Source organism: Prevotella sp. P6B4 (assembly GCF_000619985.1).
Classification (GTDB): domain Bacteria; phylum Bacteroidota; class Bacteroidia; order Bacteroidales; family Bacteroidaceae; genus Prevotella.
This window is the reverse complement of record NZ_JHVE01000013.1, coordinates 1-57671: the sequence shown is the minus strand read 5'-3', so window position 1 is coordinate 57671 and position 57671 is coordinate 1. Positions and strand designations below refer to the sequence as shown.

Sequence of the window (57671 nt, the reverse complement as noted above, 5' to 3'; positions counted from 1 at the left end):
CGACCGTGTGCATCTGCACCTGAAGCCCTTGCACAATGATATCCTCGGCGACGAAACCTTGGTACGCTATCTGTTCGACATCCTGCGAAAGATTGCCGGAAAGAAACTGGCGCCCGAATATACCAGGCGCGAGGGCTATATCGAGGTGCGGGTACCTATGCCGGCACTACAGCTCTCGGAGGCCGAGGCTGCATCGCTTTTCACGCCCTCGAAGGACCACCTGCCATATCTGCTCTGCCGACAGATAGTGCGCGACTTAGGCGAGGCCACCAACCGTCGCGGTTGTGGTATCTATGCAACTATTCATGACAATACAACATATATGATCATAACATTACCAAGCGTATGGAAAATTTCAAAGTAATCATAGTAGAGGATGTGCCCCTGGAACTGAAAGGCACATTAGGCATCGTGAAAACCGACATCCCTGAGGCCGAGGTCATCGGTACTGCAGAGAACGAGCAGGCCTACTGGCGCCTGTTGAAACAGGAGAAGCCCGACCTGGTACTGCTCGACTTGGGACTAGGCGGTTCAACCACCGTGGGTGTCGAGATATGCCGTCACACCAAGGAGATGCATCCCGATGTAAAAGTACTGATCTTCACGGGTGAGATTCTGAACGAGAAACTCTGGGTTGATGTGCTCGACGCTGGCGCCGATGGCATCATCCTGAAGACGGGCGAACTGCTGACACGCCGCGATGTATCGGCCGTGATGGACGGCAAACAGCTGGTGTTCAACGAGCCGATTCTCGAGAAGATCGTAGAGCGATTCAAGCGCGCCGTGAGTGGCGAACTGGTAAAGCAGGAGGCCTTGGTTAACTATGAGATTGACGAGTACGACGAGCGTTTCCTGCGCCATCTGGCACTGGGCTACACCAAGGAGCAGATCACTAATCTGCGCGGCATGCCATTCGGTGTAAAGAGCCTGGAGAAACGTCAGAACGAACTCATCCAGAAACTCTTCCCAGAGGGTTCTGGCGGTATCAATGCCACCCGTCTGGTGGTTCGTGCCCTCGAGCTCCGTATTCTCGACATCGATAATTTAGAGGCTGATGAAGAGTAGTCGTGTGTGCGTGGTGCTGATGGTAGCCGAGTGCGTGCTGATCATCGTGTCGTGGTTGCTATCGGCAGCCCGATTGGAAGGCGTGCGCTCCATGCTCTCGTCGGAGGGCATCCGCTGGTTCATCGGCAATTTCTCCACAATCATGGCAAGTCCCTTGCTGGCTTGGCTGTTGCTGGCACTCATTGCCGGCGGCAGTCTGCAGCAGAGTGGGGTGGTAGAACACTTCATGACCAAGGGCGAGGCCTCGTTCCGCAATCGCTTGGCACTGCGCGTATCGGCAGTGTTCCTGGCGCTCTACACCATCGTTATCTGTATGCTCACACTGCTGCCGCACGCCATCCTGCTATCGGTCAAGGGCGGACTATTTCCGTCGGCATTCAGCCGCAGTATCGTGCCCATCGTGTGTTTCGGCATCACCCTGTTCTCGGTGGTCTATGGCGTGATGTCAGGACGCCATCAAAAAGGAGAAGATGTACTCAACATCCTCTCCTATGGACTACGTCAGGGAGCCTCCCTGATCGTGATTTACATCTTTGCTATTCAGCTCTACGCCTCGTTACGATTCGTGTTCGGATAGCTGTTTAATTCACTTCTTCAACAGTTTCTCCAAGCGCTTATACTCCTTCTTGGTGAGGCGCATAAACGAGCCGTGCTGTGGAGCTTTCACACCCTCGATATTGCGGGGTGAGTGGAAGTTACGCATATATTCATCGGCCAGACACAGACGGTAGTTCTTGGGATTCGACGAATACTCGATATAGGCAATGACCCAGGTCTTCTGACCAGGCAACTGGAAAGCGCTCACACCTTCGCAGTTCTTATTACCCTCGAAGTTCACGTAGTCGTCCTCAACAGGTTCGCCCCAAGGACCGGTGAGTGCAGGAGCCGTAGCTGTAAACAGTCCTGGCTTACCACCTTCCTTCTTAATCATCATGTGCCACTTCTGGTCGGCCTCAACCCAGTTGATGTCGGCATCAATGGTAGCATAGCCCCAATCGAACAGCAACTTAGGCTGCGTCAGCGTGGTGAAAGTTTCATCGGCATGCGAGTAATACATACGGTCGTAGTGGTCCTCGCCACGGTTACGCATCGAGTAATAAACCATGTAGCCGCCCTTTTTGCCGTTAGGCCATACAAAATCCTCATCCCACACAATCTGTGGAGCCCACACGCGATTGATGGTGCTCCAGTTCTTATATACGCTGGGATCGTCAGGATTTGAGAAAATGGATGGACCCTTGCGATAGTCGAACGTCACCGATTCCCAGTGAATCAGGTCGTCGCTGTGCAGCAGGTCGATTCCATAGTTATCCCAGGTTTCCACCTTACCTAAGCGTTTTCGAGCACCCACGTTCATATCGGTGCAAACCATCAGATAGCCTTTGCCGTCGTGCTTACGACAGATGTAGGCATCGCGTGTAGCGCCCTCGATACGGGCGTGTTCGGCATCGCTGAAAATAGAGTCGCCGTTCAGCAGATCCTGATAGTGGAAGCCGTCGCGACTCAGCGCATAAGCGGTCCATGCGCGGCCGTGTTCATTCATATGACAATACAGAAAGCCGTAGTCGCCCTTCTGCAGATTGCCCTTCTGGGCAAAACTCATACATGGTACACCCAACATCAGTACCACGATCATCCCTAAAATTCTCTTTCTCATAAATGTACTTGTCTTAGTTATTATTATTCATTTCTTTACCCTAATACTAAAGCTGCCATACCCTAACACTAACCCTGCGATACCCTAATACTATCGCAGGGTTAGTGTGATACTAAAGGGCCAGCAGGTTTCCTATCTGGAACACCAGCATACTGCATACCCAGGCCACTACCGTGGTATAGATGGCGGCAAAGCCTGCCCAGCGCCAGGAACCCGTCTCGTTCTTGATGGCCGCAATGGTGGCGATACATGGGAAGTAGAGCAGGATGAAGATGAGATAGGCGTAGGCAGCTGTAGGCGTGATACCTTCCTGCAGCATTGCCTGGCGTAGATGCGTATATTTCTCGTTATCATCGCTGAAAGTGTCATCATCGCCAAACGAATCGTCGCCACTATACAGTACGCCGATGGTTGAAGCCACAATCTCCTTCGCACCAACACCGGCCAACAGCGATACATCGAGCTTCCAGTTGAAGCCCTGAGGAGCAAAAACGGGCTCGATGGTCTTACCCATACAGCCGATGTAGCTCTGCTCTTGCTGCTGCTCGCGAGTAAGTTCCTCGTTGTGCGGGAAATAGCCTAATGCCCAGACGATGACGCTGGCCACGAGGATAATACCTCCCATCTTCTTCAGATACTCCTTACCTTTCTCCCACGTGTGGCGCCAGATGGCTTTTGGTGTTGGCCAGCGATAAGGCGGCAGTTCCATCACAAACGGCGTGTCCTCGCCCTTGATAACAAGCGATGAGAAGATTTTGCTGACAAATACCGACACCACGATGCCGATGGCGTAGAGCGACAGCAGCACCCACGAGCGATACTGCAACGAGAAGAACGTGCCGGCTATCATGATATAGATAGGCAGGCGGGCCGAGCACGACATAAACGGCAGAATCATCATCGTGATGATACGCGAACGACGGCTCTCGATGGTACGGGTAGCCATCACAGCAGGCACGTTACATCCGAAGCCCATAATGAGCGGTATAAACGACTTGCCGTGCAGTCCCATCTTGTGCATCAGCTTATCCATGATAAAGGCAGCACGCGCCATATAGCCCGAATCCTCCATCAGCGATATAAAGAAGTAAAGAATCAGAATCTGAGGCAGGAATACAATCACACTGCCCACACCACCAATCACACCATCTACAAGCATCGCCTTCAGCGGACCATCGTTCATGCCCTCGCTAATCTTCTCGCCCAGCCAGGCTACACCTTCCTCAATCCAGTCCATTGGGTACTGCCCCAACGTAAAGGTGGTCTGGAACATCACGTAGAGCAACAGGAAGAAGATGGGGAATCCCAGGTACTTGTGCGACAGCAAGCCGTCGATACGATGGGTCATCTTATACGTGTCTTTCTTGTGCCCGGTCTTGTAGTCAGCCTCCTTCAGTGCACCATTGATAAAGCCGTACTTAGCATCCATGATGGCAGTTTCAGAGTCGCTGCCAGTCTCTTCCTTCACACGTGCCGAAGCTTTATCGCGCTCGGTAGCCAGATGCTGGAAGTCGTGCATGCGCTGTTCACCAGCCATGTGCGTGCCTAAGTAGTCGAGCACCTGACTGTCGTGCTCCAACAGCTTCAGCGCCAGGTAGCGGGTAGAGTAGTGCTGGGTGATATGTTCATCGGCCTTCAGATACTTCTGGATGTGCGAGATGCCATCCTCAATCTCATGACCGTAGTTGATGTGCAAATGGCGTGAGAACTTACTGGTTCCCTCGTAAACCTGAATAACGGCACGAAACAACTCCTTAACGCCCATGCCGTTCTTAAACGATGTAGGCACCATTGGTGTACCAAACAGCGTACTCAGCGTATCGAGGTCGACATGATCGCCACGACGCTCAAATTCGTCGTACATATTGAGTGCGCACACCATGCGGATATTCATATCAACCAGCTGGGTGGTGAGATAGAGGTTGCGCTCTAAGTTTGACGAGTCGATAACATTGATTACCACATCAGGCATCTTCTCAGTAAGATGTTCGCGCACATAGAGTTCCTCAGGCGAATAGCACGAGAGTGAATAAGTACCGGGCAGGTCGGTAAGATTAAACTCGTAGCCGAACATCGAAGCATGAGCTTCAGTAGCATCAACAGTCACACCAGAATAGTTACCCACATGACCATGAGCACCAGAGGCGTAGTTAAACAACGATGTCTTACCGCAGTTAGGATTGCCCACCAGCGCTACATTGATGGTACGACGCTCTTTCATGGCCTCATGGCGGATGTAATCGTCTTCATGTCGATGACTATCAGTAGCAAGATGGCTGAACGTCGTCTCTTCCAATGGTGTATCGGCCGACACCACCTCTATGTTGTCAGCCTCCTGGTGGCGCAGGCTCACTTCGTAGCCCATCAGTTTATATTTCACAGGATCCTGTAAGGGTGCGTTCAGCAGCACTTCAACCTCCTGACCGCGAATAAACCCCATCTCGATGATGCGCTTACGGAATCCACCGTGCCCCAGCACCTTGACGATAATACCCTTTTCTCCTGTCTTCAGTTCCGATAATTTCATAACTCATTCATTTTGAGTGCAAAGGTACGAAAAAAAACTTGCAACTCGATTGCAAAGAGTCGCAAGTTTTTTAAAATACCTAAAAATAATGATGGTTTTATTCTGTTTCGAAATAGTTCTCGAGCTCTGCTCGTGCACTTCCTTCGGCATTAGCCAGATCACGAACGATATGACCTTTCTCCAGCAACGCTATTCTTGAAGATATATCGATGGTGTGTGCCAGGTTGTGACTCGACACCAGGATAGTAGCGCCTGTCTGCTTGTTGTAATCGGTGAGCACATGCTTCAGCACATTCTGGCTCGATGGATCGAGGAAGTTGAAGGGCTCATCAAGAATCACCAGCTTAGGGCGATTGAAGAGGGCAGAGATGATACCAACCTTCTGCTTGTTACCAGCTGAGAGGTTGCGGATCAGTTTCTTCTGTCCGAAGATCTCGCCTGCAGCCAGACGCTCAAAATCCTTCAGACGCTCATCGACCTGTGCCTGCGTCATATTGGTAATCTTGCCGATAAAGGCGAAATACTCCTCAGGCGTCAGGAAATCGATCAGGAATCCCTCGTCGATGTACGAACCGGTAGCCACTTTCCATTCCTCGCTTTCAGCGGGATTGATGCCATCGAGGACTACTTCGCCTTCATCAGGCTTCAGCAGATCGAGCAGCATGCGGAAGAGCGTAGTCTTTCCGGCTCCGTTATTACCCACAAGACCGAGGATGTCGCCATCATTCACCTGGAACCGTTCGATATCACAGGCAACGGTCTTGCCAAACGCTTTCTTCAAATGGTTGATTGTAATCATATCATTACGTTTTACTATTCGTTATTTTCTAATCACTATTCACTATACAATGCCTTTTCCGTGGCAGTTCTTGAACTTCTTACCTGAGCCACAGGGACATGGATCATTGCGTCCGGGCAACTTATCCTTGACGATAGGCTCGTGACTCTGCTGAGCGCGAGTATCGTGCTGAGCGGCTGCCTGCTGGTTACGGTCAACCAACTGCTCCTCGGCTACATTCTGCTTGCTCTCGGTGTACTGCTGGCGCTGGGTGTGCTGCTCGGGAGCTGCCTCCTGAACCTGCTGCTGCATCTCAGGAATCTGACCACGAGTCAGGATCGAACAGATACGGTTGTACATCTCATTGATCATCTCATCCCATACCTTAGCCGATTCGAGCTTGAAGATCAGCAGAGGATCCTTCTGCTCGTAGCTGGCGTTCTGTACAGAGTGCTTCAGTTCGTCGAGTTGACGGAGATTCTCCTTCCAGCTCTCGTCGATAACGTGCAACAGGATGCTCTTCTCAAACTCCTTCACAATGCTCTTACCCTCAGTCTCGTAAGCCTCCTTCAGGTTACATGGGATGTTATAGATCTTACGGCCATCGGTGATAGGCACCATGATACGCTGATAAATCTGCCCCTGATTCTCGTAAACCTGCGTGATGATAGGCATAGCAACGGTCTGGATACGCTCAGTCTTGCGGTTGAAGTTGCCGATAGCTGCCTGGAACGCATTCTCGGTCAGAATCTCACGAGGCTGGTTCAGATATTCCTCGCTACTGAAAGGAACCTCCATTGACAGTACGTGCAGGAACTCCTCCTTACAGCTCTGATAGTCGGCAGAGTTCTCGATGATATTCACCACACGGTCCCAGATGATGTTAGCGATATCCATACCGATACGCTCACCCATCAGGGCGTGACGACGCTTCTCATAGATAACAGTACGCTGCTTGTTCATCACATCATCGTACTCAATCAAGCGCTTACGGATGCCGAAGTTGTTCTCCTCAACCTTCTTCTGGGCGCGCTCAATACTCTTGGAGATCATGGGGCTCTCAATCATCTCACCCTCCTTGAAGCCCAGGCGGTCCATCACAGAGGCGATACGCTCAGAGGCGAACAAACGCATCAGCTTATCCTCGAGTGATACATAGAAGACAGATGAACCTGGGTCACCTTGACGACCGGCACGACCACGCAACTGACGGTCAACACGACGGCTCTCGTGGCGCTCGGTACCGATGATAGCCAAACCACCGGCAGCCTTCACCTCAGGCGAGAGCTTGATATCGGTACCACGGCCAGCCATGTTGGTGGCGATGGTAACGGCACCCTTACCATTGGTGCTCTGACCGGCCAATGCCACGATATCAGCCTCCTTCTGGTGCAGCTTAGCATTCAGCACCTGGTGGGGGATTCCCTCGCGCTTACCAGTCTCTGGATTCACGTACATATCGAGCATACGGCTCAGCAACTCTGAAATCTCTACCGAGGTAGTACCAATCAAGGTTGGACGGCCTTCGTTACGCATCTTCACAACTTCCTCGATCACAGCCTTATACTTCTCACGAGCGGTCTTATATACACGGTCATCCTGATCATTACGGAGAACAGGACGATTGGTAGGAATTTCAACCACATCGAGCTTGTAGATATCCCAGAACTCACCAGCCTCGGTCGAAGCTGTACCGGTCATACCAGCCAGTTTGTGGTACATACGGAAGTAGTTCTGCAGGGTGATGGTAGCGAAAGTCTGGGTAGCAGCTTCTACCTTCACGTGCTCCTTAGCCTCAACAGCCTGGTGCAGTCCGTCGCTCCAGCGGCGACCTTCCATGATACGGCCGGTCTGCTCGTCAACAATCTTCACCTCACCATCAATCACCACGTATTCATCGTCCTTATTGAACATGCAGTAAGCCTTCAGCAACTGCTGCAGGGTGTGTACACGCTCACTCTGAACGGCATAGTGGTTCAACAACTCGTCTTTCTTGTCCAGACGCTCCTGATCGGTCAGACCAACTTCAGCCTCAAGAGCAGAGAGTTCTGAGGTGATATCGGGCAACACGAAAAGTTCGTTATCGTTCACCTGATTAGCCAACCAGGCAGTACCCTTATCAGTCAGGTCGCATGAGTTCAGCTTCTCATCAACCACGAAGTACAGAGGCTCAACGCACTCTGGCATACGACGGTTATTGTTCTCCATATAGATATTCTCGGTATTCTGCATACCGGCCTTGATACCTTCCTCAGAGAGGAACTTGATCAGCGGCTTGTTCTTAGGCATGGCCTTGTGCGAACGATAGAGCGACAAGAAACCTTCGTCAAGTTTCTCCTGACCATCTTTCTTATTTCCGGCCTCAATCAGTTTATTACCCTCGGTAATCAGGGTCTTGGCATCGGCCAGATACTGGGTAGCCAGCTGACGCTGAACACCTACCAGTTTCTCTACCAGTGGCTGATATTCCTCAAACATCTGATCGTCGCCCTTGGGGATAGGACCAGAGATAATCAGAGGTGTACGGGCATCGTCGATCAATACTGAGTCGACCTCGTCGACGATGGCGTAGTTATGTGCGCGCTGTACCAGGTCGGCAGGCGAGATAGCCATATTGTCACGCAGATAGTCGAAACCGAACTCGTTGTTGGTACCGAATGTGATATCAGCCTGATAAGCCTTACGACGGGCCTCAGAGTTAGGCTGATGCTTATCGATACAATCCACGCTCAAGCCATGGAACATATAGAGCGGACCCATCCATTCCGAGTCACGTTTAGCCAGATAGTCGTTCACTGTTACCACGTGAACACCGTTGCCTGTCAGGGCGTTGAGAAACACGGGCAGGGTAGCAACGAGGGTTTTACCTTCACCCGTAGCCATCTCGGCAATCTTACCCTGATGCAGAACTACACCACCGAACAACTGCACGTCGTAGTGTACCATTTCCCACTTCAGGTCGTTACCACCGGCAGTCCAGTGGTTGTGATATATAGCCTTGTCACCATCGATAGTGATGAAGTCCTTCTTAGGGTCACCCGCCAGCTCACGGTCGAAGTCGGTAGCAGTTACTACAGTCTCCTCGTTCTCAGCGAAACGACGGGCAGTTTCCTTCACAATAGCGAATACCTCGGCCATCACTTCGTTCAGGGCCTGCTCGTAAATCTCCAGTACCTCTTTCTCGAGCTTATCGATCTGAGCGAAGATATCGGCACGCTCGTCGATAGGCGTGCTCTCGATAGTGGCCTTTAACTGCTCGATACGGGCCTTCTGCTCGTTGGCAGAGTCCTGTACCTGCTTCTGTAATGTCTTAGTGCGCTGGCGCAAAGCATCGTTATCCAGCTTCTGTACCTCGGGGTAGACAGCTTTCACCTGCTCTACGAGTGGCTGGACAAGTTTCATGTCGCGGCTGGATTTGTCACCGAACAGCGACTTTAATAATTTGTTGAAATTCATATCTAATTTTACTTTTTTACTTATTGTTTATGTATGACTGACTCTAAAACGGCGGCAAAATTACAAAAAATATTTGTAACAACCAACCTTTTTAATTAAAAAATAGGTGTAGCCACACATGCATTCGGCGCACGGATGCGAATTGCCTTAGCAATAGTAGGGGCAATACGCTCAATACTGACAGGTGTCTGAACCCTTTCGGCAGGGATATTGGCACCATAGAATATGATTGGGAAATAAGCTAATGACTTCTTGACAGGCGTCTGTTCGTGGGTGTCGTCGTTCTGCATCTGCCACCCAGGGTTCAATTCAACCACCAGATCGCCGATATGAGGTTCAAACAGGTGGATATCAACACGCTTCACACCCGACATCTGCAGGAGGAATTCCTTCGATTTCACCGTAGCATCGGTGAGACTGATACGTTTCTGTTCAAACAGGCGGCGGTTCAGGTACAGCTGGTTACGATAGCTGCCCTCTATGTATTGTCCCTGTCCCCACAGCGCACCAAGATACATGTTAAGCAGGTTGGCTGTGCGATTGGTATAAAACACGCCAGTAGGGATATTGTATTTGGCGTATTCATCGGTATTTTCCTCGGTATAACCAGTTGAGGTCAACACGTATAAGGTACGACGGAATCCTACCAGACGTTCAATCTCGCAAACAAGCTTGATAAGTGCTTGATTCAAAGAAGGATCGTCCGACTTATTCGAGTCTTTTGCACCATAAGTCAAGTACAACAGATCGGGAATGGTATCACGCCCGAGTTTTTCTTGAATTAACAGCTGTAAAGCCTTATCAGTAAGATTAATAGCATTCCAATTCTTCTTATCTTCTTCATTCCAGGCAACGCAGTCCATCTGATGACCAGCAGCCAGTTCAGCGGTAACCTGATCGGCTGCCACAGAACCAACTTTACCAACACCTTTGGTAGCGAGTTTCAGTTCATCGCTCAGGGTCGATACGGCAATATCGTTAGCCGTAGCCGCTACGGTCTGCAGCGTGTTGCGATCCAACCACTTGTCGGCAGTAATGGTGTGATAAAAAGGCGAGGTTCCTGTCATGACTGACGAAATGGCAGATGACAGATCAATCTGACGATAGGGATAGAATCCCTGTTCGCATACATATCCATCGTCGAACAGAGCCGGATAGCCGTTACGTAGCTGATCGATAGTGATATTCACTACCAATCTGGGCTTAGCGCCCGTCTGATTCTGCGCCTGCGTACTCAGCGCCAATAAGGCGAGCAGGGTGACATATAGATATCTATTCTTCATTTCTTACGTCTTAACAGCAAACATAGTGCCACAATCGTGATTCCTTCGGCATAGCACTGAAAAAATGCGCCCAAATAGAATAATGCCAGCATGACTAACTGCACATTCTGCCACAGACGTCGCTTTCCCTTGATCACTGATGGGATGAAGAACAGCGGTAGCGGATTGAACAGCAGCAGGTTGAGATTGAGCGATGTAGTGGGGTGCTGCGAGAAAACCATGACCGTGAGCAGGATACCCACCAGGCCTTGTACGGTCATCAGGAGCACGTCCCACCATTTAGCAATCTTCTTGGTTCTCCACTCAACGAAGATGATGAATAGCGAGAACATCAGCAGAGCGATGGCTATCTGTGTGGGCGACAGGATGAAGTCGGGCTCTATACGCTGTACGCCAGGCGATACTAAGAGGCGTTCCTCCTTAACCAGCGGGCGGTAGGTGCCGTTGGTGTAAATCTGCGCCCGGGCAAAGTCGATCATCAGGTTTGCCGGCAGGAACTCCTGTTGCTCGCGGGTAGTTGGCTGGTCGGCCTTCAAACCCAATAACATATTGTTGCCGAACTTAGACCACACGTGATTGCGGTTACACTCATCAGCCATTTGGCGGAAAGTGGGCTGATAGTCAGCTCTTTCGGCGTATTCCACCTTGCCGTTGATACAACGCTCAATCATGTCTCGCGGCTTGGTAGAGCAGTTATTGTAGAAGAAATTATAGCGGTACACGCGGTTCTCCGGTCGCAGGTTATCCGCCAGGAGTTTCTGCAGCTCGCGTTTCTCATCGTTAGTCAGATTCAGCACCTGTTCAGTAATGCTGCTGCCCCATTTCCGGTAGTATGGCCAGAAGGATTCGTAAGGGTAGGCAGCCAGTTCGTAGTCGGTAAGACCGAACATGAAGCGCAGGGCGAAATAAGGCTTGCTGAAGCTGAACATTCCCCAGTTGAACACCAGATCCTGCTGCGGGCCACTATGCCAACGGATGGCAGAATGACCATAGAGGCTGTAGATCTCCTCGTGGGGCGAGCAGGTGAGCAAACTGACTTCGACCGAGTCCATAGGGTCGAATTCGTGCCTGATAGAGTCAGACGTGTAATTTACCAGTTTTGCGTCGTTTTGAGCAAAAACAGGCGTTATATAGCTGACAGTCAGCAAGATAACTGCAGCAAAAAGGCTCTTAATTTTCTTTTCTAAATGTTTCACGATGCAAAAATAACTTATATTTTCGAGGAAAAAGCCATTTCTTCGTTTTTTTTTGATAATTTTGCACGCTGAAATGTTTTTCAACTGAATTAAAAGTATAAATATGAATAAGATTCTCGCCAGTTTTGTCTTGGCAACCTTGACAACATCGGCTTTTGCTCAGAGCAGCACAAACTCTCCTTACAGCCAGTTCGGCTTAGGCGACCTCACAGATCAGAGTGTAGGATTTAATAAAGGTATGAACGGCGTTGGCCTTGCCATGCGCCGTGGCAACGAAGTCAACCCTATGAACCCCGCCTCTTATTCATCGATCGACTCGCTTACCATGCTTTTCGACGCAGGTCTGTCGGGCCAGATCACCAATTTCAATGAGAACGGCACGAAGATGAACGGCAAGAGTGGCGGTTTCGACTATGTGGTAGGTTCGTTCCGTGCCTGGAAGAATGTCGGTATATCGTTTGGTGTACTGCCATATTCAAACATCGGTTACAATTATTCGCAGACCGAGACCCTGAACGACCAGGATAAGACCAAGATGAAGACCACCTACGAAGGCGACGGCGGTATGCACCAGCTGTTTGTAGGTACTGGTATCAAGCTGTTCAAGCCTCTGAGCATCGGTGCCAACCTGTCGTACTTCTGGGGCACCTATAACCGCACCATGAGCAGCAGTAGCAGTGCTTCGAACGTGAGCACGATGCAGATGACCTATGGTGCCGACGTGAACAACTACAAGCTCGACCTGGGCATGCAGTTAGAGCTGCCACTGAGCAAGCAGGACCAGCTTACCCTGGGTGCTATCTGGAGCATCGGTCATTCGCTCAAGAGCGATGCCGAGCTGTCGATCATCAACAGCAACTCGAGTATCAGCAAGGCCGATACCACCACCTACAGTGTTGGCAATGCGCTGAGCCTGCCTACAGCCTATGGCGTGGGTATAGCTTACAGCCACAGCAACAACCTGCGTATAGGTGCTGATCTGACCATGCAGAAGTGGGGCAAAATAGACACTCCCGTATTCGATACCAAGACCAATACATACGCCCTGAAGTCGGGTCAGCTGAAGGACAGCTACCGCCTCAATATCGGTGGTGAGTGGACGCCACGCCCCATGGGTCGTAAGTTCCTGGATCGCGTACGCTATCGTGCGGGTGTAGGTATGGCCACACCTTATTATTATATTAACGGTCAGGAGGGTCCCAAGGAGCTGTCGGCCAGCATTGGTTTCGGCATACCCATCATGAACGGCTACAACAACCGTTCGATCCTGAACATCAGCGGTCAGTTTGTACGTCGCTCGGCCGATAATATGATCAAGGAGAGCATGTTCCGCCTGAACATCGGTCTGACATTCAATGAGAGATGGTTCGCCAAGTGGAAGGTAGAATAATCGCCATCGCGGCGTTTGCAGCGATGATATTAGTTGGCTGTACCGAGGTGCAGGAGCACACGGCACCAGCCATTCGCGACCGCGATTCGGTGTCGGTCATGACCTCGTATGGCGTGAATACGCTGATCAGCGACAGCGGCGTAATCAAGTATAAGATAGTGACCGAGCGCTGGGATGTGAACACGGTTAAGAATCCCTCGTACTGGTATTTCGAGCGGGGTGTGTTCTTCGAGCAGTTCGACGAGAAATTCCACGTAGAAGCGTATATCCAGGCCGATACGGCGTGGTATTACGACCAGCAGAAGCTGTGGCACCTGCGTGGACGCGTACGTATCCGTAATATCAACGGACTGATATTCCAGAGCGAGGAGCTGTTCTGGGACGGTGTGCGCCACGAAATCTACTCGAACGTGTATTCCAAGGTAACCACACCCGAACGCAGCATGGAGGGCACGTATTTCCTTTCCGACGAGCACATGTCGCACTATACGGTGAGCAACTCGAAGGGTTCGTTTACCCGCGAGGACATGACTGGCGAGAAACCGGAGAGCGAGGAGCCAAAGGACGGCAAGAAAGCCGAAGCCAAGCCCGATACCACACAGGCCTTACAGCCGATGCGACAGCAGTTGCAGAAACACAGGAGGAGCGGACAATGACAATACTGATCATCTGGCTATTGGTTTCGATGCTATTCTCGGCCTTCTTCTCAGGCATGGAGATAGCCTTTGTATCGTCTAATCGCCTGCGTGCCGAGATGGACCGCGAGAAGAACCGTTTCTCGCAGCGTATCATCAAGACCTTCTACCAGCATCCCAATAACTTTGTATCGACCATGCTGGTGGGCAATAACATCTCGCTGGTTATCTATGGTATCCTGTTTGCCCGATTGTTCGACGACACGCTGTTTGCGCCGCTGAGCGACGGTATGCGCGTAACGGCCGACACCCTGTTATCGACCTTTGTGGTGCTGTTTACCGGCGAATTCCTTCCCAAATCCATCTTCAAGAATAATCCGAATACCCTGCTCACGGTGTTTGCCGTGCCGGCATGGATATGCTACGTGGTGCTGTATCCCATCTCGCGTTTTGCCACACTACTGTCGAAGGGTCTGCTCCGACTGGTGGGCATCCGCATGAAGAACAGCGGTGAGGAGAAGGAGTTTACCAAGGTGGATCTTGACTACCTGGTGCAATCGAGTATCGACAGTGCCGATAATGACGATGAAATCGAGGAGGAAGTAAAGATTTTCCAGAATGCGCTCGACTTCTCGGAGACGAAGATCCGCGACTGTATGGTGCCCCGTACGGAGATCGATGCGGTAGAGGACACCGCCACCATCGAGCAGCTGAAACAGGTGTTTATAGAGAGCGGCCATTCGAAGATCCTGGTGTATCACGAGGATATTGACCACGTGATAGGCTATGTACACTCATCCGACATGTTCCGTCTGGGCAAGAACAACAACCAGCAGAGGGTGATAGACTGCGAGGTGATACGCGAGATATCGTTCGTACCCGAGACGATGCTGGCCTCGAAACTGATGGCGCAGCTGATGCAGCAGAAACGCTCGCTGGCAGTGGTTATCGACGAGTTCGGCGGCACCAGCGGCCTGGTATCGCTCGAGGACATCATGGAGGAGATTACGGGCGAGATTGAGGACGAGCACGACAACACCAACCACGTGGCCAAGCAGCTGGGCGACCATGAGTATATGCTGTCGGCCCGACTGGAGATAGCGAAGGTGAACGAGTTGTTCGATCTCGACCTTCCTGAGAGCGATGAATATATGACGCTGGGCGGCCTGATTCTGCACGAGTACCAGTCGTTCCCGAAGCTGAACGAGGTGGTGAAGATAGGGCGCTACGAGTTTAAAATCATTAAGAATACAGCCACAAAAATCGAGTTGGTGCGCTTAAACATCACGGAATAGCAAATTTTCTACATAAAAATTTCGTTGTTTCGAACAAATTTATTAATTTTGCACCCGTTTTATGAATAATAATTAAAAATTTAAATACATTATGGCAGCATTAGGAAAAATCCGTAAAAGAGGCGTAGCCCTCGTTTGCATTATCGGCTTAGGCCTTTTCGCCTTTATAGCTGAGGAAGCTGTTCGTTCTTGCGAAGCAACGAAGAACCAGCAGCGCCAGCAGATAGGCGAAGTGTTAGGAAACAAAATCAACGTTCAGGAGTTCCAGGCTCTGGTAGATGAGTATCAGGACGTCCTGAAGATCACCCAGAACCGCGACAACTTCTCGGAGGATGAGCTGAACCAGATCAAGGATCAGGTATGGAGTCAGTACGTTAACGAGCAGATCATCAACAACGAGGCTGAGAAGCTCGGTCTCACCGTTACCGATGAGGAGCTTCAGAACATCATGAAGGAGGGAACCAACCCCATGCTGATGCAGAGCCCATTCGTTAACCAGCAGACTGGTCGTTTCGACGTGACCATGCTCACCAAGTTCCTCGACGATTATAAGAAGGCAGGTCAGAACCCTCAGCTGGCTGAGCAGTACCAGGCTATCTACAAGTACTGGCAGTTCATCGAGAAGAACCTGCGCACTCAGACTCTGGCTCAGAAATATCAGACTCTGCTCACCAGCTGTCTGATCTCTAACCCCATCTCAGCCAAGATGGCTTTCGAGGGTCAGAACACCGAGAGCGACATCCAGCTGGCTTCGATTGCTTACTCAAGCATCAACGACAACGATGTAAAGGTTGACGACAAGGATATCAAGGACAAGTACAACGAGAAGAAGGAGATGTTCAAGCAGGACGTAGAGAGCCGCGACATCAAGTATGTTGACTTCCAGGTTGTAGCTTCAGCCGCCGACCGCAAGGAACTGATGAAGACCATGACCGACGCAGCTACCAAGCTGCAGAGCGGTGCTACTCCAGCCGAGGTGGTTCGCAAGGCTCAGTCGCAGTTCCCCTACAGTGGCTTCGCAGCTACCAAGCGCGCTTATCCTGCTGATATCGCCGCTAAGCTCGACTCAATGGCTGTAGGTCAGACTTCAGCTGTATTCGAGACCGCTTACGATAATACACTCAACGTGGTTAAGCTCATCTCTAAGAGCCAGCAGCCCGACTCTATCGAGTATCGCCAGATTCAGGTGGGCGGTGCTACCGCCGAGGCTGCCAAGAAGACTGCCGACAGCATCTTCACAGCTCTGAAGGGTGGTGCCGACTTCGAGCAGATGGCTCAGAAGTATGGTCAGACCGGTACTAAGCAGTGGCTCACCTCTGCTATGTACGAGGGCAGCAACACCATCGACGAGGATTCAAAGAAGTATCTGAACACTATCAATACACTGGGTGTTAACGATGTGACCAACCTGGAGTTCGCTCAGGGCAACATCATCATCCAGGTAACAAACCGCAAGGCCATGGTCGACAAGTACGATGCCGCTGTGATCAAGCACACCATCGACTTCTCAAAGCAGACTTACTCTGATGCCTACAACAAGTTCAGCCAGTTTGTAAGCGAGAACAAGACCATCGAGGACATGGAGAAGAACGCCGGCAAGTTCGGTTACAAGGTTACTCCACGCCAGGATGTATTCAACTACGAGCACAACGTAGCTGGTCTGCGCAGCACTCGTGAGACCATGAAGTGGCTCTTCGCAGCCAAGGCCGGTGAGGTTAGTCCTCTGTACGAGTGTGGTAACAACGACCACCTGCTGGTAGTAGCGCTGACCAAGGTTAACCCCGTGGGCTATCGCGACATCAACAGCCTGAAGGACATGCTGAAGGCCGAGGTTATCCGTGACAAGAAGTTCGAGCAGATCAAGGCTAAGCTGGCCGGTGTTAACGACCTGGCAGCAGCCAAGGCCAAGGGTGCCCGTATCGACTCAGTGAATCAGATCACCTTCACAGCTCCTGTATTCGTACAGGCCACAGGTGCCTCAGAGCCCGCTCTGGCTGGTGCTGTAGCTGCTACCAAGGCTGGTGCCTTCAGCAAGGCTGTGGTTAAGGGTAACGGTGGAGCTTACCTGTTCAAGGTGCTCAAGAAGAGCAACCGCGAGGGTGCTAAGTTCGATGCTAACCAGTCGGAGCAGATGCTGCAGATGCAGGCCACTCAGGCCGCTCGCATGTTCATGCAGGAGCTCTATCAGAAGGCTGGTGTGGTTGACAACCGTTATCTGTTCTTCTAATAAGAAAACGTGTAGTTAAGAACAACAAAATAGTTTTAGTTGGGGGAAGGTCTCCTGTGAAGGACGCCTTCCCCATTTTTTGTGCTCAATCCTCGGTGCTGCCATCGGGGTTGGGTTCGCCGCCACCGGTGTTGCCGCCTGTCTGCGAGCTGTTATCGCCGCCTGCAGGGGCGCCAGGGTTGGCGTTAGAGCCCTCGCCACCGCCGGTGCTGCCATCGGCCAGCTGAGCGGCTCTCCACTCGGCTACGGCGGTCTGGATGGGCTTCAGTGTCTGCACCTTGCGGTGCTTGCCGTTCACAATCACCTCCTGTGTGTCGATGATGTTGCGGAACTCGAGCGAGCAGTGCTCCTCCTTGAACCGGCGCGAGGTGAGGTTGTCGTTTTCCACGCCGTAGGGCAGGAAACGGATGTGTACGCCTTTCACCACGTCGTTGGGGTCGGCCCCGTCCATGGCCTCGATGTTGATCACGGGCTTGTTCACGTGGCAGGTTGGCATGAAGGTGCCCAGCGGGTCGAGCCTTACAGGCACACCCTGGCTGATGAGCTCGGGCAGGCACTGGGTGATCTTCTTGAGCACGCCTTCGATGAGCTCCTGACCGTAGATACAGCCGTGGTCGCTCATGTGCTTGGCAAAGCCTCGCAGCGAGAGGGTGGTCTGGGTGTCAACTTCGGGGTAGTACTTGCCGTACCCCGCGTTTTTGGAATTCTTGTTCTTGCGCAAGTTGATTCCGAGTTTAATGTCGTTTGTAGTCATTTTTAGTGTGTTTTTAATAGTATCCGACTACTGTGTACTGCTAACTGCTTCGGGTAGCAGTTTCCCGCCTGGAACTGCATGCATGTGTTCACTATGCAAAGATACGAAAATAAAGCGGAAATGCCAAACATTTCCGCAATTATTTTCGCTAATAATCCTTAATTCTGTCAGAGCACAGGCAGGATGTGTTTCCACACGAGGTTGAGCTCGCCCTGCAGGTCTTCCACGTCGGATGTGATGGCTATCACGGCCTGCTTTTCGGGCACTACGATGATGAACTGTCCGCGTGCGCCGTCGGCACGGAAGCAGCCTGGTCGGCAGCGCCACATCTGGTAGCCGTAGCCCTGCATCCAGTCGCTGGTCTCAGTGGTGAGTCCGCGCTCCTCGGCCTGCTCCAGGCGGGTGCCGGGGTTAATGCTCTCCACCTGCTTCTTCGACATCTCGCTGATCCAGTCGGCCGATACCAGCTGCCGGCCGTTCCACAGGCCTTTCTGCAGTATCAGCTGTCCCATCTTGGCCAGGTCCTCGGTCTTCAGGTACAGGCCCCAGCCGCCGGTGTTGATGCCCTGCGGACTCTCGTCCCAGTGTGGCTTGTCGATGTGCAGGGGCTCAAAGAGCCTTGGGGTGAGGTAGTCGACCACCTTCTCGCCGGTCACCTTCTGTACGATGGCCGAGAGCATGTAGGTGCCCATGCTGTTGTAGAGGTAGAATGTGCCGGGCTTATGGACTACGGGGTGGGCGAGGAATGCCGTCACCCAGTCCTGATCGGATGTTCGTGCGGCGCGTGGCTCCTCGTCGTGGCCGCAGGTCATGGTCAGCAGGTCGCGCACGGTCATGGCCTTGAGGTTGTCGCTCACTTCGGCAGGCAGCTTGTCGGGGAAGAAGTCGATCACCTTGTCGGTGAGTGCCATCTTGCCGTCGGCGATGGCCATTCCCACGGCAGTGGCGGTGAATGTCTTGCTGACCGAGTTGAGGATGTGGGGCACGGTGTCGACGCCCTGGCTCTGCCAGCGGCTGTAGATGACGCTGCCCTCCTTGACCAGCATCACGCTGTGGATGTCGAGCGAGTCGGCAGCTGCTTCGGTGAGGAAGCCGTCCATGGCCTTAGCCACGCTGCCGGGGGTTTGTGTACGTGGCAGGTCGATGACTTCTGCCGGTTGATTCACTTGTTTGCATGCCGACAATGCTATGAGCATCATCGCAGCCACCATTGCTTTCTTTGTTTTCATATTGGTGCTGATAATAAAAAGATTGTTGTTAATATAGTTTCATAAACTGTCGGTGCAAATATACGACAAAATTTCGAATCGCGCCCTAAAAAATATGCTAAAAATCAACAATTTATCGCAAAATCCGAAACACTTTTCAGTGAAAACACTTGGATGTTTCAGAAACTTGTCGTATATTTGCAGGCGAAAAGGGTTAAAATAATGTATTATGGCAACGATAACACTAAGTACAACTGCGTATAATCATGCTAAGCAATACGCTGAGACACAGAACATCACTGTGGATGAGTTCATCGTATCGCTCATTGACAAATATGCTCTTTCAAAGAAAAAGAAGCAATTCAAAATGCAGCCAATAGAAAAGCTCGCTCCGGAGATTCAGGACATTCTGAGTATGCCTCTCGTAGGCCAGCTCGATACCGACGACATCAATGGCGAGAAAGCACGTATGGAGTATTTAAAGGAGAAATACGGATTATGAAAGTTTTCATCGACACAAATATTCTTATAGACTTTGTTGCCAGGCGAGAGCAATTCTATCAGACAGCAGCCAACTTGATTAACTTAGGCATAAAAGGAGAAGTGAAACTATATGCCACCCCCTTGTCGGTTGCCACTTGTGTTTTTATTTCTCAGAAGGTGTTAGGTTATAGCGGTGCTATTAAAGCTATGCAGATTCTAAGCAGCTATATTAATGTGACAACCATGGACGCGACCCAATGTCACAATGCGTTATTCTCGGCCATGCCCGACTTTGAGGATATGCTTCAGTTTGAATCTGCTTATACAGCAGGCTGCGATGTGATTATAACAAGGAATAAAAAACACTTTCCGCAAGATGCCATACAATTGTTAGAACCAGCGGAATTCTTTAATCACTATTGGCCTCAATAATCCCTTGCGATGCTCCGCACCCAGGCACTAACCCCGCTTTAGTATGATACTATCGCGGGGTTAGTGTCAGGGTAGAGGGGCGGTAGCTTTCTTTGAGTTTTCGACGGGGCGCAGAACAATCGTAAACATCTATTAATCAAGTACTTAAATATACGCTTTTGAGTTTTTGGGTATCTTACACTATAAAATTATTTTTTCAGTTATAAAAAAATAGAGGTTTTTAGCCTTAAAACCTCCAAAAACTCAAATCAACCGTCGGAAAAGCCGTCTGTACGGGCTTTTCAGCTCATCAGACGGCTTGACAAAAACTCAAAATCCACTCAAATCATTCGGGTTATGGCGGCACATGCCGCTGCTGCTGCAGATAATCGGCGATATCGAACTTCAACGCTCCCTCGGGCGCTTTCTGCTCACAGATATCGAAGACGGTGAAGTTAGCCAGATCGGCCATCTGGCAGATCTTTGCCCGCCACTCGCTGATGGCATCACGGTCGGGGATGACAATCACATTGCGACCACGCAATGGCTGGAGCACATCGCGACGCAGCATCGCCTTGTTGCCCGTGGCTATCCATGTGAACCGAGGAAAGGCCAGTGCACCGAATAAGGCATTCTTAGGACTCTCAACAAGCGCCACTACACTCTCAGGATATCGGTTGAGCAGATGTTCACCAAACATGCAGGTTGAACTCAAACGGGCCTCCTTAGGCAGACGCCCCTCACGCATCCAGATACTGCCCAGCCAGAAACACGAATGCGGCGTGCAATGGGCAAAACGCGGCGACTGCGGGTCGGTATCGTAGTGCTGCACCTTCAGGTTGCATACACGGCCATGCTTGTCGATACTTGGGAACACCGTACAATTGTCGTGGCCATTCATCGTATAGCAGCCGATACGATACTCTTCCGTGATCCAGCCCACGGCTTCAGGCCGGAACATCTGCATCAGGCACTGGCACAGCGAATTCTCTGCCGACACCAGCTCATCTACCATCTGAGTGGGGATGTAGGTGAAGCCCGACGCAACAGCCCTCTCCACAGGCTTAGGCTTGGGTCGCAGCCAGTAACCACGCGCCGATGTGGTACTGATACCATACTCGTTCGACAGCCACTGGCATGCTTCGACAAACGTCCATCCCTCGTGCTGCATCACAAAGCTGATCACACTACCGCTCTTGCCGCAGGCATAACAGTGGCAGTGGTTCTCGTTAGTGCGATGATAGAGCACCAACGAGGGATTCGAATCGTCGTGCCACGGACAGAGTGTAAGATACAGACTACCCGTTTTTCTGACACTACCCAGGCGTTTGGCAACATCCACGATTGAGATGTTATTGATTCTTTCCAAATCAAAATGTTGATGCTGCTGATTCATTGCTGTGTGAGTTTAAGTTTGAAACGTACGATATTGCCATAGTCTTCACGCACGAAGATACCAGAGAGTCGCTCATAGAACTTCTGCTTGCCAGTGGGCTTGAGCGCCGAACCGGCACAGTAATTGCGATAGGCGGTGTAGATTTCCTGCCCATTAGTAGCATATTCACACGACTCACATATCTCGCTTGCAAACAGTAGCACGTTGTCTGAAAGCAGGCGATAGCGCTCAAGTGCCTTCTCGCAGTTCTCGCTTCGGGTGAACTCACTACGGGCCATCAATCCTGGCAGCGCCCGTAGCACCCAGTTCAGGATACCCGGCAGTTCGCCTTTCAGTTTGTCGGCCAGATGGCGATCCACTTCCTCCTTCGGAATCGTCACCTCATAGCTCAGAATCAGTAATCGGCGGAAATAGCCGAAGGTATTCTCAGCTCGTGGCAGGTCGTTGAAAGCCGCCAGAACCTTACCGTAGTCATTGGTTTCACGCGGATCGACATACAAACGCTTCATCGTCACTCGCTCACCACTCGTCAACTGTTTCAGTACATTCGGGTTAACATCGCGTCCGCTCTCAGTCGAGATGTTAAGCATCTTACCCTCAAAACCAGCCCGTTTCACATCATCGTTTGTCAGGTCGGATAGCGACAGGTAGCTAACGTTCATCGAGCCCAGCAGCGCCTCGATCACCTCGAGCGTCACACTCTTGCCATTCTGCCCCGAACCAAACAGCCATAGCATCTTTTCGAACCGGTGGTGCTTCATCAGGCAGTAGCCTATAAACTCGGAAAGTATCAGCTGAGCCTCAGCTTCGGGCAGTACACGATCCAGGAACTGCTGCCACAGAGGGCACTCAGCCTGCCTGTCGTAAACATAAGGCAGGGTATGTGTGAACAGGTCCTCCTTGCGATGTTCGCGCAGTTTGACTATACCATCGCTATTCACAACCAGCGTACCATTGCGGACATTTGCCCACGCCTCGCCATCGGGAACCGCCATGCAGCGATACTTCGACAGGTTATAGCCCAGACCCTCGATGAGCGACTTCATGAATACATGATTTACCAGCAGCGACTCGGGCACACCACAGCGACTGGCACATAAACTGACAAAGTCTATCCACTGTTGCGCTGGCACAGACTGCCAATGGCTAACCGTATAGACGAGTATGTGCTGACTACTCCTGGCCTTCTCGTCATACTCACGGCACCACAAACGGTCATCGGCAACACGACGTATCTCATTGATAACCAACTCACGAAGCGCTGGTTGCCACTGTTTACCCGACATCAGCTGAATGATGCCTTGTTCGTTCGAAACTACACCGGCAGCAATCGTGGACAATGTGATACTTACTAACTGGGATTCGCGCGCCTGGCGCTGAGTTTCCAACTCGTCAGCCTTTGCTGACATTTCCTGCTCAAAAGAGCTCAATTCATTTTTAGTTTCTTCCATGATTGTATTTTTTAGGAAGGTTAATGGTCTAACACGCCGCCTCATAGACCAACTTTCAGAGGGGCAGTGGTCTGTGCTTAGGTTATTAATTCCACGTGGGGCAAATTTAAGAACTTTATCACAAAAGGTAAAATAATATAACGCAAATCAATTGTTAAACAAGTTTAATAGCAAATCTAAGTTAAAATCTGAAATATAATCAATTATATTTTGCAACATATTTGAAAATATCTGCTTCACCATTAAAGAATATTTAACTATATATATTTGGAAATGTATAACAATTTTCGTATCTTTGTACATGAAATAACACGTGGCCCAAACCACCTGATTAACCCTATTTATTCACTTTTTAAACACATCAAGATTATGAACAAAACAACGAAAACGATCCTGCAGATCCTGAGCTATGTCATCACACTGTTGCTGGGCGGAGCCGGCGGAGCTGCTATCTGATTAACCACTACATCCTCTACAACATGGAACACACAGCTTTCAGAATCTCTCAGTACGCTTGTGCCGTGCTGCTCATCGTGAGCAGCATAGCACTCGTGAGCTACCAGGTAGTGGAAATCAACGACGTGGCAGGCGGACTGCTATACTACGTCGCACAGTCCTTCCTACTGGCAGCATCCATCTTCGGACTCAACCACTATGTCAACCTCATCAGAAAAACACACTGAATCATGAACACACCAAGAGGCATACGCAACTGCAACCCCCTGAACATACGCCGCAGCACCAACCACTGGCAAGGCATGCGACAGGAGCAGAACGACCCGCAGTTCTGCCAGTTCGACACCATGGAGTGGGGATGGCGCGCAGCCTTCCGACTGCTCACCCATACCTATTATATCAAGTACCAGCTCGGCACCATCGCCGCCATCGTGCGCAAATGGGCACCAGCCACCGAGAACAACACCCAGGCCTACATAGCCAGCGTGGCCCGACTCACCGGCATCGGTCCCAACGAACCCTTAGGCAGCCCCGCTGCCGAACCCGCCCGATGGATGATGCTGGCCATGGCCATGGCCGTACACGAGTGCGGAACAAACACCATCGACGCGCTCCCCATGCTGCGCGGATGGGCACTGAATAACCCCTGAAAAAAAAATTGCATGTTTTGGTATATCCATACATTTTTTTTTGTATCTTTGTACCCACAAAGAGAGAGAGAAATGAATCGATTACTTAAATCCATATTATCAACAGCCAGGATACCTTTAGGTATGCTATTGATTATCACGTCATTAGCGGCCTGCCAAGTCGGCTACAGACAGCAGGCTGCCAAGCAAGAAGGCCCTGTGTACGACAAGCTCAGAGCACGAATGAAAACACTCGAATACTTCTACAACAACGATCAGAACGACTCGCTCGAGGCCGCCGTACCCGAATATATGGAAAACTGCAAGAACCACAGGCAGTGGCGACTATACTACCTGGCATGGAACCTGCTGGGACAATCCTACGCCTTCGCAGCCGAGTACGACCAGGCCAACCACATAGCACACGCCATGCAAACCGACGGTCAGAAACGCGGCAACGCGCTCGGACAGGTAAAGGGACTGGCACTGCTGGCCATGATAGCCAGCCTGCAGGGCAACCACGAGGAAGCAGAACGCTACTGGCACGAGGCCATCGACACCTACGACCCCGAATACGGCGACAGATCAACCCGCATGAACCTGTACTACCGGCTCACCGAGACACTACTGCTGAAGGAGGCACCCGTTGAGCAGGTGGACTCGGCACTCAAACAGTGGAAGACCGTACTCGACGAGGAAGACCCCGACAAGGAGATCGACATCTGGCAATTCAACTACTATAACACACTGGTCGACTATCTCATCGCCAACCATCAGTTCGACGATGCCATAGCAGCCATCGACTCGGCCGAGCTCTATCCGGCTGCCAACCTGCCATCCAACAAGATGAACCTGATCATCGACCGCAGCACCGTGCACACCCATCTGCACCACTACAGCGAGGCCATGACCTGTCTCGACAAGCATCAGCACATCATCGACAGCATGAAGCAGGCCGGCAAACAAGTGAGCAACCAGCACCAGATCAATCACGACGGCGTGCTACACGCCCTGCTCGCACAGATGGGCCGCTACCAGGAAGCCTACGCCATCAAACTGCGCTACGACAGCCTCGAAAAAGTGATGGCCGACATAGCCACCCGACAGCAACAGATGGAGCTCAACAAGCACTACGACGTTGACGAGATGCGCCGCCAGAACCAGCAGCTGCAGCAGCGCTCACGGTTCACCACCGGCGGTGTGGCCATGGTGCTCGGCATCATCGCCATGCTCGTATTCCTCACCACCAGCAACCGCTGGCGACACACACTCGAGGTAAAGAACCGGCAGCTGGAGCGCGAACGCAACGTGGTGGTGGCACAGAACCGACAGCTGGCCGTGGAGCGCGACCGCGCCGAGACAGCATCGCGCGCCAAGACCGCCTTCCTGCAGAGCATGACACACGAGATACGTACACCGCTCAACGCCATCAGCGGCTTTACACAGGTGCTCGCCATGACCGGGCTCAACCTGCCCGAAAACGAACGTCAGGACTTCAGCAACCGTATCCAGGACAACACCCGGCTGCTCACCAACATACTCGACGACATGATCCTGATATCCAACATGGAGGGTAACAACGCACTGCCTCAAGCCGAACCTTGCGTACCACTGATGATGATAACAGGCGCTACCGAGGCCATCGCACAGCAAGTGGCCAAAGGCGTTACCATCGACAGCCAGTGCAACATACCCGCCGAGGAGACACTGATGTGCCACCCACGACTGATAGGCATCATCATCTCGAAACTGCTCGACAATGCAGCCAAGTTCACCAAGCAGGGCCACATCACGCTGAGCCTGAACCGCGAGGCCGACAAGCTACACTTTGCAGTGACCGATACCGGCTGCGGCATACCAGCCGACAAGAGCGAAGCCATATTCGAACGCTTCACCAAGCTCGACAGCTTTACCCAGGGCACCGGACTCGGACTATCCGTAGCCCGCATGGTAGCCGAACACATGGGCGGCACACTTACACTCGACACCAATTACACCGGAGGCGCTAAATTCGACCTCATCATACCCTATACCGCAAACGCATGAAAGAAAGATTCCTTGCAATGTTAGGCTTCTCGCTGCAGCGCGACAGCCTGAAGACCGAGATCATATCGGGCATAACCACCTTTATCACCATGGTGTATATCCTCGCGCTCATGCCCGTCATCTTCGGACCGCTGGCCGATCTGGGATTCCCCATCGACTCGCTGTTCACTGCCACTGCCATCTCAGCCATCGTAGGCACACTGTTCATGGCGTTCATCGCACGCCGTCCGTTCGGACTGGCACCAGGACTGGCACTCAACACCTTCTTCGTTGAGACCGTATGCCTCGCACTGGGCTACCCCTGGCAGTTCGCACTCACAGCCGTACTCGTTGAGGGACTGCTCTTCGTGCTCATCTGCGTGAGCAACCTCCGACAGATCATCTTCGAGATGGTGCCCACATCGCTCAAGTACGCCTTCGCTGCCGGCATAGGCTTCTTCGTGGCCATGATCGGATTCAAGAATAGCGGCATCCTGGCCGAAGGAACCATCTTCAACCACATGGAGACCCTCATCACGCCATCGTCGCTGCTCTTCCTCTTTGGACTGATACTCACAGGACTGTTCACCGCGTTGCACGTCAAAGGCGGACTGCTGATGGGCATCTGTATCATCACCGTGCTGGGCGTGCCCTTCGGTGTCACCGTCATCCCTCACGAGGTGTTCTCCCTGCCACCATCGCCAGCACCGCTGTTCTGTCAGTTCTCACTCCACTACCTGATGATGCCCGACTTCTGGGTATGCGTCATGACGATGCTCTTCTTCGACGTGTTCGACACCCTGGGAACCGTGGTAGGTGTGATGGCCAGCTCGGGCATCATCCGTAAGAGCGGACGAATACCCCACATGCGCAGCATCATGCTGAGCGACGCCCTTGCCACCGTTACAGGTGCCTGCTTCGGCTGCAGCACCATCACCACCTATGTAGAGAGTGCCACCGGCTTTGCCGAAGGCGGACGTACAGGTGTTTCGGCCTTTGTAACAGCCATCTGTTTTGCCCTCAGCCTGTTTCTCGCCCCCGTGTTCTTAGCCATCCCTGCAGCTGCCACATCGCCAGTGATGGTTGTAGCAGGATTCTTCCTCTTCGGCGTGGTGCGCCACATCAAGCTCACCTTCAACCTCGAAGCCATGCCCGCCTTCCTCACCATCCTCCTCATGCCCATCACCGGCAGCATCTCGGATGGTATCCTGACGGGGTTGATATCGTATATCATCCTATCGTACACCTACGATATCATGGGCCGCATCAAGAAATCCAAAAGACAATCCTGAGTCTTTTGGATTCTCCCAAGGCCTTCCCTTGACAATCAGGGCATCAAAGCCCTGGCGTGGGTTTTCTTAATGGGGGCAAGCCCCCAAACCCTGCGCACTTCGTGCGCCATTAACCGTACTACATGTTTCTCGTGATAAATCACTCGAAAACATTCCGCACGAGGAGGTCTTTAGAGGTATGCAAATTCTTTGAATCGATATTGAGTCTCGGATTGCGGAACGCAATCTGAGCAACGAAATACGAGAAGCTGTTTGAGCGGAGCGAGTTCTTCGAGTGATTTGAAGAATTTGTGTACCGGCCTCCGAGCTCAGGACGTTTTCGCACTCTTTCTTTTGTTTCGGTTTTCTTTCTGGTGACAGAAAGAAAATGAAAAGCCCTCCTTAGGATAAGGAGGGTTGGGTGGTTATTAAAAAAAGCTCCCTGAAATCAGGGAGCCTTAGTAGATATTACTGAATACCACGTTCACGCAGTTTCTCCTGCCAGCGCCAGGCTGTACGCAGAATCTCATCAGTTGGCGTCTCTGCCTTCCAGCCAAGCACCTTGTTGGCCTTATCGACATTACCCCATACCTGCTCGATATCGCCCTCACGACGTGGAGCGTAGGTCCAGTTAACCTTCACGCCGGTAGCCTTCTCGAAACCCTCTACAACCTCGAGTGTTGACAGACCCTTACCGGTACCGATGTTGAACACCTCAACAGCCTCGCACTCAGGCTTGTCGAGCACACGCTCCATAGCCTTCACGTGAGCCTTGGCCAGATCCACTACATAGATATAGTCGCGGATACAGGTCTTATCAGGTGTGTTGTAGTCGTTACCGAAGATCTTCAGCTGCTCACGGATACCCATAGCAGTCTGGGTAACGAATGGGATAAGGTTCATGGGCACACCGTTAGGCAACTCACCGATGAGTGCTGATGGATGCGCACCGATGGGGTTGAAGTAACGCAGGATGATACTCTTGATAGGCGCACCCGAGTGGATATAATCCTGGATGATCTCCTCGTTCACCTGCTTGGTGTTGCCATAAGGACTCATGGCCTTCTGGATGGGTGCATTCTCTGTAACAGGTAGATTCTCGGCAGCGGGCTGACCGTAAACGGTGCAGCTTGAAGAGAAGATGATACCCTTGACATCGTACTTTGGCATGAGCTCCAGCAGATTGATGAGCGATGTCAGGTTGTTGCGATAGTAGAGCAGGGGCTTCTCTACGCTCTCACCTACAGCCTTTGAGGCGGCAAAGTGGATGATACCCTCAATCTTGGGGTACTTCTTGAATACGCCCTCAAGCGCCTCGAAATCGCAGCAGTCAACCTGCTCGAAAGCTGGACGGATGCCAGTGATCTTCTCGATACCGTCGACAACATTGGCATTAGAGTTTGACAGATTGTCGATGATGACTACTTCGTAGCCTGCTTCCTGCAGTTCTACGGTGGTGTGACTACCGATAAAACCGGTTCCACCAGTTACAAGGATTGTTTGTTTCATAATGCTTTAAATTATATTGACATAGTTGTTCTAAATGTTCCTTTTTGATCGAATTCATCAAGTGGGAGAGGCGCTTTCGACAGCGCAAACAGAGTTGACCCAGAGCCCGACATGGCAGCATAGGTGGCTCCCAACGCATACAGGCGCTCCTTCACGGCACCCAACTCGGGATGGATAGCAAACACGCTCTCCTCGAAATCATTGGTCAGGCGACCGCGCCACGCTTCTACAGGCATCTGAACCACCTCGCGACAGTTCTCAGCTGGATAATGCGGCTTGATGAGCGAGAAAGCCTCCTTGGTAGATACCGGAATATCTGGTCGAACCAACGATAGGTACCACCCTGACAATGAAAGACTTATGGGCTGCAGTTTCTCACCTATACCCTCAGCATAGCAAGGCTTGTTGACGATAAAGAACGCGCAGTCGGCACCTAAGCGGGCAGCATAGTCTATCATCTGCTGTTCGGTGAGTCCTAACTGGCAGAGCTCGTTGAGCAGGGTGATCATAAACCCGCAGTCGCTCGAGCCACCACCCATACCGGCCTGTGTGGGGATACCTTTATATAAATGCGCGTGTACGCGAGGCATCTGGGGGAAATCGGCCTTCAACAGGTTGTAGGCACGCACCACCAGGTTGCGCTGCTCATCGCCGTCGATCTGGATGTTCGACACCTTCAGATCGCAATCAAACTGCGACGGAAATGCCGGATCCATCGGATAAACCTCGAGTGCATCCTGTATGGGCACAGGGAAGAACACCGTCTGCAGGTTATGATAACCATCAGGACGCTTCTCTACCACATTCAGTCCGAGATTGATCTTTGCTATGGGAAATGTTATCATTAAAGATTAACCATTAAAGATTAAACATTATTCTTGGGGGCTTTGGGCTTACCTTGGGGCTTACCTTGGGGCTTGCCTTGACCTTTACCTTGGCCGTTTCCGTGGCCTTTACCCTTGCCATTGCCATGACCGTGACCTTTGGAGTGCCAACGACCATTACGACGGCTGGTAGGCTTTTTCTCGCGCTTCTTGTATTCTGGAGCATCGCCTAAGCCCTCGGGCAGAGGCATCTTCTCAACCTCCTTGCCCAGGAAGTGCTCGATGCTCTGGAAACGGTATATATCAGTATCGCTGACAAACGTGATGGCCTCGCCATCGCGATCGGCACGGGCCGTACGACCGATACGGTGTACATAGTCCTCAGAGTCGCTGGGCACATCGTAGTTGATGACCAGACGGATATCGTCGATGTCGATACCACGCGCCACGATGTCGGTGGCTACCAGCACGTCGGTCTGTCCGGCCTTGAAGCGGTACATGGCCTCATCGCGCTCCTGCTGCGAGAGGTCGCTGTGCATCTGGTCGCAGTTCACGTGCATCGACTTGAGCTTACGGGTTACCTCCTTCACACGCTCCTTCTTGCCCGAGAAGATGATGACGCGCTTCAGGTCGCCCTTCTTGAAGATATCCTGGATAATCTTCAGCTTCTGTGGCTCGTAGCACACATAGGCCATCTGATGAATCTTCTCGGCAGGCTTCGATACGGCTATCTTCACCTCAACAGGGTCGTTGAGCAACTGTACGGCCAACTCACGGATCTTCTTCGGCATAGTGGCCGAGAACATGATGCGCTGACAGTCATTGGGCAGCTCCTTCACAATCTTCATGATGTCGTCGATGAAACCCATATCGAGCATGCGGTCGGCCTCATCGAGCACAAAGAACGAGCAGCGCGACAAGTCGAGATTACCCACCTTCAGATGGCTCAGTAATCTACCTGGAGTGGCTATCATCACATCGGCACCCATACGCATGGAGCGTAGCTCCTGGTCGTAGCGGTTACCATCGTTACCACCATAAACAGCCACACTGCTCACATCGTCGAGATAATAACCGAAGCCCTGCATGGCCTGGTCAATCTGCTGTGCCAGCTCGCGTGTAGGCGACATAATCACAGCGTTGACGGCATCCTTAGGGAAGTTACCATCATCGAGTTCAGAGAGTATCGGCAACAGATAGGCTGCCGTCTTTCCTGTTCCTGTCTGAGCAATACCCAGCACATCGTAACCATCCAGAATCTCAGGAATGCATCGCTCCTGGATAGGTGTCATTTCATCGAAGTGCATGTCGTAAAGCGCATCGAGGATATTATCGTTCAAATATGTTTCTTCAAATTTCATTAATCACTATTCACTTTTCACTATTCACTAATCACTATTCACTCTTAATTCGGTGCTTGCCTGAAGCAGAAGTATGCAATAAAGCAATATAATATATTAGGTATCCACGCTGCCAGCATAGCCGGTGTATCGGCATTGATGGCAAAGGTGGCACTGATGGTCTGCAACAGGATGTAACCAAACGAGAGCGCCAGTCCGATACCCAGATAGAGACCCATACCGCCCTTACGCTTACGGCTGGAGAGCGACACACCTATCAGCGTCAGGATAAACGAGGCAAACGAGGTTGCTATGCGTTTGTGGTATTCCACCTCGTACTGCACCACATTCTGCGAACCACGCTCCACCTGCTTGCCGATATAGTTACGCAGCTCGGTGATGGTGAGCGTCTCCTGCTGACCCTTCGAGAAAACCAAATCCATCGGTTCCATCTGGATCAATGTGTCGATGACAGCACCCGACTGAATCTCCTCGCGCAGGCCTTTCAATGTACGTATCTTATACGACTGCGCCTTCCAGTGGTAGCGCGAGTCGCTGATACTGTCGTAACGGATCACAGAGGCTGTCATATGGCTCACCAGCTTCTTGTTCTCAAACTTATCGAGCGAGAAACCATAGCCCGTATGCGTCTGGTCGTCGTACTGCTGGATATAGGCTATCACACCAGGCGACACCATCAGCTGTACATTGCTGGCAGAGAGCGAACGCTTCTTGTTCTTGTACTTCGACTCGAACTCCATCTTGATCTGGTTGCCCTTCGGAATCACATAGCCGCCAAGATAGAAGTTAACCGCAGCTATGAGTGCCGCAGACACCATATACGGGCGCAACAGGCGCTTAAAACTAACGCCAGCTGCCAACATAGCGATGACCTCGGAATTGCCCGCCAGCTTCGATGTAAAGAAGATGACGGCAATAAACACGAACAACGGCGAGAACAGATTGGCGAAGTAGGGGATGAAGTTGGCATAATAGTCGAACACAATCGCCTTGAGTGGAGCGTTGTAGGTCGTAAACTTGGCAAGGTTCTCGTTGACATCAAACACAATCGAGATCGAGATGATCAGAATGATCGAGAAAATGTAGGTACCGATAAACTTGGCGATGATATAGCGGTCCAGCCGTTTCAGCAACCGAAACGGATTCAGGTACTTCAGGCATCGCAGACACTTCTGCCATCGCAGCCAGGTTCCTATCTTACGCAAACCTTCTTTCATCGTCTACGTCCTAATTGATCGATTACACTACGTTTCCACTGTACGAAGTCGCCGGCAATAATGTGCTGGCGGGCATCGCCTACCAGGCGCAGATAGAACGCCAGGTTGTGAATCGAGGCAATCTGCATGGCCAGCAGCTCCTGAGCCTTGAACAGATGGTGCAGGTAGGCCTTACTATGGATACGGTCAATCTCACAGCCATCGGGATCGATAGGTGAGAAGTCGTTCTCCCACTTCTTGTTACGCATGTTCATTGTGCCCTCATAGGTGAAGAGCATGGCGTTACGACCATTACGGGTAGGCATCACGCAGTCGAACATATCGACACCGCGCTCAATACCTTCGAGGATGTTCTGAGGCGTTCCTACACCCATCAGATAACGAGGACGGTCCTTTGGCAGGATGTCGTTCACCACCTCGATCATCTCGTACATCACCTCGGTAGGCTCGCCTACAGCCAGTCCGCCGATAGAGGCACCACCACCGTCGTTCAGACGGCTCAGCACATCGCAAACGTGCTTGGCAGCGTCCTGGCGAAGGTCCTTATAGGTACAGCCCTGTACGATAGGGAACAGGGTCTGCTTGTAGCCATACAAGGGCTCGGTCTCATTGAATCGCTTCACGCAGCGTTCTAACCAGCGCTGAGTCAGGCGCAAACTGTTCTCGGCATATTTGTAGTCGCTCTGGCCTGGTGGGCACTCATCGAATGCCATCATGATATCAGCACCTATCACACGCTCGGTATCCATCACATTCTCCGGTGTAAAGATGTGCTTCGAGCCATCGATATGACTACGGAACTCACAACCCTCCTCACGGAGCTTACGGATACCTGTCAACGAGAATACCTGGAAACCACCCGAATCGGTCAGGATAGGACGATCCCATGTATTGAACTTGTGTAAACCGCCTGCCTGTCGGAGGATATCCAGACCGGGACGGAGATACAGGTGATAGGTATTACCTAAGATAATCTGTGCCTTGACCTGCTCACGCAGCTCACTGAAGTGAACACCCTTCACACTACCCACCGTACCAACTGGCATGAAGATAGGTGTCTGGATCTGTCCGTGATCGGTTGTAATCAATCCTGCTCGGGCGTCACTGGCTGTATCTGTATGTTGTACTTCAAATTTCATCTATTTGTATCTCTGTATGGAGATTATTATTTCTTTTTGTCGTTTTCTTCGCGAATAGTAAAATCAAGGGGAGCCTTCACAATCTCATCTGTCAGGGCAAAATCCCATACGTCCTGAACATTCTCCACATAGTGGAAGTTAACACCCTTCAGATAGATATCGGGAATCTCAAGGATATCCTTCTCGTTCTCCTGGCACATCACGATATCAGTGATACCAGCACGCTTGGCGGCCAGAATCTTCTCCTTGATACCGCCTACGGGCAGCACCTTACCACGCAAGGTGATCTCGCCTGTCATCGCTGTATTCTTGCGCACCTTACGCTGGGTGAGGGCAGAGGCAATCGATGTAGCAATAGTGATACCGGCCGAAGGACCATCCTTAGGCGTAGCACCCTCTGGCACGTGGATATGGATGTTCCAGTTGTCAAAGATGCGATAGTCGATGTGCAGAGTCTCGGCATGTGCTTTCACATACTCGAGGGCCAGAATAGCCGATTCCTTCATGACATCACCCAGATTACCGGTCAGCGTAAGTTTTGAGCCCTTACCCTTGGACAGTGAGGTCTCAATAAACAGTATCTCACCACCTACTGAGGTCCATGCCAGTCCAGTTACCACACCAGCATAGTCGTTACCCTGATAGATATCACGATAGAATGGTGGTTTTCCGAGCAGATCCTCCAGTTCATTAGGGGTAATCTTATTATACCCCATCTCTTTGTCAATCTGAAGCTTAAAGGCTATCTTACGCAGAGCCTTGTTAATCTGCTTCTCAAGCTGGCGCACACCGCTTTCACGGGTATAACGCTCAATGATCATTTCGATGGCAGCCTTATTGAATCTGGGCTTTATTTCTGGGATATTCAAACCAGTATTCTCAAGTTCGCGCGGAATCAAGTGACGCTTTGCTATTTCAATCTTTTCCTCTGTAATATAACCACTTACGTCGATAATCTCCATACGGTCGAGTAGGGGACGTGGAATGGTACTCAGATTGTTAGCCGTAGCAATGAACAGCACCTTTGAAAGGTCGTAGTCCACGTCGAGATAGTTGTCGTGGAAGGCGTTGTTCTGCTCTGGGTCAAGCACTTCGAGCATCGCCGATGCCGGGTCACCATTGTGGGTATTCTGAGTCACCTTGTCAATCTCATCGAGAATGAATACGGGATTGCTGGAGCCTGCCTTCTGGATACTCTTAATAATACGACCAGGCATAGCACCGATATAGGTACGACGGTGTCCACGAATCTCAGCCTCGTCGTGCAGTCCACCTAACGATACACGCACATACTTACGCTTCATGGCTGATGCAATCGACTTACCCAATGAGGTCTTACCAACGCCTGGAGGGCCATAAAGACATAGGATAGGAGACTTCAGGTCGCCACGCAGGGCGAGAACGGCCATATACTCCAGAATACGCTCCTTGACCTTCTCCATACCATAGTGTTCCTTATCAAGGATCTTCTGTGCACGTTTCAGATCCAGGTCATCCTCAGTATATTCTCCCCAAGGCAGATTAACCAGCGTCTGAAGATAAGTCAGTTGTACATTGTACTCCGGACTCTGAGGATTAAGATTATCGAGCTTGTCGCACTCCTTACGGAAGAGTCTCCCCATCTCTAACGACCACAACTTGTATCTGGCCTTGCGAAGCAATTCGCGCTTCTCGGGCGATTCACCATTGCCCATCTCTGCCTGCAGATTTTTAATCTGTTGCTGCAGGAAGTAGTTGCGCTGCTGCTCGTCGATATCCTCACGGGTCTTATTACGGATTTCGGCCTTTAGGTTCTGCAGGTTTATCTCTCGGTTCAACAGTTTCATCGTCATAAACAGACGCTCCTTAACCGAAGACGCCTCAAGCAGGGCCTGCTTCTCCTTGTAATTAAACGGCAGATTGGTGCATACAAAGTTCAGCACCATCACATCGTTAGAGATGTTCTTAATTGCGAAATTAGCCTCATCAGGAATCTCATCAGACATCGAGATATACTTGTTGACCATATCGCGAAGATCACCTATGGCAGTTTTAAACTCGCGATCCTTCTTCTCGGGCTGAACCTCCGCAATGGGAGTAACATTACCCTCGAGATAAGGCGAGGTCTTGGTTATCTCATAAAGTTCAAAGCGTCCGAATCCCTGAATAATAGCCGTCACATTGCCATTTGGGAGAGATAGAATCTTCATCACCTTGGCATAAACACCCACAGGATACAGATCCTCCAACACAGGAGAATCAATCTCTGGATCACGCTGAGCTACAACACCGAAAATAAGCCCCTTGCGTTCTGCCTTTTCAACTAAAGCCTTGCTGGTTTGGCGTCCAATCAGGACTGGCGTCACAACACCAGGAAACAGAACCATGTTTCGCAATGCAAGAATGGGTACTTGGCTTGGAGTGTGAACATTCAAAAAATCATTGAAATCTCCATCGATATCAGCAATCATCGAAAATGCTGAATTGTTATTCTGATTACTCATTTGCTATTTTATTAGTTTGGGGTGCAAAGTTACTAATAATAATTAAGAATTAAGAAAGAAAGCCTGATTATTTACAAATAATTAGTATCTTTGCAGCGATTATGAGTAAAAATAGCTTTCAATTCAAACAATTCACGATTAATCAGGAACATTGTGCCATGAAGGTTGGCACAGATGGGACTTTACTGGGCGCTTGGGCTCAAGCGCCACAAGGACAGTCAAGAATATTGGATATTGGGACAGGCACTGGACTTATGGCACTCATGATGGCTCAACGCTATCCAAACGCTATCGTTCATGGAATCGACATCGACCCAGACGCAGCAAGTCAAGCAGAAGAAAATGTCACGAATTCTCCATTCGCGAAGAGGATTATGATAAATAGAGGAGATTCCACTAAAATTAACGACAGCATAGGGTATGACGCCATCGTCTGCAACCCTCCATATTTCGTAGATTCTCTCACATGCCCACAAGAGCAGCGTACACTGGCCAGGCACACTGTCACGCTGAACTACACATCACTGATTCAGACTGCGAAAAGACTATTAAAAGACAACGGAATTCTATCCGTAATCATACCATCCGAAAACAGCGATGATATTGAGACTACAGCCGCATTAGAAGGTTTGTTTATCACAAGAATATGCCTCATCAAAACCACACCAAATAAACTGCCAAAACGCCAACTGGTTGAGATCAGGAAAATTCCTGCAAATCATATAGATTTTCACGAAGAAGTATTAGAAATAGCTCCAGGACAAAGAAGTGACTGGTATCAACAACTCACCAAAGATTTCTATATTAAATAATTGACAATATCAAGAGTTGATTATTGAAATTACATAGGCCTGATTATTCATCAGATAATGCTGCTCTTTAAATCACAAAGTAGACTATATAACATAGTAGGCCCGAAATAGATATGAATCCATATCACCTATTTATCATAATGCCGATTCTAATATCATATGCTTCACAAAAAAAATAGCCTCTAGAACACATAATTCCAGAGGCTTGTATAGATCAATGTTGGTGCCGGATTTAGAATGGCAGGTCGTCAGAAGATCCCTCGCTTACAGGCTCCTGTGCTGGTGGAAATGGTGATGTGGCTTCAGAAGGAGCTGCAGCCTGAGGAGTTGCAGCAGGCTGCTGACCACGAATAACATTGTATGCACGAACATCATTATACCAACGACCATTGTATTCACGAGCATCAATATCAAACTGAATTGTCAACTCGTCACCGTTCTGGATATTGAACTGATTAATTCTGTCTTCTCCAAAAACATTGAATACACAACGCTTAGGATACTGACCAGGAACCTCTATAACGTACTCCTGAGTCTTCCATGAATTACCTGTGCGGGCAGAAACGCCGCCACGGGCTTCCATAACGGCAATGATTTTTCCTGTTAATTCCATTATCTTTTTTGTTTTTATTTGTTGAATTTATCGTTTTCAGTGTGCGAAATTACTAAAAATAGTTTGAATAAAGAACTTTTCTGCCTTTTTTTTTGCTCATTACAACTTTTTTTTGTAATTTTGTACTCAATAATATAATATGTAGAATAATAAAATAACTATAAACTATGCGTTTTACATTATCAAGTACAGCACTGAGCTCTAAGCTCACAGCATTATCGAGAGTAATTAACAGTAAGAATGCACTCCCTATTCTGGGTGATTTCTTATTTGAGATCGACAACAATATCCTGTATCTGACAGCGTCAGACTCGGAGAATGTCATGAAGACTCAGCTTGAATTGACAAATAGCGAAGGAAACATTCGCTTTGCTATCGGCAATCATGACTTGCTTGAGGCCGTTAAGGGATTCTCAGAACAGCCAATCACTTTTGATGTGAATATGGATCAGAATCTTGCTAAGATTAGTTATCAGAACGGACTGTTCTCATTGCCTATAGACAATGCAGATGAGTATCCTATTGCCCAGCCAGTTAGCGATTTTGCGAAGTCTATCGTATTGCCTAATGCCATTCTGGCAGAGAACATCAATCGTACCATCTTTGCAACTGCTCAAGATGAGCTCCGTCCTGTGATGAATGGTATATATTTCGACCTGACACCCGATCACCTGGCTGTAGTCGCTTCTGATGGACATAAACTTGTTCGAAACAAGATTTATAGCATCAAGAGCGAAGAACCTGCTGCATTCATTCTGCCCAAGAAACCAGCTAACCTGCTAAAAAATCTGCTCGGAAAAGATGGTGGCGATGTAACGATCCGATTCGACGAGCGCAACGCTGAGGTGAACTATGGCGATGGTGTTCTACAATGCCGTCTGATTGAAGGTAGATACCCCAATTATAACTCAGTTATTCCTCAGAACAACCCCAATGAGGCTCGCTTGGACCGTTCTGCATTGTTGGCAGCTCTGCGCCGTGTTCAACCTTTTGCAAACGATTCCAGCAATCTAGTACGTTTCCACGTTGAAGGCTCTACCTTCCAACTGGATGCGGAGGACTATGACTTCTCTAAGACTGCAACAGAACGCATGACATGTGAATATAACGGTAATCCTATGAGCATCGGCTTTAAGGGTAATGCTTTTATTGAAGTACTAAGCAACATCGAGTGTTCTGAGGTTATTATTCAGTTGGCCGACTCTAGTAGAGCTGGACTGGTATTACCAAGCGAGCAGCCTGAGAATCAAGAGGTTCTGATGCTCATGATGCCTATGTTGATTAACGATTAAAAGTGGGGAGAAGGAAAAAGTGAAACTGAATCTTACAAAACCACTGGTCATCTTCGATTTGGAGACTACGGGCCTTGATTTAGTCAAGGACCGTATCATCCAGATCTCTTATATCAAAGTGTATCCTGACGGACGAGAAGAAAGGGGTAACGAACTGGTGAATCCAGAAAAGCCAATTGAGCCAATTATCACACAATTGACTGGCATTTCTAACGAAGACGTCAAGGATAAGCCTACATTCAAGCAGTTAGGAAGCATATTAGCAGAGAAATTTACTGGATGTGATTTTGCAGGCTTTAACTCCAATCATTTTGATATACCTTTACTTGCAGAAGAATTTCTCCGTGCTGGCGTAGATTTCGACTTTAGCAAGAGTAAAATGATTGATGCCCAAACCATTTTCCACAAGATGGAACGTAGAAATCTGGCTGCAGCCTATAAGTTCTATTGTGGAAGAAAGATGGAGGAAGACTTTGAGGCACATCGCGCTGATCAGGACACAGAAGCTACATATCGTGTACTGATGGGCGAACTTGACAAGTATGCACCTGGTGCCAATGAAGATCCAGAAAAAGTACTTGAGAACGACATGCAGAAACTGGCAGAGTTCTCGCGTACTAATAATAATGTAGACTTCGCAGGACGCATTGTATGGGGAGAGGTTAAAGACAAGAACGGAAATCCCCTACTCGACTCTGATGGAAATCCCCGCTTAACCGAAGTGTTCAACTTCGGTAAACACAAAGGCATCCCAGTTGCCGATGTTTTACATATTGATCCTGGCTATTATAGTTGGATACTGGCTGGAGATTTCACATACAATACAAAACAGGTTCTTACACGAATTCGTCTGCGTGAATCAAAACTTAACGGATGATTAGCAAAAAGGCTTTCGTGATAGCAATACTGACACTTGCAGTTCTGGGATTGAATGCCCAAGAACTGCAAGTTAAGGTTAATATTAATCATAGTCAGGTTCAAGGAACAGATGTGAGCGTGTTCGAAAATCTACAGAAGACCATTGAACAGCTTATGAACGAACACACTTGGACTGATTTGCAGTTTCAGAAAAACGAACGCATTCAATGCAATCTGAATATCACCGTCAGCAAATACTTGCGCGACGAGAACCGTTTCGAGTGTACAGCCCTTATTCAAGCTAATCGCCCGGTATTTAATTCTTCTTATACCTCCACCTTATATAATAATAAGGATGCAAGTTTCAATTTCTCCTTTCAGCAGTTTGACCAACTCAATTTTGCTGAAGAAAATATCGACAATCAACTGACGGCTCTTTTGGCCTATTATGCCTTCCTAATCATCGGACTTGATCTTGATAGTTTCTCCCCGTTAGGAGGAACAGATATATTACAGCGATGCCTCATTCTTGTAAATAATGCTCAAAACCTCGGCTTTCCTGGCTGGAAATCATTTGAGGACAACCGCAATCGTTTTGCTATCATCAACGATTATCTCGATGAATCGATGAAACCATTCCGTCAGTTACAATATGACTATTATCGTAAAGGCCTTGACGAAATGGCAAATAACGCAGAACGTGGTAGAACAGAGATTTCAGCATCTATAGAAAGCTGTTTATATAAAGCCCATACTGACAAGCCACTCAGTTTGCTGCCACAGATTTGGACAGATTACAAAAAGGAAGAATTGATAAATGTATACAGGAACAAAGGTACTCATAAAGAGAAACAGCGTATCTATGAAATACTGATGGAACTAAACGCCTCTCAGAATAACAGTTGGGAACAAATAACCAAATAAACCACTATGCTTAGACAATTATATATTAAGAATTTCACCCTGATAGACGAACTCGATATATCATTATACGAGGGATTCTCTGTAATCACAGGTGAAACTGGTGCTGGTAAAAGTATCATCCTCGGTGCCATTGCCTTATTACTAGGACAGCGAGCTGATTCAAAAACCATCAAACAAGGGGCTGACAAATGCATCATTGAGGCCCATTTCGACTTATCACGTTATGCAATGCAGGAATTCTTTGACGAAAATGATATCGAGTATGACGCCGAAGATTGCATTATACGACGTGAACTGACAGCTGCTGGCAAGAGTCGGGCTTTCATCAATGACACGCCTGTGGCACTTTCTATGTTGAAGGAACTTGGCGAGCAGCTAATGGATGTGCATTCACAACATCAGAACCTGTTACTAAACAAACAGGATTTTCAATTAGAGGTTGTAGATATCATTGCAAACGATGCACTGCAACTTGCCCAATATCAAAAATCATACAACGGTTTTCTTCAGGCAGAAAAGGAACTGAAAGAGATGATATCTACCATTGAGCGTAACCGTGAGAATCACGATTTCATGCAGTTCCAATATGATGAACTGGCAAATGCAAACCTCACAAAAGGAGAACAAGAAGAACTAGAGCAACGTAGTGAAACGATGGAACACTCAGAAGATATCAAGAGTGCTCTGTACACCACCGACAATGCTCTTTCTTCGGAACAAGTTGGGGCACTGGAATCATTGCGTGTATCGCTCTCTGCATTAAGAAATATAGAGAATGTCTACCCAGAAGTAGGCGAACTCGTTCAACGGATAGACAGTGACTATATAGATTTGAAAGACGTCAGCCAGGAAATCTGTAGCCTACTGGATAGTATAGACTTCGATCCCACAGAGTTAGATCAAGTCAATAACCGTCTGGATCATATATATGAACTAGAAAAGAAGTATCACGTCGAGACGGTAGAAGAGTTGATTAACAAACGCAATGAGCTACACTATCAATTAAATGCTATCGAAAATAGTGATGAATCACTCGAGGCACTTAAGACTCGTAAAAACGATTTAGAAATACGCACACGTAAAGAGGCTGAAGTATTAACAAAACTTCGTATCAAGGCAGCCAAGACCATCGAGGATGAAATGCAAAAACGACTGGTTCCATTAGGTATGCCACATGTTAGATTCAGCATCCAACTAACTGCAACGGAACTTGGTTATAAAGGATCTGATAGAGTATCGTTCCTGTTCAGTGCCAACACGTCTACCCCACTCCAACCAGTTTCCCAGGTGGCATCAGGTGGAGAAATAGCCCGTGTTATGCTATCCTTGAAAGCAATGATTAGCGGAGCCGTCAAACTTCCGACAATCATTTTCGACGAGATTGATACTGGTGTTAGTGGCAAGACTGCAGAGATGATGGCACAGATAATGAAAGAGATGGGAGGACATGGACGTCAGGTTATCAGTATCACCCATCTACCACAAATTGCGGCCTTAGGTTCTGTTCACTATAAGGTAGAAAAGAACGAGACTGCTCATGGTACGACCAGCCGAATGCATCAGCTGGCACCCGACGAACGTGTTCGGGAGATTGCCCAGATGCTGAGTGGTAGTGACATCTCTGAAGCAGCTATCCAAAATGCTAAGGAATTATTAAAGAATTAGTAACTTAATATAATATTGACATAATATGAAACTTAATAAGAAATTCATCATTGATTGTATCAAAGTAATACTTGTATTTCTTTATAGCTTTTTTCCATTATTCCTTGGAGCCCAACCCAGTTGGGTAAAAAAAGCTACAAAGTCTGTTTTCACGCTGAAGACTTTTGCAGAAGACGGATCACTGATTGGTAGTAGTAATGGGTTCTTTATAAGTACTACAGGTGATGCGCTGAGTAACTATACTCCATTCAAAGGAGCTTCTAAAGCAATAGTAATTGATGCCTCTGGTAAAGAACTACCAGTCACAAGTATCGTCGGTGTCAATGACATGTACGACGTGGTAAAGTTTCGAGTTAGCGGCAAGACTCAACCACTCACTATCAGCACAACAGCAACTCCCGTTGGCTCACAAGTATGGTTACTTCCTTATCATGAGTTGAAGAATGTACCAGCAGGAATTATTCGCAAGGCAGAAACCTTCCAAAACGAATATGAGTACTACACCGTTGCAATGTCCATGCCCAACAATACCGTTAGCACCCCACTGATTAATCAGGCTGGCGAAGTAATCGGTCTGATGCAACAACCTGCTACCGATAAAGACACATTGAGCTATGCTATAAGTGCCCGATTTGTTGACTCGCTGAGGATTTCCGGATTTGGCATGAACGAAGCTACACTTCTGCAAACAAGAATCAAGAAAGAACTGCCTGATGATGTGAAAGAAGCAGTATTAGCACTCTACATGGCCCACACGCGTCAGGATTCAGCTGCCTATGTTTCTCTGATTGAAGACTTTATCCAGAAGTTCCCCAACGCCGCTGATGGATATTTGTATCGCGCCCAACTGAAAGCTGGCCACGATGATTTTGCAGGAGCAGACCAAGATATGGAACTGGCCATTAAAAACGCACAGCAGAAAGATGATGCACACTATAACTATGCACGTCTTATATATGAAAAGATGATTTTCCAACCAAATAAAGTCTATGAAAATTGGACGTTGGATAAGGCTCTTAACGAGATTCGTACGGCAAACACCTTTAATCCTATGCCCACATACCGTCAAATGGAAGCAAACATTTTGTTTGCTCAGAATAAATATGATGAAGCGTATGATATTTACACTGAATTGACAAACACAAATCTAAAGAGCGCTGAGCTCTACTTTAACGCAGCCCGTTGTAAGGAAATGTTGAAGGATTCTACTACCATGCTGGCATTAATGGACAGCGCTATGAGCACCTTCAACAAGCCATATCTGAAAGAAGCAGCCCCTTATCTCTGGGCACGTGCTCAGGCTCGTTTGAAGGCTAACAGATATCGCGAAGCCATCGCTGATATGAATGATTACGAAGTACTGATGAAGGCTTCTATTAATGATAACTTTTACTACATCCGCCATCAAGCAGAGATTGAAGGACGCCTCTATCAACAGGCATTGAATGATATCAATCAGGCTATCGTGATGAATCCTAAGGAGACATTCTATTATGCAGAGAAAGCTTCTTTGGAGATACGTGTTGGTCTCTATGATAATGCGATTGCAACAGCAAATGAATCGCTCAGCGTTGCCCCTGATGATAGTGATGGCTATCTGTTCCTCGGAGTTGCACAGTGTTTGAAAGGAAATAAGAAAGAGGGATTGAAAAACCTGCAGAAGGCCAAGGAAATGGGCAATCTGCAGGCAGATAATCTCATTGCGAAGTATAAATGATTTAGAACGGCAATGGTTCGTCAGGTAACGGAGGTGGCAATGGGCTATCTCCGTTAATTTTTGATCCCAATATCTCACCACCGCCCATCGGTGCACGATTCTCAATTGCTTTGTCTTCAGGATTCTCGAATCGCGTAAACTCACCACGAAATGTCAGCAGTACATCACCTGTAGCACCTTTACGGTGTTTTGCTATAATAATCTGCGCCATACCATGTAGATCGCGTCCATTGTCATCCTGATAGATATGGTAGTACTCCGGACGATGTACGAAGAGCACCATATCCGCATCCTGCTCAATAGCTCCCGACTCACGCAGGTCAGATAACTGCGGACGTTTTCCCTCCAAGCCCTCACGACTCTCGACACCACGATTCAACTGACTTAAAGCCAGAATTGGAATATTCAACTCTTTAGCCAATCCTTTCAGCGAACGAGATATAGTTGACACCTCTTCCTGTCGGCTACTGAAGCGCATACCGTTTGCATTCATCAATTGAAGATAGTCAATCATAATCAACTTCACACCATGCTCACGAACCAGTCGTCGAGCCTTAGTACGAAGTTCAAATACTGAAAGACCAGGTGTATCATCTACATAGAGAGGTGCACCTAGCAACTGATTGATATTCTTATCTAACCGCTCCCACTCATCGCGTTGCAACTGTCCGTTCAGAATCTTAGAGCCCTGAATCTCGCAGGCATTTGAAATAAGACGGTTAACCAGCTGAACATTCGACATTTCAAGCGAGAAAAAAGCCATCGGCACACGCATATCAGCCGCAATATTCTTAGCCATAGAGAGAGCAAAAGACGTTTTACCCATCGCAGGTCGGCCAGCAATAATCACTAAATCAGATGCCTGCCATCCACTGGTCATATCGTCGAGTTTGAAATAACCTGTTGACACACCAGTCAGTCCATCGGTATTTCGAGCAGCATCCTGTATTCCTTTAACAGCCAGAGAAATTACTGGATCTATAGCTGTATAATCTTTCTTCATATTATGCTGAGACAGTTCAAAAAGCGAACCTTCCGCCTCCTGCATAAGGTCTTCTACATCAATGGTCTCATCAAAGGCCTTAGTCTGTATCATGCTCGAGAAAGATATAAGCTGACGAGCTAATGACTTCTGAGCGATAATGTTAGCATGATATTCAATATTGGCGGATGATGCTACGTTCGAGCTCAATTCTGCGACATATCCAGGACCGCCTACTTGCTCCAAATTACCAGACTTTGCCAACTGGTCTGTTACTGTCAGGATGTCAACCGGTTTCTCCTCCATACTCAGGTCACGTATGGCGGCATAAACCATCTGGTTACGAGGTTCATAGAAGCTCTCTGGCCGTAGTATCTCACAAACCACAGCATAGGCATCCTTATCAATCATCAACGCACCTAGAACAGCCCTTTCTATCTCAGTAGCCTGCGGTTGCAGGTGACCAAACGTTGGGTCAACCGGTTGGTTGCTTTTCCTTCTTCTATTTGTTTGTTCTGCCATCTTATTTATTTGAATATTTCTCAATTATATATTTTGATTATTTCTCCTTCAGTACTGGGAGTGAAAGGTGGTATCGTACTGCCAGAAACCTAATCATGCAGGTTACTGTGAAACTTATACCTGCGCTGATCTCTGCAGGCAATCCTAATTCTGCAAGTCCCCAATACGCGATACCGCCTATCACGCATGCCATCGCATAAATCTCCTTGTGAAAAATAACCGGCTCATTGTTCAACAACACATCACGGATCACGCCACCAGCCGAACCTGTAATACAACCCATAATAATAGCAACCCAAAAAGGTTGTCCAAAGGCCAAACTTTTCTGAATACCCGCAATAGTAAACAAAGCCAGTCCCAATGTATCAAACACAAACCACGCGTTTTTCAAAGGTTCCATCCACTTGCCAAACAAGACTACCGTTAAAAGGGCAACACCAGTGCATATCAGATAAATCGAGTTGGTCATCCAGAATGGTGTTGTTCCTAGCATTAAATCACGGATAGTACCACCACCGATAGCCACAGCCACACCACACACATACCCGCCAAACCAGTCAAAATGCTTGGCAGCAGCATGTCGGATTCCCGATATGGCAAAGGCAAATGTGCCTAACAATTCAATAATTGCTATAATCAGATTCTGCTCCATAAATCAATCTTCGTATCGTTTTCCCCAGTAGTTAACCATACGCTGATACATTTTCTCCTCGGTTGGATTATGCTGGCCGTGCCAGATACGCTCCTCTTTCAAGGCATCAGGCATATATTGTTGCGGTGTGAAATGTCCCGCATAATCGTGGGGATATTTATAACCGTCATGATACCCTAATTCCTTCATTAACTGCGTTGGCGCATTACGTATGGGAAGTGGAACCGGCTGGTCACCCGTACGACGTACCAAATCGAGTGCAGTATCAATACCAAGATAAGCACTGTTGCTTTTGGGGGAAGTTGCAAGATAAACAGTAGCCTCGGCTAAAGGTATTCTACCCTCAGGCCATCCTAGCTTTAGTATGGCATCATAGGCCGTGTTGGCTAATAGTAGAGCGTTCGGATTTGCCAGACCGATATCTTCAGCGGCGCTGATAACAAGTCGGCGAGCAATGAACTGCGGGTCTTCGCCTCCTTCAATCATTCGTGCCAACCAATAAAGCGCCGCATCTGGATCAGAACCACGAATACTCTTGATAAAGGCAGAGATGATATCATAATGCATCTCACCATCCTTATCATAGGCTAAAGGATTCTGTTGGAGTCGATTAACCACCTTTTCATTTGTTATTACGACTTCATTCTTTGCTTCAGCTTCTACAATTAACTCTAAGATATTTAGTAGTTTACGAGCATCACCACCACTATATCTAAACATAGCGTCAGTTTCCTCGAGCTTAATAGTTCTCTCTTTCAGAATAACATCCTTTTGGATAGCGCGATTAAGCAATTTGAGCAGATCTGCCTTTTCCAGCGACTTCAGGACATAGAGTTGACATCTAGATAGCAAGGGTCTGATAACCTCAAACGAAGGATTTTCTGTGGTAGCACCAATTAGGGTAACGATACCTTTCTCGACAGCTCCCAGTAAGGAGTCTTGTTGGGATTTAGAAAAACGATGTATTTCGTCGATAAATAAAATTGGTGAAGCTTCATTAAAGAATCTCCCCTTCTGCGCCTTCTCAATCACCTCACGCACATCCTTGACACCACTAGTTACAGCTGATAGTGTATAAAAAGGTGTTTCTAACTTATGAGCAATAATCTGTGCAAGTGTCGTCTTACCTACTCCAGGAGGTCCCCATAGGATAAACGAAGGTATTCGTCCTGCGTCAATCATCTTACGCAGAACAGCTCCCTCGCCTACCAAATGTTCCTGTCCGATATACTCGTCTAAAGTGCGAGGACGTAGTCTTTCAGCCAATGGTTGTGCCATAATCGGGCACAAAGTTACGCTAAATTACGAAAATTACAAAAAATATTGCCTAAAAACTTGCTAATAAAAAATAAAGTGGTTACATTTGCACCAAATTTAGTATCATATTATGGCAAGAACAAAAGTACAACAACCGGAAAGTAATCCGTCATTATCAATTAAGTCAGTAACCAAGAGTAGTGTTTGGGACATTCAGGAGAACGATGTAATCCGTATGTGGGAAGCTGCTTGCAAGGATGCAGAAGTAAAAGAGAACGTGAAGCACTATATCCAGATTTTTAAGAGTGCATTCTTCATTGAGGATCTTCGTGAAGACTCTGCCCCAGTACGCAAAAGTTATGAGAACCGTGGCTATAAGGTAGCTGTTATCAAGTTCGACGATAACATGAAGTTTATATGGGCTATCAAGAAGCGTCCAATTTCACGTGTTACAGACTTGACCTATGAGAATATCCGTCATATCAGTGCTACCCAGTTACTCGAGGTTATCGACCGCAATTTTGGTGGAGGTTGGGATTCGTTGTCTCAGTCTGTTCAGGACGTTATCCAAAGCGGCTTTGATATCTCCACCACCACTCTTCCTAAAGACCGCCTGCACAAAAAAGGTGGCATGTACGACAAGAAAGTAGAGGATGGATATGAGGTTCTCGAAGTAGCAAAGGGAGGCTGGGTTGAAGCCATCTTCGCCAAATTGAAACCAGAGGAAATCAAACTCCGTATGCAGTTGCGTAACGGCGATGATGACGATTTCGATGAGGACGACGATTCTGACGTTATCGTGGAAGACAACTATAGTTCACACGACGAGGAAGATGAAGAAGTAGATGGACCTAACGATGATGATATCACCGAGGACAACTACTCAACAATGATGGATCTTGGCAATGAGAACGACGAAGAGTCGACTGAGCTAATCGACTTCACTGACGAGTAAGTTTTTCTAATCAACAAATCCAATAAAACTAAAACCTATCTATTATGATGATTCCCAAAGTATTCTGGCTAGTGCCCGTCGCATCGATTGTGGCACTAGCTATGGCGTACTATTTCTTCACGCAGATGATGAAGGCCGATGAAGGCACGCCACGCATGAAAGAGATTGCGCTTTACGTGCGCAAGGGTGCAATGGCTTATTTGAAACAACAGTACAAAGTTGTAGGCATTGTTTTTGCAGTGCTCTGCGTACTGTTTGCCTTCATGGCCTATGGACTTAATGTACAGAACCCTTGGGTTCCGTTTGCTTTCCTAACAGGTGGATTCTTCTCAGGGTTGGCAGGATTCTTTGGTATGAAAACTGCCACTTACGCTTCCGCTCGCACTGCTAACGCCGCACGCGAGAGTCTTGATGCGGGACTGAAGATTGCTTTCCGTTCTGGCGCCGTAATGGGGCTGACCGTTGTAGGATTAGGTTTGCTCGACATTGCCATTTGGTTCGTCGTACTCAATTTCTTCGATGCAGATGGTCTGATCTCAATAACGACAACCATGCTGACATTTGGCATGGGAGCTTCAACTCAAGCCCTGTTTGCGCGTGTGGGTGGTGGTATCTACACTAAGGCAGCCGATGTGGGTGCAGATATTGTTGGCAAGGTAGAGGCTGATATCCCAGAGGATGATCCACGCAACCCTGCCACTATTGCCGATAACGTTGGTGATAATGTTGGTGATGTAGCAGGTATGGGTGCCGATTTGTACGAAAGTTATTGCGGTTCAGTTTTGTCTACCGCAGCGCTTGGAGCAGCCGCTTTTGGGATAGCAGGCTTAGACATTCAACTCAAGGCTGTTATTGCCCCGATGCTGATTGCTGCCGTAGGTGTATTCCTCTCTCTTCTTGGCATTTTCCTAGTACGCACCAAGGAAGGAGCAACCATGAAAGATTTGCTGCACTCCCTCTCTGTAGGAACCAATGTCAGCGCAATCCTTATAGCAGCAGCAACCTTTGCCATTCTCTATCTACTGGGAATCGAAAACTGGCTTGGTCTTTCATTCTCCGTTATCTCCGGTTTAGCCGCAGGTGTAATTATCGGTCAGGCTACCGAATACTATACCTCACATTCGTACAAACCTACCCAGAAGATTTCGGAGGCTGGCCAGACCGGAGCTGCAACTGTGATCATCAAAGGTATCGGAACTGGTATGATTTCAACATGCGTACCTGTTATCACCATCGGTATAGCTATCATGCTCAGCTATCTCTGTGCCAACGGCTTCGATCTCTCGATGACATCTACTTCGCTTGCTCATGGCCTATATGGTATCGGTATTGCAGCCGTAGGTATGCTTTCAACACTCGGTATCACTTTAGCAACCGACGCCTATGGTCCTATCGCTGATAATGCTGGCGGAAACGCAGAAATGTCGAGTTTAGGCAAAGAGGTTCGCCATCGTACTGATGCGCTCGATGCTTTGGGCAACACAACAGCTGCTACAGGAAAGGGCTTCGCCATCGGTTCCGCCGCTCTAACAGCTCTGGCTCTTTTAGCTTCGTACATCGAAGAGATTAAGATAGCAATGACACGTGCAGGTGTTATGATGGAGAATGTGAAAGGCGAACTGATTTCAGCCGCCGATGCCAATATTCCAGACTTCATGAACTTCTTCCAGGTTAACTTAATGAATCCAAAAGTGCTGGTTGGTACTTTTGTTGGTGCAATGGCCGCCTTCCTGTTCTGTGGAATGACCATGGAGGCAGTAGGTCGTGCTGCCGAGAAGATGGTTCAAGAGGTTCGTCGCCAGTTCCGCGAAATTGCCGGCATATTAGAAGGTACCGGAACACCCGACTATGGCCGTTGCGTTGAAATCTCCACCCGTGCTGCTCAGCACGAGATGATTATTCCATCAGTCCTGGCCATCATTATCCCAATCGTCGTTGGATGTGTTTTAGGCGTAGCTGGTGTACTTGGTCTTCTTGTAGGCGGTTTGGCAGGTGGTTTCACCCTCGCCGTATTCATGGCCAACGCTGGTGGTGCATGGGATAACGCAAAGAAGAACATCGAGGAAGGCGCTTTTGGTGGTAAAGGCTCGTTTGCCCATAAAGCCTGCATCGTTGGTGATACTGTTGGCGATCCATTTAAAGACACCTCCGGCCCATCTCTCAACATTCTGATCAAGCTCATGTCAATGGTGAGCATAGTGATGGCTGGTCTTACAGTTGCATTTATGTAATTTATGAAGAAATTATTATCAATAATTACTATCTGGCTTTGCAGCACTATCTGCGCGCAAAGCCAGATTTTTACCTCTTCCGCTATCCCCGATAGCATATGGGCAACCATGCAGGGTAAAACTTGGAACAAAAATCCTTACATCAAACGCAGCGATTTGCGCTACCTCAGAATCTCGCATATCGACCTTGAAGGTCGCACCCATGTGGGCGAAATGGTTTGCAACAAGTTGATAGCAGAAAAACTATTGGCGATATTCAGCGAACTGTATAAGGCGCACTATCCTATCCAACAGATGCGTCTGCCCGATGTGTACGATGCCGACGACGAGCGCCAGATGCGCGCCAATAACACTAGCTGTTTCTGTTATCGAAACATCTCGGAGTCTAAAAATCTGTCAAAACATGCCCGCGGATTAGCCGTAGATATCAATCCACTTTATAATCCTTATATACGTTATAGTAAAAAAGATGGCAGTCAGATTGTAGAGCCCGCAAATGCTAGGAAATACATTAATCGCACAGCAAAATTCCCTTACAAAATTACACGTAACGGTTTGTGTTACAAACTATTCACAAAATATGGTTTTATATGGGGCGGTGCTTGGCGAACCAAGAAAGACTACCAGCATTTCGAATTCAATGTACGATAGATTTCGTTTGATAGTATGCCTGCATCACTCGGAAACCATAATCCAAAAGTGCAGCCGATTCTATAAACCTACTTTTAAACGTGCGACTGTTCAGTAGTACCAGTGTTAAAGAAATTCCACTTCTGGTAGCCGATGAGGCCAAACAATAGCCAGCCTGACGGGTATAACCTGTCTTGATACCAGTACAACCTTCATACGTATGGAGTAAAGCGTTGGAGTTACGACAAGCCAGATGGCGACCATCCGTTAGCGGTATATTTTTCTCAGCAGTACCAACGATGACAGCAAAAGCACTATCACGCATACAATAGCGTGCAAGTTTTATCAAATCAGCAGCACTACTGAAGTTATTATCGTTAGGCATACCATTCGGATTGGCAAAATGTGTACTATCCATACCCAGATACATAGCTTTACGGTTCATCATATCATAGAACTGCAACGTGTCGCCCGCCACTTGTTTTGCTAACGCATAAGCAGCATCATTGTCACTAATCATCATCATCTCGTATAATAAGTCGTTCATCAGATATTCATCACCCAATCTTACACGTGAATCCTTATTAATAAAAACATCACTGGTAATCTCTATACTATCCGCTAACCGGCCATTTTCCAACACCAACAGACAGGTCATCATCTTTGTGATTGATGCCATATAACGACGCGCAAATGCATTTTTCTGACTGATAATGATACCTGTCGAATCATCCACCAGCATCCAAGCATCAGCACTGAGAGAATCGAGTTTCGTACGCCCCTGTACCGTATCTGTATTTACAAACATCATCAACGATGTACTATCAATATGACTAACAGCCATCAGTCGGGCCTGTTCTGGGGTAATATCGCTATCCTCACGTTGTCCTGATCTGCACGATGCCACAAACAATAGTAGCATCCATGTAACAAATATAGTACCTATATGTTTCATTTCGTGTGCAAAATTACTAATATTTTTGGAATTTTGCTATATTATTAGTAAATTTGCAGCCGAAATGGAAAAAATAATACTTGGCATTGATCCTGGAACGAATTTGATGGGTTACGGACTGCTGAAGGTCATCGACGGGAAAGCGCAAATGATAACGATGGGAGTTATCGATCTGCGGAAATTTCCAGATGCCTATTTGAAATTAGGTCATATCTTCGAGCGCGTAACCAGTATCATTGATGGTTTCCTGCCCGACGAGATGGCTATCGAAGCCCCCTTTTTCGGCAAGAATGTCCAATCTATGCTGAAGTTAGGTCGCGCTCAAGGAACTGCCATAGCAGCCGCCGTCCATCATGGAGTCCCCATTCATGAATATGCCCCGATGAAAATTAAGATGGCACTAACGGGCAATGGAATGGCCTCAAAAGAACAGGTAGCAGGAATGCTTCAGAGACTTCTGAAAATTCCTTCAAAGGAGATGGGCAAGTATATGGATGCTACCGACGCCTTGGCAGCAGCCTACTGCCACTTTCTACAGATGGGGCGTCCAGAAAGTCCTGTGAAGTATCGTGGTTGGAAAGACTTTATTAATAAAAATCAAGAGAAAGTATCTAAAAGAAAAATATGAGGATCATCGAATTAAAGAATGCTATAGCACGCAAGCCAGAATGGAGTTTGGCAGAACCTGTTGACTTTTGGCTTGACGAAGGAGAACATGTAGCTATTGTTGGCCGTAATGGCGGCGGAAAAAGTATGCTAATCGATATGATCACCGGCCGCCATCCCGTATTTCCGGATATGATAAGTTATGCTTTCGACGAACCCTATAACAACATCAAACACATCACATTTCGTGATACATACGGTGGTGACAACGACCGGACATACTTTCTACAACAACGATGGAACCAAACGGAAATTGACGAGGATACACCAACCGTTGGCAATAAACTTGAAGAAGCCTTCCTGTTATCAGGCGAAGACACCCCTGAACGCCGTGCTTTCCAACAGCATATTTATAAACTTTTCCATCTCGATGAACTGCTTGATAAATATATCATCCTGCTGAGCAGTGGCGAACTGCGCAAATTCAAACTCGCAGCAAGCCTGTTTACCAGACCTCGCGTACTCATCATCGAGAACCCCTTTATTGGACTTGATGCTGAAACTCGTGACCAGGTCAATGAATTACTTCTTCAGTTGTCTAAGGAACAGGATATGCAAATAATTTTAGTGCTATCTAAGATGGACGAGATTCCCGAGTTTGTTACCCGTGTCATCAAACTAAATGAGCTACGCTTTGTATCCGATATCAAGGTAAAGACCGAATTTCCTATCGAACGCTGTCCTCTGGCTATCGAGGATATCTGCAAGGATGTCATTCCCCCACTCCCACAGGAAATTATCAAGTTCAACCATGTCACTATTCGCTATGGCGAACGAACCATTCTGAAAGATCTTAACTGGGTGGTCCTCAAGGGTGAACATTGGTCACTATCAGGTCAGAATGGCTCCGGCAAGTCCACCCTACTCTCTTTGGTATGTGCAGACAACCCTCAGAGTTACGCCTGTGACATTTCCCTGTTTGGTCGTAAGCGTGGTTCTGGCGAGAGTATATGGGAGATCAAGAAGCATATCGGTTACGTCTCGCCAGAGATGCACAGAAGCTACAAGCAGAATCTTCCCGCCATTCAGATTGTAGCCAGTGGTTTTAAAGACACCATTGGCCTGTACTACCGTCCTACTCAGGAGGAGAAAGAATTATGCATTGAATGGATGAATCTCTTTGGCATTAAGCATCTGGCTGATCGTCGTTTTCTTGAGATGTCAAGTGGTGAACAACGCCTGGTTCTTCTTGCTCGTGCTTTTGTCAAAAGTCCTGATCTATTGATTCTTGACGAGCCCCTTCATGGTCTCGACTTATGCAACCGCAACCTGGTTAAGACAATAGTAGACCGCTATATGTACGAGAACCCAGAGCGTACGTTGATCTATGTGACCCATTACGAAAATGAGTTACCGAATTGTATCGATAACTCACTCTATCTGTTAAGACATTAGTCTTTATTTCTCCATCAATGCCGCAGTACGTACCCTCGACAGCGTCTCGGGGGTCATCTGTAGGTAGCTGGCAATATAGACCAGTGGCGCACGCAGCACAAGTTGCGGCTGATTCTTTACCAATTTCTGGTACCGGTCCTGCGCACTCTCAAAGCGCAACATGTCAGCATGGTGCTGTGAAAGGATCAGGCTCTCCTCAAGAATCTTACGGTACAGTATCTGGATATTCACGCTTTTCATAGCCACAGCCTCCAGTTCTGCCTTGGGCAGGGCAATAAGAATAGTAGGCTCGAGCGCCTTTATCTGCAACTGTGAAGGCTGCTCACGGAACAAACTTTCGATACACATCACGATGTTGTTCTCTGTCGCCATATATTCGGTCAACTCCTTATCGTTTTTGAAGTAATACTGACGCACCAATCCGCGTACCACCCAATAAATGTTAGTACATACCTCGCCTTCTTTCAGAACGAACTCGTTCTTGGCGAATTTCATTGGAACAAGAATGCTCTCGAGCAAGTCGAGCTCATCATGCGTCATTGTACTGTATCGACGGGCTAATTCACGTGCCACATCTCTTGTTGTCAAGCTAACATTTGCCATAGATTATCGTTTGTTTTTAGTCCAATTTCAATACTGCGAGGAAAGCCTTCTGCGGCACTTCCACATTACCGATCTGCTTCATTCTCTTCTTGCCACGCTTCTGTTTCTCCAGCAACTTACGCTTACGACTCACGTCACCACCATAACATTTGGCAGTCACATCCTTACGTACCTGCTTCACAGTCTCACGGGCTATGATTTTAGCACCAATAGCAGCCTGGATAGCTATGTCAAACTGCTGACGCGGAATCAGCTCCTTCAGTTTTTCACACATACGACGACCAAAAGTCACTGCATTGTCCTGGTGCGTCAGCGTTGATAGTGCATCCACGGGTTCGCCATTAAGCAGGATATCCAGCTTTGCGAGCTTCGAGGGACGGAAGCCATCGATATGGTAATCGAATGACGCATATCCCTTCGATACTGATTTAAGCTTATCGTAGAAGTCGATCACAATCTCACCCAACGGCAACATAAAATGTAATTCGATACGGTTTCCACTGACATACTGCTGGTCGAGCAACTCACCACGCTTATCAAGACAGAGTGTCATGATGGGGCCGATAAAATCGGCAGCAGTAATAATAGAAGCACGGATATAGGGCTCCTCGATATGATCGATCAGAGTCAAATCCGGAAGGCCTGAAGGATTGTGCACCTCTTTAACCTCACCTTGCTTGGTATAGCACATATAGCTAACGTTTGGCACAGTGGTAATTACATCCATATCAAACTCTCGGTCCAATCGTTCCTGGATAATCTCCATATGGAGCAATCCAAGGAAACCGCAACGGAAACCAAATCCAAGCGCTACTGAGCTTTCGGGCATGAATGTGAGCGATGCATCATTCAATTGTAGTTTTTCAAGTGAGGCACGCAGGTTCTCGTAGTCAGCAGGATCAATAGGATAAACACCGGCAAACACCATGGGCTTAACCTCTTGGAAGCCCTCAATAGCTTTATCACAAGGTAAAGCCACATGGGTAATGGTATCGCCGACCTTAACCTCCTTCGAGTTTTTGATACCACTGATAATATATCCCACATCGCCTGTCTTCAGTTCTTTGCGGGGTATCATATCCATCTTCAGCACACCAATCTCATCTGCGTCATACTCCATACCTGTATTAAAGAACTTCACATGGTCGCCACTTTTAATCGAGCCGTTTACGATTTTAAAGTACGCAATAATACCACGGAAGGAATTGAAAACAGAGTCGAAAATGAGCGCCTGAAGTGGTGCCTTCTCATCACCCACAGGGTGTGGGATACGCTCTACCACAGCATTCAATATCTCCTCAACGCCCTCACCGGTTTTACCTGAAGCGCGGATAATATCCTCGCGATCACATCCAATCAGATCGATAATCTCATCCTCCACCTCATCGGGCATAGCGCTGGGCATATCAATCTTATTAATGACAGGGATAATCTCTAGATTATGATCAATAGCCATATAGAGGTTAGAAATCGTCTGAGCCTGCACACCCTGAGTAGCATCAACAACCAATAACGCACCCTCACAAGCAGCAATAGAACGAGACACTTCGTATGAGAAGTCAACGTGTCCTGGGGTATCAATCAGGTTCAGGATATATTTCTCTCCCTGATAAGTATATTCCATCTGGATGGCATGACTCTTAATGGTGATTCCACGTTCACGCTCCAGATCCATATCATCGAGCATCTGCCCCTCAGTCACCTGAATTGTCTTAGTGTACTCTAACAGTCTGTCGGCCAGAGTAGATTTCCCGTGATCAATATGGGCTATAATGCAGAAATTTCTTATATGATTCATTGTAGATTCTATGCTTTAAAGTGCAAAGGTATAAAAAAAGTCTCAGAAATCGCATATTTTTGCTTTTTTTTGTATCTTTGCAGCCAAAAAATAGCATTCATTATGAAAAAGTATTGGATATTGGCATTATTCGCCATATTATTGACAGCCTGTCAGGAGTCACTCGAGGATCGTGCAGAGCGCGACGCCAAGGATTACACACGCAAGCATTGTCCCACTGCAATGGACGAGACCACCATCATCGATAGTCTAACATTTGAGCGTGATACACGTACTGTACACTACTATTACAGATTGACCGGTGTAGCAGATGATGCCAATCTGAACAAGGACGAAGCCGTAAATACATTGAAGCAGTCACTCAAGAATAGCACGGCCGTCAAGGCATATAAGGATGCGAAGTTCCGCTTCGCCTATACCTACCACTCCGAAAAGGACCCGAAGAAAATTCTTCTGGATGTAGTATTCACAGATAAAGATTATTAAAGAAAAGTCCCTCACCACATGTGATGTGACCCCGAAAAGTTGGACGATTAATTAAATATTAATTATTTATCTCTCTATAGTAGTGAGCTCGGTATATAGCCGGGCTCATTCCTTTTAATCTCAGTTTTATTCTTTTATTGTTATACCACCATATATATTTTTTCAGTTCTCGTTCAAACTCTTCGATAGATTCAAAATGATTCACGTATAGCAATTCGTTCTTCATCAGTCCGAAGAAATTTTCCATCATAGCATTGTCCAGACAGTTGCCTTTCCTTGACATGCTTTGCACTATTCCATGGTCTTTGAGCATCTTCTGATACATCATGTGCTGATAATGCCATCCCTGATCAGAGTGTAATACCAGACCATCTGTATTGTGATGCTGCTTAAATGCCTTTCTAAGCATAGTTGTGACCATCTCCAGGTTCGGACTATTAGATATACTGTAAGAGATAATCTCTCCATTGAACATATCCAATATAGGCGAAAGATATACCCTCTTGTCGTTGATACATACCTGAGTAACATC

At 48.3% G+C, this 57671-nt stretch carries 49 protein-coding genes and 1 pseudogene (1 of these 50 running past the window's edge); 26 read left to right on the top strand and 24 right to left on the bottom strand.

Going from position 1 to position 57671, the window contains the following annotated elements:
• The 3 genes in view from T491_RS0109745 to T491_RS0109735 are tightly spaced (each overlapping or abutting the next) and all read left to right on the top strand, a layout consistent with a single transcriptional unit that may run on beyond the window.
• Positions 1-364: the final stretch of a DUF5112 domain-containing protein gene (locus T491_RS0109745; protein ID WP_028903727.1), read on the top strand. It extends 2846 nt beyond the left edge of the window; the window shows 364 of its 3210 coding nt (coding positions 2847-3210); its start codon lies off the left edge, out of view; the stop codon is at positions 362-364.
• A complete protein-coding gene (locus T491_RS0109740) occupies positions 346-1065 on the top strand; it encodes a DUF5932 domain-containing protein (protein ID WP_028903726.1) in 720 nt (239 codons plus the stop codon). The genes T491_RS0109745 and T491_RS0109740 overlap by 19 nt, the downstream gene beginning before the upstream one ends.
• Positions 1055-1642, top strand: a complete 588-nt coding sequence (locus T491_RS0109735) for an AbgT family transporter (protein ID WP_028903725.1) — start codon at positions 1055-1057, stop codon at positions 1640-1642. The genes T491_RS0109740 and T491_RS0109735 overlap by 11 nt, the downstream gene beginning before the upstream one ends.
• Before the next feature lie 9 nt (positions 1643-1651).
• Here T491_RS0109735 and T491_RS0109730 read toward each other — a convergent pair whose 3' ends face one another.
• The 6 genes from T491_RS0109730 to T491_RS0109705 form a co-directional block, all read right to left on the bottom strand.
• Positions 1652-2722: a glycoside hydrolase family 43 protein gene (locus T491_RS0109730; RefSeq protein WP_028903724.1), complete on the bottom strand. Its 1071-nt coding sequence runs from the start codon at positions 2720-2722 to the stop codon at positions 1652-1654.
• 112 nt (positions 2723-2834) lie between these two features.
• Positions 2835-5249 carry a ferrous iron transport protein B gene (gene feoB, locus T491_RS0109725; protein ID WP_028903723.1) on the bottom strand — a complete coding sequence of 805 codons (2415 nt, stop codon included), beginning with the start codon at positions 5247-5249 and terminating at the stop codon, positions 2835-2837.
• 97 nt (positions 5250-5346) lie between these two features.
• Entirely contained in the window at positions 5347-6048 is a 702-nt protein-coding gene (locus T491_RS0109720) for an ABC transporter ATP-binding protein (protein WP_028903722.1), read from the bottom strand.
• Between the two features lie 42 nt (positions 6049-6090).
• Positions 6091-9483, bottom strand: a complete 3393-nt coding sequence (gene secA / locus T491_RS0109715) for a preprotein translocase subunit SecA (RefSeq protein WP_028903721.1) — start codon at positions 9481-9483, stop codon at positions 6091-6093.
• A 95-nt stretch (positions 9484-9578) separates the two neighbouring features.
• Positions 9579-10766 (bottom strand): hypothetical protein, encoded by a 1188-nt coding sequence (locus T491_RS0109710; protein ID WP_036915863.1) that lies wholly within the window; start codon positions 10764-10766, stop codon positions 9579-9581.
• A complete protein-coding gene (locus T491_RS0109705; protein ID WP_036915861.1) occupies positions 10763-11962 on the bottom strand; it encodes a DUF4105 domain-containing protein in 1200 nt (399 codons plus the stop codon). Before T491_RS0109705 ends, T491_RS0109710 begins: the two co-directional genes overlap by 4 nt.
• Positions 11963-12065: 103 nt before the next feature.
• On the opposite strand from T491_RS0109705, the gene T491_RS0109700 reads away from it, so the two are divergent.
• The 4 genes from T491_RS0109700 (at position 12066) to T491_RS0109685 (ending at position 17509) form a co-directional block, all read left to right on the top strand.
• Positions 12066-13352, top strand: coding sequence for a hypothetical protein (locus T491_RS0109700; protein WP_028903718.1), 1287 nt, complete (start codon positions 12066-12068; stop codon positions 13350-13352).
• 23 nt (positions 13353-13375) lie between these two features.
• Positions 13376-14008, top strand: a complete 633-nt coding sequence (lptC, locus tag T491_RS0109695; protein ID WP_028903717.1) for an LPS export ABC transporter periplasmic protein LptC — start codon at positions 13376-13378, stop codon at positions 14006-14008.
• Positions 14005-15282, top strand: coding sequence for a hemolysin family protein (locus T491_RS0109690; RefSeq protein WP_028903716.1), 1278 nt, complete (start codon positions 14005-14007; stop codon positions 15280-15282). Before lptC ends, T491_RS0109690 begins: the two co-directional genes overlap by 4 nt.
• A 91-nt stretch (positions 15283-15373) precedes the next feature.
• Complete coding sequence (locus tag T491_RS0109685) at positions 15374-17509, top strand: SurA N-terminal domain-containing protein (protein ID WP_028903715.1); 2136 nt, start codon at positions 15374-15376, stop codon at positions 17507-17509.
• 85 nt (positions 17510-17594) lie between these two features.
• Here T491_RS0109685 and T491_RS0109680 read toward each other — a convergent pair whose 3' ends face one another.
• Both T491_RS0109680 and T491_RS16215 read right to left on the bottom strand, forming a co-directional pair.
• A complete protein-coding gene (locus T491_RS0109680; RefSeq protein ID WP_028903714.1) occupies positions 17595-18263 on the bottom strand; it encodes a hypothetical protein in 669 nt (222 codons plus the stop codon).
• A 167-nt stretch (positions 18264-18430) separates the two neighbouring features.
• Positions 18431-19309, bottom strand: coding sequence for a serine hydrolase (locus tag T491_RS16215; protein WP_231480231.1), 879 nt, complete (start codon positions 19307-19309; stop codon positions 18431-18433).
• A gap of 391 nt (positions 19310-19700) precedes the next feature.
• Here T491_RS16215 and T491_RS0109670 point away from each other — a divergent pair, with 391 nt between their 5' ends.
• Together T491_RS0109670 and T491_RS0109665 are read left to right on the top strand one after the other, a co-directional pair.
• Positions 19701-19973 (top strand): hypothetical protein, encoded by a 273-nt coding sequence (locus tag T491_RS0109670; protein ID WP_028903713.1) that lies wholly within the window; start codon positions 19701-19703, stop codon positions 19971-19973.
• Positions 19970-20386: a PIN domain-containing protein gene (locus T491_RS0109665; protein ID WP_028903712.1), complete on the top strand. Its 417-nt coding sequence runs from the start codon at positions 19970-19972 to the stop codon at positions 20384-20386. The genes T491_RS0109670 and T491_RS0109665 overlap by 4 nt, the downstream gene beginning before the upstream one ends.
• Positions 20387-20720: 334 nt before the next feature.
• Here the strand turns inward: T491_RS0109665 and T491_RS17090 are convergent, their stop codons facing one another.
• Positions 20721-21761, bottom strand: a complete 1041-nt coding sequence (locus T491_RS17090; RefSeq protein WP_051523094.1) for a DUF6371 domain-containing protein — start codon at positions 21759-21761, stop codon at positions 20721-20723.
• Positions 21758-23212 carry a phage/plasmid primase, P4 family gene (locus tag T491_RS17085; protein ID WP_197018846.1) on the bottom strand — a complete coding sequence of 485 codons (1455 nt, stop codon included), beginning with the start codon at positions 23210-23212 and terminating at the stop codon, positions 21758-21760. Before T491_RS17085 ends, T491_RS17090 begins: the two co-directional genes overlap by 4 nt.
• Before the next feature lie 273 nt (positions 23213-23485).
• Between T491_RS17085 and T491_RS0109650 the strand changes: the two genes are divergently transcribed.
• The 5 genes from T491_RS0109650 to T491_RS0109630 all read left to right on the top strand — a co-directional run bounded on the left by T491_RS0109650 (position 23486) and on the right by T491_RS0109630 (position 27614).
• Positions 23486-23668: a hypothetical protein gene (locus T491_RS0109650; protein ID WP_028903711.1), complete on the top strand. Its 183-nt coding sequence runs from the start codon at positions 23486-23488 to the stop codon at positions 23666-23668.
• Between the two features lie 23 nt (positions 23669-23691).
• Entirely contained in the window at positions 23692-23895 is a 204-nt protein-coding gene (locus tag T491_RS0109645; RefSeq protein WP_028903710.1) for a hypothetical protein, read from the top strand.
• Between the two features lie 3 nt (positions 23896-23898).
• A complete protein-coding gene (locus T491_RS0109640) occupies positions 23899-24318 on the top strand; it encodes a hypothetical protein (protein ID WP_028903709.1) in 420 nt (139 codons plus the stop codon).
• 72 nt (positions 24319-24390) lie between these two features.
• Complete coding sequence (locus tag T491_RS17080; protein WP_197018845.1) at positions 24391-26343, top strand: HAMP domain-containing sensor histidine kinase; 1953 nt, start codon at positions 24391-24393, stop codon at positions 26341-26343.
• Positions 26340-27614 carry an NCS2 family permease gene (locus T491_RS0109630; protein ID WP_028903707.1) on the top strand — a complete coding sequence of 425 codons (1275 nt, stop codon included), beginning with the start codon at positions 26340-26342 and terminating at the stop codon, positions 27612-27614. The genes T491_RS17080 and T491_RS0109630 overlap by 4 nt, the downstream gene beginning before the upstream one ends.
• A gap of 447 nt (positions 27615-28061) precedes the next feature.
• Here the strand turns inward: T491_RS0109630 and galE are convergent, their stop codons facing one another.
• The 6 genes and pseudogenes from galE to lon all read right to left on the bottom strand — a co-directional run bounded on the left by galE (position 28062) and on the right by lon (position 36126).
• Positions 28062-29102 carry a UDP-glucose 4-epimerase GalE gene (gene galE, locus T491_RS0109625; protein WP_028903706.1) on the bottom strand — a complete coding sequence of 347 codons (1041 nt, stop codon included), beginning with the start codon at positions 29100-29102 and terminating at the stop codon, positions 28062-28064.
• Positions 29103-29113: 11 nt separating this feature from the next.
• Positions 29114-29947, bottom strand: coding sequence for a 4-(cytidine 5'-diphospho)-2-C-methyl-D-erythritol kinase (gene ispE, locus T491_RS0109620; protein ID WP_028903705.1), 834 nt, complete (start codon positions 29945-29947; stop codon positions 29114-29116).
• Between the two features lie 187 nt (positions 29948-30134).
• Positions 30135-31287, bottom strand: a pseudogene (locus tag T491_RS0109615) (DEAD/DEAH box helicase); the annotation flags it as partial.
• A 44-nt stretch (positions 31288-31331) separates the two neighbouring features.
• Complete coding sequence (locus T491_RS0109610; RefSeq protein ID WP_028903703.1) at positions 31332-32504, bottom strand: LptF/LptG family permease; 1173 nt, start codon at positions 32502-32504, stop codon at positions 31332-31334.
• On the bottom strand, positions 32501-33643 hold the full coding sequence (gene tgt / locus T491_RS0109605) for a tRNA guanosine(34) transglycosylase Tgt (RefSeq protein WP_028903702.1): 1143 nt from the start codon (positions 33641-33643) through the stop codon (positions 32501-32503). Before tgt ends, T491_RS0109610 begins: the two co-directional genes overlap by 4 nt.
• Positions 33644-33669: 26 nt before the next feature.
• Entirely contained in the window at positions 33670-36126 is a 2457-nt protein-coding gene (gene lon / locus T491_RS0109600) for an endopeptidase La (RefSeq protein WP_036915858.1), read from the bottom strand.
• A 101-nt stretch (positions 36127-36227) separates the two neighbouring features.
• Here lon and T491_RS0109595 point away from each other — a divergent pair, with 101 nt between their 5' ends.
• Positions 36228-36938 (top strand): tRNA1(Val) (adenine(37)-N6)-methyltransferase, encoded by a 711-nt coding sequence (locus T491_RS0109595; protein ID WP_028903700.1) that lies wholly within the window; start codon positions 36228-36230, stop codon positions 36936-36938.
• Between the two features lie 232 nt (positions 36939-37170).
• Here T491_RS0109595 and T491_RS0109590 read toward each other — a convergent pair whose 3' ends face one another.
• Positions 37171-37551, bottom strand: coding sequence for a DUF3127 domain-containing protein (locus tag T491_RS0109590; RefSeq protein WP_028903699.1), 381 nt, complete (start codon positions 37549-37551; stop codon positions 37171-37173).
• A gap of 167 nt (positions 37552-37718) precedes the next feature.
• Here T491_RS0109590 and dnaN point away from each other — a divergent pair, with 167 nt between their 5' ends.
• From dnaN to T491_RS0109565, 5 genes are read left to right on the top strand one after another with little or no spacing between them, the layout of a single operon-like run.
• Entirely contained in the window at positions 37719-38843 is a 1125-nt protein-coding gene (gene dnaN / locus T491_RS0109585; protein WP_028903698.1) for a DNA polymerase III subunit beta, read from the top strand.
• A 19-nt stretch (positions 38844-38862) separates the two neighbouring features.
• On the top strand, positions 38863-39720 hold the full coding sequence (locus T491_RS0109580) for a 3'-5' exonuclease (protein ID WP_028903697.1): 858 nt from the start codon (positions 38863-38865) through the stop codon (positions 39718-39720).
• On the top strand, positions 39717-40625 hold the full coding sequence (locus tag T491_RS0109575) for a DUF4835 family protein (RefSeq protein WP_155950097.1): 909 nt from the start codon (positions 39717-39719) through the stop codon (positions 40623-40625). The genes T491_RS0109580 and T491_RS0109575 overlap by 4 nt, the downstream gene beginning before the upstream one ends.
• Positions 40626-40631: 6 nt before the next feature.
• Complete coding sequence (gene recN / locus T491_RS0109570; RefSeq protein WP_028903695.1) at positions 40632-42290, top strand: DNA repair protein RecN; 1659 nt, start codon at positions 40632-40634, stop codon at positions 42288-42290.
• 25 nt (positions 42291-42315) lie between these two features.
• Positions 42316-44007: a trypsin-like peptidase domain-containing protein gene (locus T491_RS0109565; RefSeq protein ID WP_028903694.1), complete on the top strand. Its 1692-nt coding sequence runs from the start codon at positions 42316-42318 to the stop codon at positions 44005-44007.
• 1 nt (position 44008) lies between these two features.
• On the opposite strand, the gene dnaB is transcribed toward T491_RS0109565, so the two are convergent.
• Genes dnaB through T491_RS0109550 form a run of 3 tightly spaced genes read right to left on the bottom strand, consistent with a single transcriptional unit; the run spans position 44009 to position 47441 of the window.
• On the bottom strand, positions 44009-45511 hold the full coding sequence (gene dnaB, locus T491_RS0109560) for a replicative DNA helicase (RefSeq protein ID WP_028903693.1): 1503 nt from the start codon (positions 45509-45511) through the stop codon (positions 44009-44011).
• A 37-nt stretch (positions 45512-45548) separates the two neighbouring features.
• The gene (locus T491_RS0109555; protein WP_028903692.1) at positions 45549-46163 is read right to left on the bottom strand and encodes a trimeric intracellular cation channel family protein; all 615 of its coding nucleotides are present in this window, start codon (positions 46161-46163) and stop codon (positions 45549-45551) included.
• Between the two features lie 3 nt (positions 46164-46166).
• Positions 46167-47441, bottom strand: coding sequence for a replication-associated recombination protein A (locus T491_RS0109550; protein WP_028903691.1), 1275 nt, complete (start codon positions 47439-47441; stop codon positions 46167-46169).
• Between the two features lie 109 nt (positions 47442-47550).
• Here T491_RS0109550 and T491_RS0109545 point away from each other — a divergent pair, with 109 nt between their 5' ends.
• The 3 genes from T491_RS0109545 to T491_RS0109535 are packed head-to-tail and all read left to right on the top strand — an operon-like array spanning position 47551 to position 51257.
• The gene (locus T491_RS0109545; protein WP_051523092.1) at positions 47551-48375 is read left to right on the top strand and encodes a hypothetical protein; all 825 of its coding nucleotides are present in this window, start codon (positions 47551-47553) and stop codon (positions 48373-48375) included.
• A gap of 41 nt (positions 48376-48416) precedes the next feature.
• Positions 48417-50606 (top strand): sodium-translocating pyrophosphatase, encoded by a 2190-nt coding sequence (locus tag T491_RS0109540; protein ID WP_028903689.1) that lies wholly within the window; start codon positions 48417-48419, stop codon positions 50604-50606.
• Positions 50607-50609: 3 nt separating this feature from the next.
• Positions 50610-51257 carry a M15 family metallopeptidase gene (locus T491_RS0109535; protein ID WP_028903688.1) on the top strand — a complete coding sequence of 216 codons (648 nt, stop codon included), beginning with the start codon at positions 50610-50612 and terminating at the stop codon, positions 51255-51257.
• Here the strand turns inward: T491_RS0109535 and T491_RS16195 are convergent.
• Positions 51244-52191, bottom strand: coding sequence for a D-alanyl-D-alanine carboxypeptidase family protein (locus T491_RS16195; RefSeq protein ID WP_051523091.1), 948 nt, complete (start codon positions 52189-52191; stop codon positions 51244-51246). The two genes, T491_RS0109535 and T491_RS16195, sit on opposite strands and share 14 nt — an antisense overlap.
• Positions 52192-52255: 64 nt before the next feature.
• Between T491_RS16195 and ruvC the strand changes: the two genes are divergently transcribed.
• Positions 52256-52819, top strand: coding sequence for a crossover junction endodeoxyribonuclease RuvC (ruvC, locus tag T491_RS0109525; protein WP_028903687.1), 564 nt, complete (start codon positions 52256-52258; stop codon positions 52817-52819).
• Positions 52816-54252 carry an ATP-binding cassette domain-containing protein gene (locus T491_RS0109520; RefSeq protein WP_028903686.1) on the top strand — a complete coding sequence of 479 codons (1437 nt, stop codon included), beginning with the start codon at positions 52816-52818 and terminating at the stop codon, positions 54250-54252. The genes ruvC and T491_RS0109520 overlap by 4 nt, the downstream gene beginning before the upstream one ends.
• A 3-nt stretch (positions 54253-54255) precedes the next feature.
• Here T491_RS0109520 and T491_RS0109515 read toward each other — a convergent pair whose 3' ends face one another.
• The gene (locus T491_RS0109515; RefSeq protein WP_028903685.1) at positions 54256-54855 is read right to left on the bottom strand and encodes a Crp/Fnr family transcriptional regulator; all 600 of its coding nucleotides are present in this window, start codon (positions 54853-54855) and stop codon (positions 54256-54258) included.
• A 16-nt stretch (positions 54856-54871) separates the two neighbouring features.
• Positions 54872-56653 (bottom strand): translation elongation factor 4, encoded by a 1782-nt coding sequence (gene lepA / locus T491_RS0109510; protein ID WP_028903684.1) that lies wholly within the window; start codon positions 56651-56653, stop codon positions 54872-54874.
• A gap of 102 nt (positions 56654-56755) precedes the next feature.
• Between lepA and T491_RS0109505 the strand changes: the two genes are divergently transcribed.
• Entirely contained in the window at positions 56756-57139 is a 384-nt protein-coding gene (locus tag T491_RS0109505) for a hypothetical protein (RefSeq protein ID WP_028903683.1), read from the top strand.
• Between the two features lie 58 nt (positions 57140-57197).
• Here T491_RS0109505 and T491_RS0109500 read toward each other — a convergent pair.
• Positions 57198-57671 (bottom strand): IS3 family transposase (locus T491_RS0109500; protein WP_028903682.1); only part of this gene is annotated, 474 nt, incomplete at its 5' end.

Excerpts from the sequence above, each read along its gene's own strand:
- dnaN (WP_028903698.1), top strand. The coding sequence starts at position 37,719 with ATGCGTTTTACATTATCAAGTACAGCACTGAGCTCTAAGCTCACAGCA.
- T491_RS17080 (WP_197018845.1), top strand. The coding sequence starts at position 24,391 with ATGAATCGATTACTTAAATCCATATTATCAACAGCCAGGATACCTTTA.
- T491_RS0109555 (WP_028903692.1), bottom strand. The coding sequence starts at position 46,163 with ATGGAGCAGAATCTGATTATAGCAATTATTGAATTGTTAGGCACATTT.
- recN (WP_028903695.1), top strand. The coding sequence starts at position 40,632 with ATGCTTAGACAATTATATATTAAGAATTTCACCCTGATAGACGAACTC.
- T491_RS0109515 (WP_028903685.1), bottom strand. The coding sequence starts at position 54,855 with ATGGCAAATGTTAGCTTGACAACAAGAGATGTGGCACGTGAATTAGCC.
- T491_RS0109720 (WP_028903722.1), bottom strand. The coding sequence starts at position 6,048 with ATGATTACAATCAACCATTTGAAGAAAGCGTTTGGCAAGACCGTTGCC.
- T491_RS0109645 (WP_028903710.1), top strand. The coding sequence starts at position 23,692 with ATGGAACACACAGCTTTCAGAATCTCTCAGTACGCTTGTGCCGTGCTG.
- T491_RS0109610 (WP_028903703.1), bottom strand. The coding sequence starts at position 32,504 with ATGAAAGAAGGTTTGCGTAAGATAGGAACCTGGCTGCGATGGCAGAAG.
- T491_RS0109575 (WP_155950097.1), top strand. The coding sequence starts at position 39,717 with ATGATTAGCAAAAAGGCTTTCGTGATAGCAATACTGACACTTGCAGTT.
- dnaB (WP_028903693.1), bottom strand. The coding sequence starts at position 45,511 with ATGGCAGAACAAACAAATAGAAGAAGGAAAAGCAACCAACCGGTTGAC.
- T491_RS0109685 (WP_028903715.1), top strand. The coding sequence starts at position 15,374 with ATGGCAGCATTAGGAAAAATCCGTAAAAGAGGCGTAGCCCTCGTTTGC.
- T491_RS0109665 (WP_028903712.1), top strand. The coding sequence starts at position 19,970 with ATGAAAGTTTTCATCGACACAAATATTCTTATAGACTTTGTTGCCAGG.
- T491_RS0109690 (WP_028903716.1), top strand. The coding sequence starts at position 14,005 with ATGACAATACTGATCATCTGGCTATTGGTTTCGATGCTATTCTCGGCC.
- lon (WP_036915858.1), bottom strand. The coding sequence starts at position 36,126 with ATGAGTAATCAGAATAACAATTCAGCATTTTCGATGATTGCTGATATC.
- T491_RS0109640 (WP_028903709.1), top strand. The coding sequence starts at position 23,899 with ATGAACACACCAAGAGGCATACGCAACTGCAACCCCCTGAACATACGC.
- T491_RS0109630 (WP_028903707.1), top strand. The coding sequence starts at position 26,340 with ATGAAAGAAAGATTCCTTGCAATGTTAGGCTTCTCGCTGCAGCGCGAC.
- T491_RS0109650 (WP_028903711.1), top strand. The coding sequence starts at position 23,486 with ATGTATAACAATTTTCGTATCTTTGTACATGAAATAACACGTGGCCCA.
- tgt (WP_028903702.1), bottom strand. The coding sequence starts at position 33,643 with ATGAAATTTGAAGTACAACATACAGATACAGCCAGTGACGCCCGAGCA.
- T491_RS0109595 (WP_028903700.1), top strand. The coding sequence starts at position 36,228 with ATGAGTAAAAATAGCTTTCAATTCAAACAATTCACGATTAATCAGGAA.
- T491_RS0109680 (WP_028903714.1), bottom strand. The coding sequence starts at position 18,263 with ATGACTACAAACGACATTAAACTCGGAATCAACTTGCGCAAGAACAAG.
- lptC (WP_028903717.1), top strand. The coding sequence starts at position 13,376 with ATGATATTAGTTGGCTGTACCGAGGTGCAGGAGCACACGGCACCAGCC.
- T491_RS0109535 (WP_028903688.1), top strand. The coding sequence starts at position 50,610 with ATGAAGAAATTATTATCAATAATTACTATCTGGCTTTGCAGCACTATC.
- T491_RS0109565 (WP_028903694.1), top strand. The coding sequence starts at position 42,316 with ATGAAACTTAATAAGAAATTCATCATTGATTGTATCAAAGTAATACTT.
- T491_RS16195 (WP_051523091.1), bottom strand. The coding sequence starts at position 52,191 with ATGAAACATATAGGTACTATATTTGTTACATGGATGCTACTATTGTTT.
- T491_RS0109590 (WP_028903699.1), bottom strand. The coding sequence starts at position 37,551 with ATGGAATTAACAGGAAAAATCATTGCCGTTATGGAAGCCCGTGGCGGC.
- T491_RS16215 (WP_231480231.1), bottom strand. The coding sequence starts at position 19,309 with ATGCTGGTCAAGGAGGGCAGCGTCATCTACAGCCGCTGGCAGAGCCAG.
- T491_RS0109550 (WP_028903691.1), bottom strand. The coding sequence starts at position 47,441 with ATGGCACAACCATTGGCTGAAAGACTACGTCCTCGCACTTTAGACGAG.
- ispE (WP_028903705.1), bottom strand. The coding sequence starts at position 29,947 with ATGATAACATTTCCCATAGCAAAGATCAATCTCGGACTGAATGTGGTA.
- galE (WP_028903706.1), bottom strand. The coding sequence starts at position 29,102 with ATGAAACAAACAATCCTTGTAACTGGTGGAACCGGTTTTATCGGTAGT.
- secA (WP_028903721.1), bottom strand. The coding sequence starts at position 9,483 with ATGAATTTCAACAAATTATTAAAGTCGCTGTTCGGTGACAAATCCAGC.
- T491_RS17090 (WP_051523094.1), bottom strand. The coding sequence starts at position 21,761 with ATGAATCAGCAGCATCAACATTTTGATTTGGAAAGAATCAATAACATC.
- T491_RS0109735 (WP_028903725.1), top strand. The coding sequence starts at position 1,055 with ATGAAGAGTAGTCGTGTGTGCGTGGTGCTGATGGTAGCCGAGTGCGTG.
- T491_RS0109670 (WP_028903713.1), top strand. The coding sequence starts at position 19,701 with ATGGCAACGATAACACTAAGTACAACTGCGTATAATCATGCTAAGCAA.
- feoB (WP_028903723.1), bottom strand. The coding sequence starts at position 5,249 with ATGAAATTATCGGAACTGAAGACAGGAGAAAAGGGTATTATCGTCAAG.
- T491_RS0109505 (WP_028903683.1), top strand. The coding sequence starts at position 56,756 with ATGAAAAAGTATTGGATATTGGCATTATTCGCCATATTATTGACAGCC.
- T491_RS0109545 (WP_051523092.1), top strand. The coding sequence starts at position 47,551 with ATGGCAAGAACAAAAGTACAACAACCGGAAAGTAATCCGTCATTATCA.
- T491_RS0109700 (WP_028903718.1), top strand. The coding sequence starts at position 12,066 with ATGAATAAGATTCTCGCCAGTTTTGTCTTGGCAACCTTGACAACATCG.
- T491_RS17085 (WP_197018846.1), bottom strand. The coding sequence starts at position 23,212 with ATGGAAGAAACTAAAAATGAATTGAGCTCTTTTGAGCAGGAAATGTCA.
- T491_RS0109710 (WP_036915863.1), bottom strand. The coding sequence starts at position 10,766 with ATGAAGAATAGATATCTATATGTCACCCTGCTCGCCTTATTGGCGCTG.
- T491_RS0109520 (WP_028903686.1), top strand. The coding sequence starts at position 52,816 with ATGAGGATCATCGAATTAAAGAATGCTATAGCACGCAAGCCAGAATGG.
- lepA (WP_028903684.1), bottom strand. The coding sequence starts at position 56,653 with ATGAATCATATAAGAAATTTCTGCATTATAGCCCATATTGATCACGGG.
- ruvC (WP_028903687.1), top strand. The coding sequence starts at position 52,256 with ATGGAAAAAATAATACTTGGCATTGATCCTGGAACGAATTTGATGGGT.
- T491_RS0109730 (WP_028903724.1), bottom strand. The coding sequence starts at position 2,722 with ATGAGAAAGAGAATTTTAGGGATGATCGTGGTACTGATGTTGGGTGTA.
- T491_RS0109740 (WP_028903726.1), top strand. The coding sequence starts at position 346 with ATGGAAAATTTCAAAGTAATCATAGTAGAGGATGTGCCCCTGGAACTG.